52 protein-coding genes (2 of these 52 running past the window's edge) are annotated in these 56,843 nt (G+C 69.9%); 30 read left to right on the top strand and 22 right to left on the bottom strand.

Features of this window, described 5'->3' with window-relative positions; all coding sequences use genetic code 11:
• Positions 1 to 257: the end of a cation diffusion facilitator family transporter gene (locus HNR40_RS01000; protein WP_184957748.1), read on the top strand. The gene continues 664 nt to the left of window position 1, outside the view; the window shows 257 of its 921 coding nt (coding positions 665-921); its start codon lies off the left edge, out of view; the stop codon is at positions 255 to 257.
• A gap of 21 nt (positions 258 to 278) precedes the next feature.
• Here the strand turns inward: HNR40_RS01000 and HNR40_RS00995 are convergent, their stop codons facing one another.
• The 4 genes from HNR40_RS00995 to HNR40_RS00980 are packed head-to-tail and all read right to left on the bottom strand — an operon-like array spanning position 279 to position 4,826.
• Entirely contained in the window at positions 279 to 2,228 is a 1,950-nt protein-coding gene (locus tag HNR40_RS00995) for a protein kinase domain-containing protein (protein WP_184957747.1), read from the bottom strand.
• A 24-nt stretch (positions 2,229 to 2,252) separates the two neighbouring features.
• The gene (locus tag HNR40_RS00990) at positions 2,253 to 2,729 is read right to left on the bottom strand and encodes a GerMN domain-containing protein (protein ID WP_184957746.1); all 477 of its coding nucleotides are present in this window, start codon (positions 2,727 to 2,729) and stop codon (positions 2,253 to 2,255) included.
• Between the two features lie 5 nt (positions 2,730 to 2,734).
• On the bottom strand, positions 2,735 to 4,438 hold the full coding sequence (locus HNR40_RS00985; protein ID WP_184957745.1) for an asparagine synthase-related protein: 1,704 nt from the start codon (positions 4,436 to 4,438) through the stop codon (positions 2,735 to 2,737).
• A 16-nt stretch (positions 4,439 to 4,454) separates the two neighbouring features.
• The gene (locus HNR40_RS00980) at positions 4,455 to 4,826 is read right to left on the bottom strand and encodes a MerR family DNA-binding transcriptional regulator (RefSeq protein ID WP_184957744.1); all 372 of its coding nucleotides are present in this window, start codon (positions 4,824 to 4,826) and stop codon (positions 4,455 to 4,457) included.
• A 101-nt stretch (positions 4,827 to 4,927) separates the two neighbouring features.
• Here HNR40_RS00980 and ahcY point away from each other — a divergent pair, with 101 nt between their 5' ends.
• From ahcY to HNR40_RS00965, 3 genes are all read left to right on the top strand, one after another.
• The gene (gene ahcY / locus HNR40_RS00975; protein WP_184957743.1) at positions 4,928 to 6,355 is read left to right on the top strand and encodes an adenosylhomocysteinase; all 1,428 of its coding nucleotides are present in this window, start codon (positions 4,928 to 4,930) and stop codon (positions 6,353 to 6,355) included.
• Between the two features lie 158 nt (positions 6,356 to 6,513).
• Positions 6,514 to 7,740, top strand: a complete 1,227-nt coding sequence (locus HNR40_RS00970; protein WP_184957742.1) for an adenosylhomocysteinase — start codon at positions 6,514 to 6,516, stop codon at positions 7,738 to 7,740.
• A 91-nt stretch (positions 7,741 to 7,831) separates the two neighbouring features.
• Positions 7,832 to 9,199, top strand: a complete 1,368-nt coding sequence (locus HNR40_RS00965; RefSeq protein WP_376773452.1) for an LVIVD repeat-containing protein — start codon at positions 7,832 to 7,834, stop codon at positions 9,197 to 9,199.
• Between the two features lie 56 nt (positions 9,200 to 9,255).
• Here the strand turns inward: HNR40_RS00965 and HNR40_RS00960 are convergent, their stop codons facing one another.
• A complete protein-coding gene (locus tag HNR40_RS00960; RefSeq protein WP_184957741.1) occupies positions 9,256 to 9,888 on the bottom strand; it encodes a DUF305 domain-containing protein in 633 nt (210 codons plus the stop codon).
• Between the two features lie 164 nt (positions 9,889 to 10,052).
• Between HNR40_RS00960 and HNR40_RS00955 the strand changes: the two genes are divergently transcribed.
• The 3 genes from HNR40_RS00955 (at position 10,053) to HNR40_RS00945 (ending at position 14,476) form a co-directional block, all read left to right on the top strand.
• Positions 10,053 to 11,465 (top strand): LVIVD repeat-containing protein, encoded by a 1,413-nt coding sequence (locus tag HNR40_RS00955; protein ID WP_184957740.1) that lies wholly within the window; start codon positions 10,053 to 10,055, stop codon positions 11,463 to 11,465.
• Positions 11,466 to 11,487: 22 nt separating this feature from the next.
• On the top strand, positions 11,488 to 12,870 hold the full coding sequence (locus HNR40_RS00950; RefSeq protein ID WP_184959322.1) for an LVIVD repeat-containing protein: 1,383 nt from the start codon (positions 11,488 to 11,490) through the stop codon (positions 12,868 to 12,870).
• A gap of 304 nt (positions 12,871 to 13,174) precedes the next feature.
• Entirely contained in the window at positions 13,175 to 14,476 is a 1,302-nt protein-coding gene (locus HNR40_RS00945; protein WP_184959321.1) for an LVIVD repeat-containing protein, read from the top strand.
• Here HNR40_RS00945 and HNR40_RS00940 read toward each other — a convergent pair.
• The gene (locus HNR40_RS00940) at positions 14,473 to 15,615 is read right to left on the bottom strand and encodes an RDD family protein (protein WP_184957739.1); all 1,143 of its coding nucleotides are present in this window, start codon (positions 15,613 to 15,615) and stop codon (positions 14,473 to 14,475) included. The genes HNR40_RS00945 and HNR40_RS00940 overlap by 4 nt on opposite strands.
• 30 nt (positions 15,616 to 15,645) lie before the next feature.
• Here HNR40_RS00940 and HNR40_RS00935 point away from each other — a divergent pair, with 30 nt between their 5' ends.
• Positions 15,646 to 16,638 (top strand): stage II sporulation protein M, encoded by a 993-nt coding sequence (locus HNR40_RS00935; RefSeq protein ID WP_184957738.1) that lies wholly within the window; start codon positions 15,646 to 15,648, stop codon positions 16,636 to 16,638.
• 19 nt (positions 16,639 to 16,657) lie between these two features.
• Here the strand turns inward: HNR40_RS00935 and HNR40_RS00930 are convergent, their stop codons facing one another.
• From HNR40_RS00930 to HNR40_RS00910, 5 genes are read right to left on the bottom strand one after another with little or no spacing between them, the layout of a single operon-like run.
• Positions 16,658 to 18,037: a DUF58 domain-containing protein gene (locus HNR40_RS00930; RefSeq protein ID WP_184957737.1), complete on the bottom strand. Its 1,380-nt coding sequence runs from the start codon at positions 18,035 to 18,037 to the stop codon at positions 16,658 to 16,660.
• Positions 18,037 to 19,023, bottom strand: coding sequence for an AAA family ATPase (locus HNR40_RS00925; RefSeq protein WP_184957736.1), 987 nt, complete (start codon positions 19,021 to 19,023; stop codon positions 18,037 to 18,039). Before HNR40_RS00925 ends, HNR40_RS00930 begins: the two co-directional genes overlap by 1 nt.
• Positions 19,013 to 20,152 carry a DUF4350 domain-containing protein gene (locus tag HNR40_RS00920; protein WP_184957735.1) on the bottom strand — a complete coding sequence of 380 codons (1,140 nt, stop codon included), beginning with the start codon at positions 20,150 to 20,152 and terminating at the stop codon, positions 19,013 to 19,015. Before HNR40_RS00920 ends, HNR40_RS00925 begins: the two co-directional genes overlap by 11 nt.
• Positions 20,149 to 20,754 carry a DUF4129 domain-containing protein gene (locus HNR40_RS00915; RefSeq protein ID WP_184957734.1) on the bottom strand — a complete coding sequence of 202 codons (606 nt, stop codon included), beginning with the start codon at positions 20,752 to 20,754 and terminating at the stop codon, positions 20,149 to 20,151. The genes HNR40_RS00920 and HNR40_RS00915 overlap by 4 nt, the downstream gene beginning before the upstream one ends.
• Entirely contained in the window at positions 20,751 to 22,028 is a 1,278-nt protein-coding gene (locus HNR40_RS00910; RefSeq protein WP_246508275.1) for a DUF7847 domain-containing protein, read from the bottom strand. The genes HNR40_RS00915 and HNR40_RS00910 overlap by 4 nt, the downstream gene beginning before the upstream one ends.
• A gap of 271 nt (positions 22,029 to 22,299) precedes the next feature.
• Here HNR40_RS00910 and mtrA point away from each other — a divergent pair, with 271 nt between their 5' ends.
• From mtrA to HNR40_RS00880, 6 genes are all read left to right on the top strand, one after another.
• Complete coding sequence (mtrA, locus tag HNR40_RS00905; protein WP_043620615.1) at positions 22,300 to 22,977, top strand: MtrAB system response regulator MtrA; 678 nt, start codon at positions 22,300 to 22,302, stop codon at positions 22,975 to 22,977.
• 19 nt (positions 22,978 to 22,996) lie between these two features.
• The gene (gene mtrB / locus HNR40_RS00900; protein WP_184957733.1) at positions 22,997 to 24,736 is read left to right on the top strand and encodes an MtrAB system histidine kinase MtrB; all 1,740 of its coding nucleotides are present in this window, start codon (positions 22,997 to 22,999) and stop codon (positions 24,734 to 24,736) included.
• Positions 24,726 to 26,405 carry an LpqB family beta-propeller domain-containing protein gene (locus HNR40_RS00895; protein ID WP_184957732.1) on the top strand — a complete coding sequence of 560 codons (1,680 nt, stop codon included), beginning with the start codon at positions 24,726 to 24,728 and terminating at the stop codon, positions 26,403 to 26,405. Before mtrB ends, HNR40_RS00895 begins: the two co-directional genes overlap by 11 nt.
• Before the next feature lie 102 nt (positions 26,406 to 26,507).
• Positions 26,508 to 27,188, top strand: a complete 681-nt coding sequence (locus tag HNR40_RS00890) for a ComF family protein (RefSeq protein WP_184957731.1) — start codon at positions 26,508 to 26,510, stop codon at positions 27,186 to 27,188.
• Positions 27,189 to 27,818: 630 nt separating this feature from the next.
• The gene (hpf, locus tag HNR40_RS00885) at positions 27,819 to 28,481 is read left to right on the top strand and encodes a ribosome hibernation-promoting factor, HPF/YfiA family (RefSeq protein ID WP_184957730.1); all 663 of its coding nucleotides are present in this window, start codon (positions 27,819 to 27,821) and stop codon (positions 28,479 to 28,481) included.
• 374 nt (positions 28,482 to 28,855) lie between these two features.
• Positions 28,856 to 29,557, top strand: a complete 702-nt coding sequence (locus HNR40_RS00880) for a response regulator (protein WP_184957729.1) — start codon at positions 28,856 to 28,858, stop codon at positions 29,555 to 29,557.
• A gap of 623 nt (positions 29,558 to 30,180) precedes the next feature.
• On the opposite strand, the gene HNR40_RS00875 is transcribed toward HNR40_RS00880, so the two are convergent.
• Positions 30,181 to 31,359 (bottom strand): winged helix-turn-helix domain-containing protein, encoded by a 1,179-nt coding sequence (locus HNR40_RS00875; protein WP_184957728.1) that lies wholly within the window; start codon positions 31,357 to 31,359, stop codon positions 30,181 to 30,183.
• Positions 31,360 to 31,467: 108 nt separating this feature from the next.
• Positions 31,468 to 31,710 carry an HGxxPAAW family protein gene (locus HNR40_RS00870; protein WP_184957727.1) on the bottom strand — a complete coding sequence of 81 codons (243 nt, stop codon included), beginning with the start codon at positions 31,708 to 31,710 and terminating at the stop codon, positions 31,468 to 31,470.
• A gap of 228 nt (positions 31,711 to 31,938) precedes the next feature.
• Between HNR40_RS00870 and secA the strand changes: the two genes are divergently transcribed.
• On the top strand, positions 31,939 to 34,728 hold the full coding sequence (secA, locus tag HNR40_RS00865) for a preprotein translocase subunit SecA (RefSeq protein WP_184957726.1): 2,790 nt from the start codon (positions 31,939 to 31,941) through the stop codon (positions 34,726 to 34,728).
• Between the two features lie 90 nt (positions 34,729 to 34,818).
• Here secA and HNR40_RS00860 read toward each other — a convergent pair whose 3' ends face one another.
• From HNR40_RS00860 to HNR40_RS00845, 4 genes are all read right to left on the bottom strand, one after another.
• On the bottom strand, positions 34,819 to 35,238 hold the full coding sequence (locus tag HNR40_RS00860; RefSeq protein ID WP_312896136.1) for an Rv3235 family protein: 420 nt from the start codon (positions 35,236 to 35,238) through the stop codon (positions 34,819 to 34,821).
• Between the two features lie 227 nt (positions 35,239 to 35,465).
• Complete coding sequence (locus tag HNR40_RS00855) at positions 35,466 to 36,770, bottom strand: PTS transporter subunit EIIC (protein ID WP_184957725.1); 1,305 nt, start codon at positions 36,768 to 36,770, stop codon at positions 35,466 to 35,468.
• Between the two features lie 404 nt (positions 36,771 to 37,174).
• The gene (locus HNR40_RS00850) at positions 37,175 to 38,518 is read right to left on the bottom strand and encodes a PTS transporter subunit EIIC (protein ID WP_312896135.1); all 1,344 of its coding nucleotides are present in this window, start codon (positions 38,516 to 38,518) and stop codon (positions 37,175 to 37,177) included.
• A gap of 11 nt (positions 38,519 to 38,529) precedes the next feature.
• Entirely contained in the window at positions 38,530 to 39,267 is a 738-nt protein-coding gene (locus HNR40_RS00845) for a GntR family transcriptional regulator (protein WP_184957724.1), read from the bottom strand.
• Between the two features lie 104 nt (positions 39,268 to 39,371).
• Here HNR40_RS00845 and HNR40_RS00840 point away from each other — a divergent pair, with 104 nt between their 5' ends.
• The 7 genes from HNR40_RS00840 to nagZ all read left to right on the top strand — a co-directional run bounded on the left by HNR40_RS00840 (position 39,372) and on the right by nagZ (position 45,126).
• Entirely contained in the window at positions 39,372 to 40,406 is a 1,035-nt protein-coding gene (locus HNR40_RS00840; protein ID WP_184957723.1) for an SIS domain-containing protein, read from the top strand.
• Positions 40,407 to 40,456: 50 nt separating this feature from the next.
• Positions 40,457 to 40,693 carry a PTS sugar transporter subunit IIB gene (locus HNR40_RS00835; protein WP_184957722.1) on the top strand — a complete coding sequence of 79 codons (237 nt, stop codon included), beginning with the start codon at positions 40,457 to 40,459 and terminating at the stop codon, positions 40,691 to 40,693.
• Between the two features lie 11 nt (positions 40,694 to 40,704).
• Positions 40,705 to 41,151, top strand: a complete 447-nt coding sequence (locus HNR40_RS00830; protein ID WP_184957721.1) for a PTS sugar transporter subunit IIA — start codon at positions 40,705 to 40,707, stop codon at positions 41,149 to 41,151.
• The gene (locus HNR40_RS00825) at positions 41,142 to 41,762 is read left to right on the top strand and encodes an HAD family hydrolase (RefSeq protein ID WP_184957720.1); all 621 of its coding nucleotides are present in this window, start codon (positions 41,142 to 41,144) and stop codon (positions 41,760 to 41,762) included. Before HNR40_RS00830 ends, HNR40_RS00825 begins: the two co-directional genes overlap by 10 nt.
• 44 nt (positions 41,763 to 41,806) lie before the next feature.
• Entirely contained in the window at positions 41,807 to 42,064 is a 258-nt protein-coding gene (locus HNR40_RS00820) for an HPr family phosphocarrier protein (RefSeq protein ID WP_184957719.1), read from the top strand.
• Positions 42,065 to 42,132: 68 nt separating this feature from the next.
• Positions 42,133 to 43,806, top strand: a complete 1,674-nt coding sequence (ptsP, locus tag HNR40_RS00815; protein ID WP_184957718.1) for a phosphoenolpyruvate--protein phosphotransferase — start codon at positions 42,133 to 42,135, stop codon at positions 43,804 to 43,806.
• Positions 43,807 to 43,851: 45 nt separating this feature from the next.
• Positions 43,852 to 45,126, top strand: a complete 1,275-nt coding sequence (gene nagZ, locus HNR40_RS00810; RefSeq protein WP_184957717.1) for a beta-N-acetylhexosaminidase — start codon at positions 43,852 to 43,854, stop codon at positions 45,124 to 45,126.
• Here nagZ and atpB read toward each other — a convergent pair.
• Complete coding sequence (atpB, locus tag HNR40_RS00805) at positions 45,123 to 45,899, bottom strand: F0F1 ATP synthase subunit A (protein WP_184957716.1); 777 nt, start codon at positions 45,897 to 45,899, stop codon at positions 45,123 to 45,125. The genes nagZ and atpB overlap by 4 nt on opposite strands.
• A gap of 117 nt (positions 45,900 to 46,016) precedes the next feature.
• Between atpB and HNR40_RS00800 the strand changes: the two genes are divergently transcribed.
• The 5 genes from HNR40_RS00800 (at position 46,017) to HNR40_RS00780 (ending at position 49,487) form a co-directional block, all read left to right on the top strand.
• Entirely contained in the window at positions 46,017 to 46,661 is a 645-nt protein-coding gene (locus HNR40_RS00800) for an HAD family hydrolase (RefSeq protein ID WP_184957715.1), read from the top strand.
• Between the two features lie 31 nt (positions 46,662 to 46,692).
• Complete coding sequence (locus HNR40_RS00795) at positions 46,693 to 47,199, top strand: DUF6912 family protein (protein ID WP_184957714.1); 507 nt, start codon at positions 46,693 to 46,695, stop codon at positions 47,197 to 47,199.
• 99 nt (positions 47,200 to 47,298) lie between these two features.
• Positions 47,299 to 47,751 carry a DUF2690 domain-containing protein gene (locus HNR40_RS00790; RefSeq protein WP_184957713.1) on the top strand — a complete coding sequence of 151 codons (453 nt, stop codon included), beginning with the start codon at positions 47,299 to 47,301 and terminating at the stop codon, positions 47,749 to 47,751.
• A 107-nt stretch (positions 47,752 to 47,858) separates the two neighbouring features.
• Positions 47,859 to 48,485: an HAD family hydrolase gene (locus HNR40_RS00785; RefSeq protein ID WP_184957712.1), complete on the top strand. Its 627-nt coding sequence runs from the start codon at positions 47,859 to 47,861 to the stop codon at positions 48,483 to 48,485.
• Between the two features lie 48 nt (positions 48,486 to 48,533).
• Positions 48,534 to 49,487, top strand: a complete 954-nt coding sequence (locus HNR40_RS00780; protein WP_184957711.1) for a DNA polymerase domain-containing protein — start codon at positions 48,534 to 48,536, stop codon at positions 49,485 to 49,487.
• Between the two features lie 4 nt (positions 49,488 to 49,491).
• Here HNR40_RS00780 and HNR40_RS00775 read toward each other — a convergent pair whose 3' ends face one another.
• The 3 genes from HNR40_RS00775 to HNR40_RS57025 form a co-directional block, all read right to left on the bottom strand.
• Complete coding sequence (locus tag HNR40_RS00775; protein WP_184957710.1) at positions 49,492 to 50,559, bottom strand: ABC transporter permease; 1,068 nt, start codon at positions 50,557 to 50,559, stop codon at positions 49,492 to 49,494.
• Positions 50,560 to 50,665: 106 nt separating this feature from the next.
• Complete coding sequence (locus tag HNR40_RS00770) at positions 50,666 to 51,361, bottom strand: response regulator transcription factor (RefSeq protein ID WP_184957709.1); 696 nt, start codon at positions 51,359 to 51,361, stop codon at positions 50,666 to 50,668.
• Positions 51,351 to 52,556, bottom strand: coding sequence for a sensor histidine kinase (locus tag HNR40_RS57025; RefSeq protein WP_184957708.1), 1,206 nt, complete (start codon positions 52,554 to 52,556; stop codon positions 51,351 to 51,353). Before HNR40_RS57025 ends, HNR40_RS00770 begins: the two co-directional genes overlap by 11 nt.
• 188 nt (positions 52,557 to 52,744) lie before the next feature.
• Here HNR40_RS57025 and HNR40_RS00760 point away from each other — a divergent pair, with 188 nt between their 5' ends.
• Positions 52,745 to 53,452, top strand: a complete 708-nt coding sequence (locus HNR40_RS00760; protein WP_184957707.1) for an HAD family hydrolase — start codon at positions 52,745 to 52,747, stop codon at positions 53,450 to 53,452.
• A 589-nt stretch (positions 53,453 to 54,041) separates the two neighbouring features.
• Here the strand turns inward: HNR40_RS00760 and HNR40_RS00755 are convergent.
• Positions 54,042 to 55,592 (bottom strand): penicillin-binding transpeptidase domain-containing protein, encoded by a 1,551-nt coding sequence (locus HNR40_RS00755; protein WP_312896134.1) that lies wholly within the window; start codon positions 55,590 to 55,592, stop codon positions 54,042 to 54,044.
• A 171-nt stretch (positions 55,593 to 55,763) separates the two neighbouring features.
• Between HNR40_RS00755 and HNR40_RS00750 the strand changes: the two genes are divergently transcribed.
• Both HNR40_RS00750 and HNR40_RS00745 read left to right on the top strand, forming a co-directional pair.
• Complete coding sequence (locus HNR40_RS00750) at positions 55,764 to 56,681, top strand: LysR family transcriptional regulator (protein ID WP_184957706.1); 918 nt, start codon at positions 55,764 to 55,766, stop codon at positions 56,679 to 56,681.
• Positions 56,678 to 56,843: the 5' portion of a serine hydrolase gene (locus HNR40_RS00745; protein WP_184957705.1), read on the top strand. It continues 692 nt past the right edge of the window; 166 of the gene's 858 nt are visible here — the first part of the coding sequence; it begins with the start codon at positions 56,678 to 56,680; the stop codon falls past the right edge of the window. Before HNR40_RS00750 ends, HNR40_RS00745 begins: the two co-directional genes overlap by 4 nt.

The raw sequence follows: 56,843 nt of genomic DNA, 5'->3' as shown, positions 1-56,843 counted from the left end.
CGTCGCCCGACGTCGAGCAGCAGATCAGGTCGGCTCTGGAGAACGCCCCCGAGGTCACCCGCGTGATCCACATGCGCACGCTGCACCTCGGGCCGGAAGAGCTGCTGGTCGCCGCCAAGATCGCGGTCGAGCACGACGACACCGCGGCCGAGGTGGCGCGCGGCATCGACGAGGCGGAGCAGCGCATCCGCGCGGCGGTGCCGATCGCCCGGGTCATCTACCTGGAGCCGGACCTGGACCGCACCCCGTCCGCCTGACGCACGCCCCGGCTGGGTCTCCTATTCGGGGGCCCAGACGGCGGTGAAGAACGGGTGGTCCGCGGTGCCCGACACCTGCAGAGCGGCCGGGTAGTAGCCCTTCGGGGCGATCTGACGGAGCTTGGTGCGGTAGGCGTCCGGGGTGAGGTCGCCGTAGTGGAAGTAGGCGCTCTTCTCCTTGCGCCACACCGTGCTGTACCTGCGATCCGGGGTGGCCGCCACCATCGTCGGGCGGTAGCCCCGCGCGTGCAGGCGGTCGTAGGCGCGCTTGTGCCGGGCCCACCCGAGGTCCACGGTGGCCTGCCAGGCGGGGGTGCCCACGTTGGGCTCCCAGACGGCTGCGTAGCGGCGGTTGCCGGCCGGGCCGTAGGCCGAGACCCAGCGCAGGGTCATGCGGCCGCGATCCTGGTAGTGGCGGAGCTTGTCCTGGAACTGGGCCTTGGTCATCCGCCAGAAGCTGTGGTTGACGGCGGGGCCGTCCTGCTTGACCAGCACGCCGGCGTACTTGGCGTTCTCCCACGCGCCCAGCCCCGCGATCAGCTTGAGCCGGTAGCCGGCGGCCGTCGCGCGGGTCAGGAAGCGCTTGGCGGCGTCCGGGTTCAGGCCGTGGAACAGCCGCAGGGCCGGCCCCGGGCGCTTCACCCACACCGCCGTATATCGCTCGCCCGGCGCCAGGCTCAGCGACGTCGGCCGGAACCCGGCCGCGACCAGCTTGGCGGCGCGGGCGGCATGCGCGGCCCGGGGGAGGTTGTAGTAGATCCGCACGTTCCCGGTGGTCTGGGCTTTCGGGTACGGCGACGCGGGCTCGGCCGTCGGGGGCCGGGTGTTGCCTGGCTCCGCGGACTTGCCCGGTTTGCGGGTCGGGGCGGTGGAGGGGACCTCGGTGGCCTGTCCGGCGGACTTGCCCGGCGGTGGCTCGGTGCCGGGTTGCCGGGCGGCGGCGGTGACTCCGGGGTCGGGGGTGCCGGCCGTACCGGAGTCGAAGGCTCTGACCGCGAAGACGCCGCCGACCGCGGCGGCGACACCCACCAGCGCCCCCACGACCCGCACGGCCCTCCCACGGGCTCTCCCGCGGCTGCCAGGCGTCTCCACCCGGCCCGGGGCGGCCGTCTCCTGACTTGGTGCCGCCTCCGCGGGTACCGGCTCGACCGCCTTCGGCCTGCCGATGGGCGGGAGGTGGCCGACGGTGGTGAGTTCGAGGAGGAGGCCGGCCGCGGTGGGGCGGGCGGCGCAATCCTTGGCCAGGGCGGCGGCCACCGGGGTGCGCAGGGGCTCCGGCAGTGGCGACAGGTCGGGGGAGTCGTTGAGTATCCGGTGCATGACGGCGGGGATCTCCGCCGCGTGGAAGGCGTGGCGGCCCGTGGCGGCGAAGTACACGACCGCGCCCCAGGCGAACACGTCGGAGGGCGACTCGGCGCGGTGGCCGAGGAACGACTCGGGGGCCAGGTAGAGGGGCGTGCCGACGACGTTGCCCGAGGTGGTGGCTGTCATGTCGGAGGCACGCGCCAGGCCGAAGTCGATCAGGCGCGGCCCGTCGGGTCCGAGCAGCACGTTGGCCGGCTTGAAGTCGCGGTGGACGATCCCGGCCCGGTGGATGGCGGCCAGCGCCATCATGAGCCCGGAGGCCAGCCGCATGAGGGGTTCGGGCGCGAACGGGCCGGCGGTGGAGACGGCGCGCGCGAGGCTGGGGCCCTCCACGTACTCGCTGGCGATGTACGGCCGGGGCCCGTCGAGCGAGGCGTCGACGATGCGGGCGATCCAGGCGGGGGAGACGCGCTGGGCGGCGGCCAGTTCCTTGGCGAAACGGTCGCGGAGCTGCGCGTCGCCCCTGGTGTGCAGCACTTTCAGGGCGAGTTGCCGTCCGTCGGCGGCCTCGGCGAGGTAGACCACGCCTTGGCCGCCGTCGCCCAGCCGGCCGCGCAGGCGGTAGCCGGCGATCGTCTGCGGATCATCAGACGTCAGGGGCTGCATTCACGGGATATTAGAGGAATCGGGCTACTCGTGCCCGGTCAGGCAGGATGTCCCGGCGTCGGTCTGGTCGAACAGACACCGGCCTTCCTTGTCCAGCGTCACGACCTTCTTCACGGCCTTGAACTGCAGCAACGTCTTGCCGATCGTGTGCAGGACGCGGGCGTCGCCGCCCACGCCGAGTCCGTAGACGGTCCGGCAGAATCGCAGCGTCGCCGTTCCTGAGGCAATCTTCAGCTGGAAGTCGGCGCCGCAGTCGGAACGGCCGCGGATCTGCGCGCCCAGCTCGGAATGGAGGCCCCGGCTCTTCTCCGCCTTGGTGGGGCCGTTGATCAGCTGTTCGACGGAGAAGCGGGCGACGCCCCGGTCGGGCGCCTTGCGGATCACGGCCACGGTCTTGCCGGGGATGCCGAAACCCTTCGAGAAGTAGACCTTGACGGTCTGAGCGGTGCCCGCGTGCGCGGGTGAGATGGCCAGGACCACTGCCATCAGCAGCTCTTTCATGCTTGTTATGACGCAATCAGCGGACGCTTGGTTGGCACCGTCACCCGCCCGCGCGAGGCGGTCCCCGGCGCGGTGAGATCGGCGCCGAGCAGCCCGGCCACCGTGTACAGATGCCAGACGAGCGCGGGCTTGACCAGCCTGCCGCCGTCGAAGAGCGCGGGCACCTTGTCCAGGCGCACGATCTCGCCCAGCCGGGCGCACGCGACGATCGTCTCCCGCAGTTCCTCGGCGAGCTCCTGTCCCGGTTCGGTCCGCCAGTTCCAGGGCTTGGGCTTCGGGGCGGTGATGTGCCGGGTCGCCTTGTGCCGCCAGCGCGCGAGCAGGCCCTCGGTGCGGAAACGCCACGGCCGGCCCTCCAGCGGCACCTCGGCGAGCGCGGGCGCGAACGTCCTGATGAGCCGGTGGACCAGCCGCTCCGACCGGCGGACGCCCGGGTCCATGCCGAGTGCGGCGCGGACCACCCGGTTGTCCAGGAACGGCTGCACCGGCGTGCCCTGGCGCAGCATCGCGGCCCGCGCGGCGGCGTGCCAGCGGCCCACGCGGAAGCGCACGTACAGGTGGTCGGGCACGTGGAGGGCGTCCGAGCTCCAGGCCAGATCCTCGGCGTGGGCGTTGGCCGTCTCGGTGAACAGGCCGCGGTTGGACAGGAACAGCGTCTCGGTGCGCCGGAGCACCGCCTCGGGCGTGGTCTCCTCCATGCCGGACAGGTAGCCGCCGCGCAGGATCTCCCCGTTGTGCCCGCCCAGCCGGGGGACGGCGCTGTAGGGGGCGTCGGCGGTGATGTTCTCGTAGGCCGACAGCATGCCCTCGCAGGCGCGCAGGATGTGATGGACCCGGTCGGCCGGGTGCACGACGGACAGTTCGTTCGCGGTGGTGAGGACCGGTGTGGTCACCTCGTGCTCCACGCCGAGCGCCGCGGCCACCTGGCGGGCCACCACCACGTCGGGATGGTCGTCGAAACCCGAGGTGAAGGCGCGGAACGGGATGCCCGCCCCGTGCAGCAGCGCCGCGATCAGGCGGCTGTCGCGGCCGCCGGTCAGCGTGACGCGCACCGGGTCCGGGCCGCCTGCGAGCGGGCGCACCGCCTCCAGCATGCGCTCGGCCACCTGCGCGGCGCCGGTACGGCCACGCCCCACGGGCAGCGGCTCGGTGGTCACCGTCAGCCGGTCGCCGATCTCCAGGGTCGAGGCAGGAGGCAGGGCGCGTACCCCGGCGTAAGGGGTTTCCTCGGACAGGAAGTAGCCCTGTCTGGCCACGGACTGCAGGGCCGCCATGTCGTAGCGGACGCCGTCGTGGGCGGCCAGCCGTACCAGGAGGGCGCGGTTTCCCACCACGAACAGGTCGGGCGTCTCGGCGTAGTAGACGGGGTCGGCGGGCGCGATCGAGGTCGAGGCGGTGATGCCGTGCTCGTGGGCGCGCAGGAGGGCGAAGCAGCCGGGCTGTCCGGCGGCGGGTCCGTCGCCGGGGTCGCCCGGATGGTGCCCGGCGACGACGGTGATGCCGCCGGGGCCGGACGGAGGCTCCCAGCCGGGTTCGTTGGTCCAGGTCAGCACGTGCACGCCGCCGTTCCCCGCGGTCCACTCGTGCGCCCTGACGCGCTCGGGGGCGACGGGGAAGGCCGCCGCGATCGACTCGCGGGCGCGCTGGACCGCTTGGCCCAGGGCCTCCTGGCGATGTGGACGTGCCGAAACTGCCAGGAAAACCCTCATGACGCCCCCCGACGCGCTAGCGATCACCTTTCCTGGGGTTGGATGCGGGGGACTGTCCGGAAGTTCGCAAAAGGCGGAGCGCCTTCTCCTTCTCGAAGTCGAGCGCGCGCCGCGGTGCCTGCAGTCGGCCGATGCGAATGCCCAGCTCACGCACGGCCTGGGCGACCGCGGGCTCGCTCAGCACGCGCAGCGCGAAGGCCAGTTCGGCGGGGGAGACGTCGAAGCGCCGCTCCAGGTCCACGCCCTGGGCGACGGCCTGGAGTTCTTCGTCACCGAAGCGCCGGTGAGCGCCCTGCTCGCGTACCGGGGGCAGAAGGCCCAGCGCTTCGCGGTATCTGAGCATTCTGGGCGACATTCCAAGGCGCTTCGCAGCCTCCGTAATCCGCATTCTTACATTCTTACGTCAGATTCGGGGTCTGTGAGTCGCGACCGGCTTCATCTGGTGCCTAAACTCGCAGGCGACAACTTCGTGATACGAGGGGAACCCAGATGGACTTCAAGGTCGCCGACCTTTCGCTGGCCGAGTTCGGGCGCAAGGAGATCCGGCTCGCCGAGCACGAGATGCCCGGCCTCATGGCGGTACGCAAGGAGTACGCGGCCTCCCAGCCCCTGCGCGGCGCGAAGATCATGGGCTCGCTGCACATGACGATCCAGACCGCCGTGCTCATCGAGACGCTGGTCGCGCTGGGCGCCGAGGTCCGCTGGGTGAGCTGCAACATCTTCTCCACCCAGGACCACGCCGCCGCCGCGGTCGTCGTCGGCCCCAACGGCACCGTCGACGACCCGCAGGGTGTGCCGGTCTTCGCCTGGAAGGGCGAGACGCTGGAGGAGTACTGGTGGTGCACCGACCAGGCGCTCGCGTGGCCGGGTGGGGACGGCCCCAACATGATCCTGGACGACGGCGGCGACGCCACGCTGCTGGTCCACCGGGGCGCCGAGTACGAGAAGGCCGGCGCCGTGCCCTCCGCCACCGACAGCGACCCGGAGGAGTGGCACGTCATCATCGACCTGCTCAAGCGCACGGTCGGTGACGAGAAGCGCTGGACCAAGACCGCCGAGCGCATCAAGGGCGTCACCGAGGAGACCACGACCGGCGTCCACCGCCTGTACGAGATGTTCAAGAACGGCACGCTGCTGTTCCCGGCCATCAACGTCAACGACTCGGTCACCAAGTCGAAGTTCGACAACAAGTACGGCTGCCGCCACTCCGTCATCGACGGCCTCAACCGCGCCACCGACGTGCTCATCGGCGGCAAGGTGGCCGTGATCTGCGGCTACGGCGACGTCGGCAAGGGCTGCGCCGACGCGCTGAGGGGCCAGGGCGCCCGCGTCATCGTCACCGAGATCGACCCGATCTGCGCCCTCCAGGCGGCCATGGACGGCTTCCAGGTCACCACGCTGGACGAGGTCGTCGGCATCGCCGACATCTTCGTGACCACGACCGGCAACTTCGACATCATCCGCGCCGACCACATGGCGAAGATGAAGCACCAGGCGATCGTCTCCAACATCGGCCACTTCGACAACGAGATCGACATGGCCGGCCTGATCAAGACCGAGGGCATCGTCCGCAACAACATCAAGCCCCAGGTCGACGAGTGGATCTTCCCTGACGGCCACAGCATCATCGTGCTGGCCGAGGGCCGCCTGATGAACCTCGGCTGCGCCACCGGCCACCCGAGCTTCGTCATGTCGAACTCCTTCACCAACCAGGTCATCGCGCAGATCGAGCTCTTCGCGAAGACCGAGGAGTACCCGATCGGCGTCTACGTCCTGCCCAAGCACCTGGACGAGAAGGTCGCCCGCCTGCACCTGGACGCGCTCGGCGTCAAGCTCACGACCCTCACCAAGGAGCAGGCCGAATACATCGGCGTCGACGTCGAAGGCCCCTACAAGCCGGACCACTACCGTTACTAATTTCTGAGTTACGGCAAGCCATCCCCACCCCACCCGCCGACCCGCGCGGGCGCCGATCGTGGGGGTCGCTTCTCACGTCGGACGTGGTGCTCGCCGTTACGGCGCCCCCTTGACCGCCTGGGTGGTCTTGGGGGCGCCGCCGTACATGGGAGAAGTCGATGGAGCTCGGAGAGCGCAGGATCAGTTGGGCGGCTCGGGCCATGCCTGTGCTGACGGCCATCGGGGCGCGCTTTGACGATGAGAAGCCGCTTTCCGGGTTGACCATCGCGGCCTGCCTGCATGTGACTGCCGAGACCGCTGTGCTCATGGGGGCCTTGCGGGCCGGCGGCGCGCGGATCGCCCTGGCGGCGTCCAATCCGTTGTCCACTCAGGATGATGTGGCCGAGGCGCTGGGTGGGTATGACATTTCGGTTTATGCGCGGGCCGGGGTGGATCGGGGGACCTACTACCGGCATATTCATCAAGCGTTGGATATTTCGCCTGATCTGGTGCTTGATGATGGGTGTGACCTGGTCAACATCCTGCACACCGAGCGGACTGATCTGCTCGGGCAGGTTTCCGGGGGGTGTGAGGAGACCACGACCGGGGTCATCCGGTTGCGGCAGATGTCGGCCGAAGGGGCGCTGCGGTTTCCCGTTGTCGCCGTCAACGACACTCGGACCAAGCGGATGTTCGACAACCGCTATGGGACCGGGCAGTCGACGCTTGACGGGATCATGCGCGCCACCAACACCATGCTGGCCGGCAAGACCGTGGTCGTGGCCGGGTTCGGCTACTGCGGGCGTGGGGTGGCCGAGCGGGCCAAGGGGCTGGGCTCCCGGGTGGTCGTCACCGAGGTGGACCCGGTCAAGGCGCTGGACGCCACGCTCCAGGGCTACGAGGTCATGGGGATGGGGCGGGCGGCCGAGGAGGGCGACGTGTTCATCACCGTCACCGGCAACCGCGACGTGATCAGGGGCGAGCATCTCGCGGTGATGAAGGACGGGGCGATTCTCGCCAACGCCGGGCACTTCGACGTGGAGATCGACGTGCGGGCGCTCGACGGGCTCGGCGTGGAGGTGCACCGCGGGGTGCGGCCCAACACCGACGAGTACGTGCTGGCAGACGGGCGCCGCCTGCTGCTGCTCGCCGAGGGGCGGCTGGTCAACCTGACGGCGGCCGAGGGGCATCCGGCGGCGGTCATGGACCTGTCGTTCTCGGCCCAGGCGCTGGCCGTGACCTGGCTGGCCAAGGAGCGATTCGGGCTGGCTCCGGGCGTCTACGACGTACCAGGGGAGATCGACGTGGAGGTCGCGCGGCTCAAGCTGGCCGCGACCGGGGTGGAGATCGACACGCTCACCGCCGAGCAGGAGGAGTACCTGCACTCGTGGCGTTACGGCTCCTGAGTGTGTGACAGAAAGCGGACAAACCCAAGTTCGATCACAAGATAGGCGGATAATTCGGGGCACTCCCATCCGTAGGAGGCCTCCGGTGAGAATCACCGTCTTATCCTCCCGCCTGGCTGCCATAGCAGCTCTGGCTCTGGCCACCGTCATGGCCGGGACGCCCGCGAACGCCGCGGACGACGTCGTCAAGAGCGACAACATCCGTCTGGAAGCGCACCTCGGCCTGCCGGCGGGCGCCGCCATCAACAGCGACCTCGCCTTCCAGGGCGACTACGCCTACGTCGGCAACTTCAACGGGTTCTCCATCTACAACATCAGGAATCCCAGGTCGCCCCAGCTCGTCAGCTCGGTGAGCTGTCCGGGCGGCCAGATGGACGTGACGATCCTGGGCGACATCCTGGTCACCTCCGTCGACTCCTCCCGCAACAACGACTCCTGCCAGAGCACGCCGCAGAGCGCGACGGTCAAGGAGTCCTGGGAGGGCGTGCGGATCTTCGACGTCAGCGACAAGACCAACCCCAGGTACGTCAAGTCGGTCGAGACGAACTGCGGCTCGCACACGCACACCCTGGTGCCGGCCAGAGGACGCGACGCCAAGAAGTTCTTCTACGTCTACGTCTCCTCCTACTCGCCCGCGGCCAACTTCCCCGACTGCCAGCCGCCGCACGACAAGATCTCGGTCGTGAAGGTGCCGATCGCCAACCCGGCCGCCGCCTCCCTGGTGGGCACGCCGGTCGTCTTCCCCGACGGCGGCAACGAGACCCAGCCCGGTCTGCTGCTGCCCACCAGCGGCTGCCACGACATCACCGTCTACGCCGAGAAGGACATCGCCGCCGGCGCCTGCATGGGCGATGGCGTGATCTTCGACATCCGCGACCGGGAACGGCCACGGATCAAGGCCAGGACGACCGACCCGAACTTCGCGTTCTGGCACTCGGCCACGTTCAACAACGACGGGAACAAGGTCGTCTTCACCGACGAGCTCGGCGGCGGCACCGCGCCCATGTGCACCGCCGCGCAGGGCCCGAACCTCGGCGCCGACGCGATCTACGAGATCCGCGGGCACCGGCTGGTCTTCAAGAGCTACTACAAGATCTCCCGCCTGCAGACCGACCAGGAGAACTGCGTCGCCCACAACGGCTCGCTGCTGCCGGTCAAGGGCCGCGACATCATGGTCCAGGCGTGGTACCAGGGCGGCCTGTCGGTGTGGGACTTCACCGACTCCTCGCGGCCCAAAGAGATCGCCTTCTACGACCAGGGTCCGGTCGACCCGACGCAGCTCGTGCTGGGCGGCTACTGGTCCACGTACTACTACAACGGCTATATCTACGGCAGTGAGATCGCCCGCGGGTTCGACGTGCTCAAGGTCGACGACCGGCGGACGAACCCGGCCAACCGCGTGAAGCAGTCCCTGCTCAACGCGCAGACCCAGTCCCGCTATCCCGAGCGCGGCTGGTAAAGCCCTTCTCCGGGGTACGGCCCGCGGCCCGGCGGGCCGTACCCACTGAGAAGCTTCTAGAGCTCGCCCTGGATCTGCTGCATGCGGCGGATCTCGGCCGCCTGGGTGACGCCCACGTCGTTGGCCAGTTCCTCGACCCTGATGTGCGAGCCGCCCTTGAGCACCTGCTCGGTCATCGTGAGCGCGCCCAGGTGGTGCTTGATCATCAGGTCCAGGAAGAGCTTGTCGAACGCCTTGCCGGTGGCGGCCTTGAGCGCGGCCATCTGCTCCGGCGTGGCCATGCCCGGCATGCCCTGGTGCTGGGCGTGGTGCTCGGGCACCTTCTGGCTCTGCTCCTGGAGCCAGGTGGTCATGTACTGGATCTCGGGGCCCTGGGCGTCCTTGATCCGCGCAGCGAGACCCTTGACCCTGGCCGCCTCGGCCCGGTTCGGGGCGAGCACCGACATGTCCAGCGCTTGGCGGTGATGGATGACCATGTCCTGCATGTACTTGATGTCGGCGGCGTTGGCCGTCGGCGACGGTACGGCGGTGACGGCCTCGGAGGGCGACAGCGTCTTGGCGTTCTCCCCGGGGCGGCCCGGCGCGATGACGGGAGCCGTGGAGTCGGCACGAGGGGGTGTCTCCTTCTCGCCGGTGCAACCGGCGAGGGCGACAACCGCGCCCATGACGACGATGAGCGCGACGCGCAACTGGCCTCCCTGACTACCCCATGCCGTAGAAGCGCACTCTAGACGACGACCGCGCCGGTTGGAAGACGGCAAATTGCTACAAACTTTGACAGCTTGCGTGCTGGTCAAATGACCGTTTTCGTACGAAAATTTCTTCATTTATGCCCCCTTTATAGGAGGACTGAGTGTTATCCCCCCGCAGGGCCCTCATCGTGCTCGGTGCCGCCATCGCCCTGGTCGGAGGTGTGCTGCCCGCTCAGGCGGCCGACATCCCCGCCCCCGGTGAGGTGGTCATGAGCGACAACATGCGGCAGGTCACGAACGTGCCGAAGCCCGCCGCGCTCGCAGACATCCACACCGACATGGCCTTCCAGGACAACTACGCCTACGTCGGCAACTACTACGGCTTCTCCATCTACGACATCCGGCGGCCCTCGCGGACGTCGCTGGTCAGCACCGTGATCTGCCCGGGCGGCCAGATGGACGTCTCCGTCTACGGTGACCTGCTCTTCGCCGCCGTCGACTCCTCCCGCAACGACGACTCCTGCAACAGCACCGGACAGAGTGCGACGATCAAGGAGTCCTGGGAAGGCGTCCGGATCTTCGACATCAGCGACAAGCGCAACCCCAAGTACATCAAGTCGGTCGAGACGAACTGCGGCTCGCACACGCTGAGCCTCGTGCCCGGTAAGGGCCACGACCGCCGGCGCAACCTCTACGTGTACGTCTCCTCCTACAGCCCCCGGGCCGACTTCCCGGACTGCGGCGTACCGCACGACAAGATCTCCATCATCAAGGTGCCCCTGCGTAACCCGACGGCCGCCGCGGTCGCCGCCACGCCGGTGCTCTTCCCCGACGGCGGCAACCCCGGGCTTCCGCTGCCCTACCCGGACGGCAAGTCGGCCACCAGCGGCTGCCACGACATCACCGCTTACGCCGAGAAGGACATCGCGGCCGGCGCCTGTATGGGCGAAGGCATCCTGATGGACATCTCCGACCGCCTCAACCCCAGGGTCACCGCCACCGTCCGTGACGACGTCAACTTCGCGTTCTGGCACTCGGCGACCTTCAACAACCGGGGCGACAAGGTCGTCTTCACCGACGAGCTCGGCGGCGGCTCCCGCGCCACCTGCAACGCCACCATCGCCAACACCCGCGGGGCCAACGCCTACTACGACATCCGCAGGGGCCAGTTCCAGTTCAAGAGCTACTTCAAGATCCCGCGCCCGCAGGCGGACACGGAGAACTGCGTCGCCCACAACGGCTCGCTCATCCCGGTCAAGGGCAAGGACATCATGGTCCAGGCCTGGTACCAGGGCGGCATCTCGATCGTCGACTTCACCGACTCGGCCCGCCCGAAGGAGATCGGCTGGTACGAGCGCGGCCCCGACAACACCGCCCCCGCGCTGTCCGGCGGCTTCTGGTCGGCCTACTACTACAACGGCTACATCTACGGCTCCGACTTCAACCTCGGGCTCGACGTGCTGTCGATCGACGACCGGCGCACCGACCGGGCGAAGCACGTGCGCCTGGACAGCCTGAACCCCCAGACCCAGGCCTCTTACCCCGACCGTGGTCACGGTCACGACCACGACTGACCAGGAGGACTCTCTCTTGCTGTTGTCCAAGTCACGGCGCTTCCTCGTCGCGGCCGGTGCCGCCGTCGCCTTAACGGCGACGGCGCTGCCCGCGGCCGCCAACGACATCCCACCGGTCGACACGGTGGTGACCAGCCCGAACGTTCAGCACGTGCTCAACGTGCCGAAGCCGGCACCGATCGCCGCCACCATCAACACCGACATCGCCTTCCAGGGCAACTACGCCTACGTCGGCAACTACGGCGGCTTCTCCATCTACGACATCAGCAACCCGAAGCGGACCAAGGTCGTCAGCTCGGTCGTCTGCCCCGGTGCCCAGATGGACGTCTCCGTCTACGGCGACCTGCTCTTCGCCGCCGTCGACTCCTCCCGCAACAACGACTCCTGCAGCAGCACCGGCCAGAGCGCCACGATCAAGGAGTCCTGGGAAGGCGTCCGCATCTTCGACGTCAGCGACAAGGCCAACCCCAAGTACATCAAGTCGGTCGAGACGAACTGCGGTTCGCACACGCTGACGCTGGTGCCGGGCAAGGGCCACGACCGCCGGCGCAACCTGTACGTGTACGTCTCGTCGTACCTGCCCGCGGCGAACTTCCCCGACTGCGCGCCGCCGCACGACAAGATCTCGATCATCAAGGTCCCGCTGCGCGACCCGACGGCCGCCGCGGTCGCCGCCACGCCGGTCGTCTTCCCCGACGGCGGCAACGAGACCCAGCCCGGCCTGCTGGTGCCCACCAGCGGCTGCCACGACATCACCGCCTACGCGGAGAAGGACATCGCGGCCGGCGCCTGCATGGGTGACGGCGTGTTGTTCGACATCCGCGACCGGCTCAACCCGAAGGTGACCGCCAGGACCACCGACCCGAACTTCGCGTTCTGGCACTCGGCGACGTTCACCAACGACGCCAGGAAGGTCGTCTTCACCGACGAGCTCGGCGGCGGCGGCGCGGCCACCTGCAACGAGGCGACCGGCCCGACCCGCGGCGCCAACGCCTACTACGACATCCGCAGGGGCAAGCTGCAGTTCCGCAGCTACTTCAAGATCCCCCGCCACCAGGCGGACAGCGAGAACTGCGTGGCACACAACGGCTCGCTCATCCCGGTCAAGGGCAAGGACATCATGGTCCAGGCCTGGTACCAGGGCGGCGTCTCGTTCGTGGACTTCACGGACATCTCGCGGCCGCGTGAGTTCGGCTACTTCGAGCGGGGCCCGGCCAGCCAGGGTGGCGGCGGCATCTGGTCGGCGTACTACTACAACGGCTACATCTACGCGGCCGACTTCCACAACGGCCTCGACGTGCTCAAGGTCAACGACCCGCTGGTCCGCGGCGCCGACCGCGTCCGCACCGACCGCCTCAACGTCCAAACCCAGCAGTCCTATCCAGATTGGGGCTGGGACCACTAACGCTTTTGTCTCGCCGAACCCAAGGCTCGCCCCCACGCTTTTTGTGGGGGCGAGCTTTTTCTTCCGGGGTTCTCGACCATGCCGATGCGCGGCTTCTCGTCGTGGGTGGCTTTTCCGTCACGGCCTTCCATCCCCTACGGCAAGCCGCCCCACCGCCACCCGCCGCCGTGGGCCGGCGCCGATCGTGGGGGTCGCTTCTCACGTCGGACGGGGTCGGACGCCGTAACGGTCAAGATTGCTGACATAGTGGGACATCAGGTGATCAGGGGAGGTCTGTGTGGTGTCCAGAGTCGGCAGGGTCCTGATGTCCGCGGTGGCCGGGCTGGCGCTGCTGGGAGCGGTGCCCGCCCACGCCGCCGAGAAGCCCAAGACCAGTGCGAACGTCAAGCATGTGGCCAACGTGCCCAAGCAGGGGCCGTTCGCCGCTGAGGACGCTTACAACACTGACCTGGCGTTTCAGGGGCGGTATGCGTATCAGGGGAACTACAACGGCTTTACCGTCTACGACATTGGTGATCCGGCCAAGCCGAGGGTTGTGAGCCGGGTTTCGTGTCCCGGGGCGCAGAACGACGTGTCGGTTACCGGGAAGCTGTTGTTCCTTTCCGTGGACGAGTCGCGGTCCGGTGATTCCTGTGCCAGTGACTATGGGTCGCCTACGGACAAGGGTGCTTGGGAAGGCATCCGGATCTTCGACATCTCTGACAAGGCTCGGCCCAAGTACGTCAAGGCCGTGAAGACCGCCTGCGGGTCCCACACGCACACGCTGGTGCCGGACAAGAAGGGCAAGGCGGTCTACCTCTACGTGTCCTCTTATGGGCCTGGGGACATCCTCGCTGGATGTAAGCCGCCGCACGACAAGATCTCCATCGTCAAGGTGCCGCTGGACAAGCCCACCGCGGCCAAGGTCGTCGCCACGCCCGTGCTCTTCCCCGAGCAGTCCGGCGGGCCGACCACCTCCGGCTGCCACGACATCACCGTGTACCCGGCCAAGGACCTCGCCGCCGGCGCCTGCATGGGCGACGGGGTGCTGCTCGACATCGCCGACCGCGAGAAGCCCAAGGTCACCAACCGCGTCACCGACGAGAACTTCGCCTTCTGGCACTCGGCCACGTTCAACAACACGGGCACCAAGGTGTTCTTCACCGACGAGCTCGGCGGTGGCGCCGCGGGCGTCTGCGACAAGGCGACCGGGGCCGAGCGGGGGGCCGACGCCGTGTACGACATCTCCGGCGGGGAACTGGCCAGGCAGGCGTACTTCAAGATCCCCCGCAGCCAGGACAAGCGCCAGAACTGCGTCGCCCACAACGGCTCGCTCATCCCGGTCAAGGGCAAGGACATCATGGTCCAGGCCTGGTACCAGGGCGGCGTCTCGTTCGTGGACTTCACCGACCCGGCCAAGCCGCAGGAGATCGGCTTCTTCGAGCGGCCGCCGTTCAAGGGGCGTGACATCGCGGGCTCCTGGTCGGCGTACTACTACAACGGATACGTCTACAGCAGCGACATCCAGAAGGGCCTGGACGTGCTGCGCATCGACGACCCGCGCACCGACCCGGCCAAGAAGGTGAAGCTCAAGGTGCTCAACACCCAGACCCAGTACGGCTACTAGGCGGGCGGCGCGAACCCGCCGGGCGTGACGCCGGGCGGCTCCTCCGGCCTGCTGTAGTCGGGCAGCGCCGCGGGCCGCCGGTCCACCCCGGGGCCCGCCTGCCCGTTCCAGGGTTGTGCCACCGGTTGCTGGGGCCCCGGGTAAGCGGGTTGCTGAGGCGCCGGAAAGGTCGGGCCCGGCTGCCACCCTGAGCTGGGCGTGGGTTGGGCCGGCTGTTGCCCGGGTGCCTGCTGTCCCGGAAGTGCCCAAGGGTTCGGTGAGACGGGTCCCGGGGCGCGCGGTGGTGGCGGCGGCGCCTGCCAGGGCTGGGGCCGGGGTGCGGGTGGTTGCTGCTGCTGGGCCCATCGACCCGGTGGTGCCGGTGCGGGCTGGGGCCATGTGGTTGGAGGGCGGGTGTGGCGGGCGAGCCGTATCTCCTCGCGGCGGCGGCGCTCGGCCAGGACGGCGCTCAGGTACGCGTGCGGCGGCGCGCCCCCGGGGGCGGCGGGCGAGACGTAGGACGCGACCTGGTTGGCGATCCGCACCCCCATCTCATGCTGTACGGCGGGCGCGAGGTCGTACCAGCGCGACAGGTACTGCCGGGCGGCCGCGGCCACCTCGTCGGGCAGCTGGGACAGCTCCAGCGTCGTGGCCCAGGCGGCCAGCGGCGGCGGCATCACGATCGCCTGGGCGGTGTCGCGCGGCGCTCGCTCCGAGATCACGATCGTCCCGGCGAACACGTCGCCGAGCCGCTTGCCGCGCTGTGAGACCAGCGACGAGATCAGGGCCGGGGCGCCGGAGAACATCCAGAACTCCATCACCCCCGCCAGCCCCCGCATCAACGCCTGCCGGAACCGCTCGGGGCTGCCGTCGTCACCCACCACCCGCAGGCCGAGCGCCATCTTGCCCAGGCTGCGTCCGCGCGTGGCCGTCTCGAAGATGACGGGGTAGCCGACGATCACCAGCACGACCATGACGATGTTGGCCGCGGCGAACAACGCGGTGTCGCTGATGCCCGCGAAGTTGATCAGCAGGACGGCGAACCCGATCATCAGGACGCCCTGGACCAGCATGTCGATCACGACCGCGACGGCCCGCGAGGGCATCTGCGCCACGCGTACTTCGACGACGACGGCGTCTCCCGTCACAACCTCGGACATACCGGGAGCCTAGTCGGTGACAATGGTCGGGTGGATATCGACGCGTTCATCGCCGCACACCGTCCCACCTGGGATCGGCTGGAGCATCTGGTCAAGCACCGCGGCCGGCTGACCGGGGCGGAGGTGGACGAGCTCGTCGAGCTGTACCAGCGGGTGTCGACGCACCTGTCCATCGTCCGCTCGGCCTCGACCGACGCGATGCTGACCGGCCGCCTGTCCGCCCTGGTGGCGCGGGCGCGCTCGGCGGTGACGGGGGCGCACGTGCCGGCGTGGCGGGAGTTCGCCCGCTTCTTCACGGTGTCGTTCCCCGTCGTGGCCTATCGGGCGCGGTGGTGGTGGCTGGGGGCGACGGTGGCGTTCGTCGCCGTGGCGTGGGCGATGGGCGCGTGGGTGGCCGACAACCCCGAGGTACAGCGCGCGATCGCCACACCGGAGGAGATCACCCAGCTCGTCGAGCACGACTTCGCCGACTACTACTCGGAGAACCCGGCCGCGTCCTTCGCCAGCCGGGTGTGGATCAACAACGCGTGGGTGGCCGCGCTGATGCTCATCGGCGCCATCTTCATGGGCCTGCCGATCCCGTACTTCTTGTTCCAGAACGCCGCCAACGTCGCCGTCTCCGGCGGGCTCATGGCTTCCCGCGGCAAGCTCGACATCTTCTTCGGCCTGATCACCCCGCACGGCCTGCTGGAGCTGACGGCGGTCTTCCTGGCCGCGGCGGTGGGACTGAAACTGGGCTGGACGGTCATCGACCCGGGCCCCAGGAGGCGTGCCGAGGCGCTGGCCGAGCAGGGCAGGGCGGTGATGAGCGTGGCGATGGGCCTGGTCGTGGTGCTGTTCGTGTCCGGCCTGATCGAAGCCTTCGTCACCCCGTCCGGCCTGCCGACCTGGGCCCGGATCGCCATCGGCGTCCTGGCGGAGGCCGCCTTCCTGGCCTACGTGGTCTACTACGGCCGCCGGGCCGTACGCGCCCAGGAGACCGGCGATGTGGAACGCGCACCCGACCTCGCCCCCACGGCCTGACCTCAGGTTCAGACGCGGCTCAGAGGCGGCCGGCGGCCTTCAGAGCGAGGTAGGCGTCGGCCAGGGCGGGGGCGATGTCCTCGGGGGCCGCGTCCACGACCTCCACCCCGTGGCGGCGCAGCCTCGCGGTGATCCGGCGGCGTTCGATTCGGGTGTATTCGGCGGCCGCGGCGTCGTAGACCTCTTCCGCCGTGTCCTTTCGGCCTGCCATGTCGGCCACCGCCGGGTCGGACACTCCGGCCACCAGGACCAGGTGGCGCGAGGACAACTGGGGCAGGACCGGCATCAGGCCCTCGTCCAGCGCCGACGCGTTCAGGTCGGTCAGCAGGACCACGAGGCAGCGGCGCTTCGCGCGGGACAGGATGTTGGCCACCATGCCGGGGGAGTCCGCCTCGATCAGCTCGGCCTCGATGGGGGCCATGGCGTTGACGAGCGCGGTGAGCAGTTCGGTGCGGGAGGCGCCGGAGACCCAGGCGCGCACCGCGCGGTCGTAGGCCAGGAAGTCGACGCGGTCGCCGGCGCGGGCGGCCAGGGCGGCCAGCAGCAGCGCGGCGTCCATCGACCAGTCCAGGCGGGGCCAGCCGGGGACCGGGCGGGCCTGGTCCGTGGGGGCGAGCGACTCCAGGGGCGCTCTGCCGGTGTCGCCGGTCAGCGGGACCGGGGCGGCGCCCACGCGGCCCGCCGACGTGCGGCCGGTGTCCAGGACGATGAGGACCCTGCGGTCGCGTTCCGGACGCCACGTGCGCACGACCACGTCGTGGCGGCGGGCGCTGGCCCGCCAGTCGATGGAACGCACGTCGTCGCCGACCACGTACTCGCGCAGCGAGTCGAACTCGGTGCCCTGGCCGCGTACCAGCGCCGGGTGCTGGCCTTCGAGCTCGCGCAGCTTGGCCAGGCGCGAAGGCAGGTGCTTGCGGGACAGGAACGGCGGCAGCACGCGTACCGACCAGGGCACGCTGTGGGCGCCCTGCCTGGCGGCCAGGCCGAGCGGGCCGACGGAGCGGACCGTCACCGAGGCGGAGGCGCGGTCGCCGCGCCTGGTCGGGTTCAGCGTCACCACCAGGCGGCGGCGTTCGCCCGCGGGCACGTCCAGCTTCAGCTCGCGCGGGGCGGCTCCGGCCGAGGGCGGCCAGGCGTCTCTGAGCACGCCCCGGACCGTGCGGGGGCCGGGGTTCTCCACGGTCAGCTCGACGGTGCCGGTCTGGCCGAGCCGTACCAGATTGTCGCCTGAGCGGTGGAAGCGCAGCGTGCGCACGGAGCCCGCGAGCACGAGGTCGGCGGTGATCGCGGCGGCCAGCACGAGCAGCCAGCCGAGCAGCGCGAACGCGGGCTCGGGCGCGAGCAGCACCACCACGATCCCCACCGCCGCGACCAGCGCGGCCCGCCCCGTGAGAGCCATCAGCGCGGAACCGGGACCGACGCCAGGATGCCGTCGAGCAGGCCGTCGGCGGTCGCGCCCTCCAGCTCGGCCTCCGGCCGCAACTGAATGCGGTGGCGCAGCGCCGGACGGGCCAGCGCCTTGACGTCGTCGGGAGTCACGTACGGCCGGCCGGACAGCCACGCCCACGCCCGCGCGGCGGCCAGCAGCGCGGTGGCGCCACGCGGCGAGACGCCGAGCTGCAGCGACGGCGAGGTTCGGGTGGCCCGGCCGACGTCGACGATGTAGCCGAGCACCTCGGGCGCCACGTGCACCTTCGCGACGGCCTCGCGGCCCGCGGCGAGGTCGTCGGCGGTGGCGACCGGCTTGATCTCCGACAGGTCGCGCGGGTCGAAGCCGTTGGCGTGGCGCTGGAGCACCGCGATCTCCTGGTCGCGCGGCGGCAGCGGCACGGTCAGCTTCAGCAGGAACCGGTCGAGCTGGGCCTCGGGGAGCTGGTAGGTGCCCTCGTACTCGACGGGGTTCTGGGTCGCGCACACCACGAAAGGGTCGGGCAGCATGCGCGCGCTGCCCTCGACGCTGACCTGCCGCTCCTCCATCGCCTCCAGCAGCGCGGCCTGCGTCTTCGGCGGCGTGCGGTTGATCTCGTCGGCGAGCATGAGGTTGGTGAAGACCGGTCCCTCGCGGAACTCGAACTCGGCGGTCTTCGCGTCGTAGATCAGCGACCCGGTCACGTCGCCCGGCATCAGGTCGGGGGTGAACTGCACCCGCTTGAAGTCCAGGGCCAGCGCCGACGACAGCGTACGCACCATCAGGGTCTTGGCGACGCCCGGCACGCCTTCGAGCAGCACGTGCCCGCGGCACAGCAGCGCGATGACCAGCCCCGTCACCACCGCGTCCTGGCCGACCACGGCCTTGGACACCTCGGCACGCAGCGCGCCCAGCGCTTCCCTGGCCGAGTCGCCCCGGGCGGTGGCGGCGACGCGCGTCGTCTCCTCAGTGTTCACGCACGATCCTTTCGATGAATTCCAAGTATCGGGCCAGGGCGACGAGCCCGGCGTCGTCGGCGGGCGGCGGGCCGTAGAGCGCGCCGCCGACCTGATGCGCGTCCTGCCCCGTCCGTACGGCGACCGCCGCCACGACCTCGTGCTGACCGGCGCCGGGCGCGAGCCCGACCCGCGGCGTCAGCCGGTCGATCGTCCCGGCCCTGAGCACGGCGGCGGCCCGCTCCCTGGCCCGCCTGGCCCGGTAGAGGCGGCCACGGCCCTCGACGGTCTCGGCCGCACGCACCACGACGGGCAGCTTCTCGGCGACCACGGGCCCGAGCCTGCGCCCGCGCCAGTAGGCGGTGACGAGCACGGCCAGGCAGGCGGCGAGCACCGCCCACGGCACGGTGGCGGGCATCAGCTCGCCCAGCGACTTGCCGCCGGGCCCGGCCAGGCTGCCGGTCGGCGGCTGGTCGGGACGTACCAGCCAGGTGACGGCCGGCTTGGTTCCGAGCAGGTTGAGCGCGAGCGCGGCGTTGCCGTCCTCGGCCAGGTACTGGTTGGTCATGAACGTGCCGTCGCCGAGCACGGTGACCGTGCCGCCCTCGCCGGGCGCCTGGACCAGCGCCGAGCCCTTCTCGCCCGGATAACAGCCGTTGGCGCCCCTGAACAGCTCGCCGCCCAGGTAGGCGCTGCCCGCGGCCCTGGCGGCCGGCAGGTCGCACTCGGGCTCTCGTGAGCGCACCCGGGCCGACTCCGACTCGGGCGTGATGGTGGGAGCCAGCACGCCGAGCCCGTCCAGGCCGCCGACGATCACCCGGTCGCCCTGGAGCTGGGCGAGCTGGTCGAGTTGCTGCCAGTCGAAGTAGGCGGTGTGGGTGACGAGCAGGAGTCTGCCCTCGCCCTTGGCGAGCGCGGCCTCGATCGAGTCGACCCTGTCGACGGTGACGCCGCGCTTGCGCAGCAGTTCGGCCAGCGCCTTCGAGCCTTCCAGCGAGGTGTCGGCCGGGTCGAGGCGGCGTGCCTCGCGCGCGCCGGGCGCGAGGGCCACGCCGATGATCGCGGTCACCGCGACGAGCGCGCCGAGCACGATCCAGAACCGGCCGGCCCGCCACAGCGAACCCGTGGTGGGCGAGGTGCTCACGCTCATGCCAGCACCGGCTTCGCCGCCTGGAGCCGCTGGTCCAGGGAGGTCATCGCCTCGTAGGCGGCCGGGGTGCCCGGCACGTCGCCGTAGGTGACGTCGTCGAAGGAGCGCGCCGCCGCGGCCAGTTCGCCGGCGAACGGGGGCAGCGCGGCCCCGGCCTCGGCGGCCAGTTCGTCGGCGGTACGGCCGGGCATGCCGTTCACCAGCGCGCGCTCCTCAAGGTCACGGGCGATGGCGCGCAGGCGTTCCTGGAGCGCCTCGCTCCAGTGCTGCTCGGCGGCCAATTGCTCGGCGATGGCGCGGTGCTCGGCGGCGGTCAGCGTGCGGTCGTCGAAGACGAGGCCGGCGCCGGGGGCGTTGCGCCGGGACGTCTTGCGCAGCCGCCAGACGACCAGGGCGGCGACGCCGAGGATGATCAGCCCGATGAGGATCGCCGCGATGACGCCGCCCGCGGCGCCGCCGCCCGTCGCGGCGTCCAGCAGGTCGCCGATGAACTGCTGGACCACGCGGGTGACGCGGGCGAGCAGCCCCTCCTTGTCGTACTCGGGTCTGAGCAGCTCCTCCGCGGCGCGCCGTCGCGCCTCGTCCCGGCCTATCGGGGTCACGACCGGGCGGCGTTCGACGGGTGCCAGAGCTCGTCAGCGGAGGAGTGCACCCACCCCTGTCGCTGCTGTTCGATCGCCGCGGTCTGCAGGACCAGGTCGAAGGCCTCGCTGCGCATCCTGCGGTCGGCGTAGAGCAGACCGGCGACCGCCGCCTGGAACGGGTAGACGATCATCGAGGCCAGCGTGGAGCCGATCGCGATCAGGACGGCGCTGATCGCGATCACGCCGACGCCGTCGGCGCCCGTCACGCCGAGCAGTTGCGCGGCGAAGGAGAAGGGAATGCTCAGCACGCTGCTGACCAGGTAGGCCAGGATCCCGGTCAGGAGCAGGATGCCGAGCACGCGCCAGAAGTCGCCGGAGACGAGCCGCCACGAGCGCTTCATGGCCTCGACCGGCCCGCGGCCCTCCAGCACCACGATGGGCGCCGCGAAGGCGAACCTGGCGTTGAAGAACAACGCGTAGGCGGCGTACAGCAGGAGCATCAGGAGGCCCAGCCCGATCAGGCCGAACGCGCCTTCCGCCGAGCTGGTGTTCAGGCCGAGGATGACGAACAGCGCCACCAGCGGCACGACCGGCGCCAGCATCACGAGACCGACCAGCGCCACGACGCCGAACAGCGCCAGGATCCTGCCCTTGACCAGGTTCCACGCCTCGCCGGGCGTGATCTTCCCGCCGAAGACGGAGCGGCCGAGGATGCGGGTCAGGATGCCGGTGAGCACGGTGGTCACGATGAAGCCGACGACCGCGGAGATGAGGATGCCGCTGTAGCCGGCGACGACGGTGCCGATCATCCCGCCGCTGCTGATGCTCTCCGGGTCGCGGCTGAGCGTGCTCAGCTGGCCGTTCATCACCGCGGTGGCGATCGCCACCGGCACCGAGGCCAGGGCGGCGGCCAGCGCCGACATGCCGAGGATGGCCTTCGGGTTGGAGCGGATGAACTTGATGGAGCCGTCGAGTATGTCGCCGAGCCCCAGCGGGCGCAGCGGGATGATGCCGGGCCGCAGGTGCTGCGGCGGCGGCATGTGGCCGTATCCGGGCGGAGGCGGCAGCTGCTGGTACGGCTGCGCTCCGGGAGGCGGCGGGGGAGGAGGAGGCTGTTGCCGCGCGCCGTAGGGCGGGGGCGGGGGCGGCTGCTCACCGTACGGCTGGCCGTAGGAGACCGGCTGCGGCCCGGATCCGGGCGCGGTCCATGGGGAAGCCGGCGGCGCGCCGTAGGGTGGGGGCTGCTCGGCCGACCATCCTGGTGGCCGCTCGGGCGAAGGACCGTCTGACATATCCCAATCCTGGCATGGTGGGCGACTCATTGGGGTCACGCGGTCGTTTCGCCCGGCTGAACTGCCCCTGCATTCCAGGGTGTTTCCGGTCCGGGCAGAACGTCAGGGATAGCCGAAAGTCGGCCCGTTACCGCAGACTGAGAAGGTGGACGCCGCTGCAAGTCTAAAATTCGGCTTTTGATGTGCTGGAGTCACACCCATGAGCTGGGCAAGGGTAACCTACAGCAATCATGCGGGTATGTCCCACAATGCGTAGAACGAATGAGGGGCCATGAAAGGTCGCGTGCTGGTCGTCGACGACGACGCCGCTCTCGCCGAGATGCTTGGCATCGTGTTGCGCGGAGAAGGCTTCGAACCATCCTTTGTCTCTGACGGCGACAAGGCCCTCGACGCGTTCCGGGATACACGCCCGGACCTGGTTCTGCTCGACCTGATGCTGCCGGGGGCGGATGGCATCGACGTCGCGCGCAGGATCAGGGCGGAGTCGGGGGTTCCGATCGTGATGCTCACCGCCAAGAGCGACACGATCGACGTCGTGCTCGGACTCGAGTCCGGAGCCGACGACTACATCGTCAAGCCGTTCAAGCCGAAGGAACTCGTGGCTCGGGTACGCGCGCGGCTGCGCCGTACCGACGAGCCGACCCCCGAGATCCTGCAGATCGGCGACATCACCATCGACGTGGCAGGCCACTCCGTCAAGCGCGGCGAGGAGACCATCAACCTCACGCCGCTGGAGTTCGACCTGCTCGTCGCGCTGGCGCGCAAGCCGCGCCAGGTCTTCACCCGCGAGGTCCTGCTCGAGCAGGTCTGGGGCTACCGGCACGCGGCCGACACCCGTCTGGTCAACGTGCACGTCCAGCGGCTGCGGGCCAAGATCGAGAAGGACCCCGAGCACCCGGAGATCGTGGTGACCGTCCGCGGCGTGGGATACAAGGCGGGCCCGGCCTAGCGCCGGACCACCCCGAGCCATGCCCCCGACGACGAAGAAGGCCGGCCGCCGCCGTACGCTCCGCCAGATACTCGGCGGCGTACGGCGGCGGACCCGGCGTGCGGTGGGCAAGGTCCGGCGCGTCTGGCGCCGCTCACTCCAGCTCCAGGTGGTCACCAGCACGCTGGTGATCTCCATGACGGTGGTGGCGGTGCTGGGCGCGTTCCTGTTCCAGGAGATCAACGAAAGCGTCGTCAACGGACGCGCCCGCGCCGCGATGAACGAGGCGCTCAGCGACCGCACCCAGATCCTCGCCGCCCTCGCGCAGAAGCAGCCCGAGGACGCCAAAGCCGGAGAAGCCGGCAAGAAGCAGCCGCCCCACCCGCTCGACCAGGTGCTCAACGCCATCGCCGGCGTCAGCGAGAACGCCCCGCGCCTGCGCTACGACCTGCTCGTGCTCAACCCCCACGAGCCCGGCAGATCCCGCGCCATCGGCAACGTCAACCCCGCCGACATCCCGCTCCAGCTCAGCGAATACCTCGATCGCGACGTCAAGCGGCAGAAGTTCGACCAGCCCCACTCGTGGCTGACCACCATCCCGGTCAAGGGCGAGCCCCGACCCACCCTGGCCACCGGCGTCGTGATCAGCGTCCCCGGCGACACCGGAATCCAGAACTACGAGCTCTACCACTTCTTCCCGCTCACGCAGGAGGTGGAGATGCTCACCTCGGTGCGCCAGCTGCTTGTCGTCGTGGGCGTGGGACTCGTGCTCCTGCTCGCCGCCATCGCCTACCTGGTCGCCCGTCAGGTCGTCACTCCGGTACGGCTGGCCCGCCAGGCCGCCGAGCGCCTCGCCTCGGGAAAGCTCGACGAACGGCTGAAGGTGCGCGGCGAGGACGACCTGGCCCGCCTGGCCACCTCCTTCAACGAGATGGCGGCCAACCTCGCGCTGAAGATCCACCAGCTGGAGGAGCTCTCGCAGGTCCAGCGGCAGTTCGTCTCCGACGTCTCGCACGAGCTGCGCACCCCGCTGACCACCGTGCGCATGGCCGCCGACCTGCTCTACGACGCCCGCGAGGACTTCGACCCGATGGCCTCGCGCTCGGCCGAGCTCATGCAGGCCCAGCTCGAACGCTTCGAGTCGATGCTGGCCGACCTGCTGGAGATCAGCCGCTACGACGCCGGCGCCGCCACGCTCGACCTCGACTCCACCGACGTGCGCGACGTCGTCCTGCGCGCCATCGCCGACTCCGAGGCGCTGGCCGAACGGCACTCCACCCGCTTCGAGCTGCGGTTGCCCAGCGAGCCCTGCATGGCCGAGATCGACAGCCGCCGGGTCGAGCGGATCCTGCGCAACCTGCTGTTCAACGCCATCGAGCACGGCGAGGGCAAGGAGATCGTGGTGTCGGTGGGGGCCGACAGGGACTCGGTGGCGGTAGCCGTACGGGATCATGGGGTTGGTCTGAAGCCCGGCGAGGACAACATGGTCTTCGACCGCTTCTGGCGGGCCGACCCCTCGCGGGCCAGGACCATCGGCGGCACCGGGCTCGGCCTGGCCATCTCGCGCGAGGACGCCACGCTGCACGGCGGCTGGCTGCAGGCGTGGGGGCAGCCGGGCGACGGCTCGCAGTTCCGGCTGACGCTGCCCAGGGCCGCCGGGCTCGACCTGAAGGGCTCGCCGCTGTCGCTGGTGCCGCCCGAGGTGGAGATGCGCCGCACCTGGCGCGGCCACATGACGCCGGTGCTCACCCCGGCCACGGGGGATCTCCATGACGAGTAGCAGACGGGCCCTGGCCGCGGTGCTGACACTCGCGTTCGTGCTGTCGTGCGGCTGCGCGGTCATCCCGGTGGGCAGCCCGACCGCGGCGGAGGAGGCGGTGGGCGGGGACCTGACCAAGCCGTTCGTGCGCATGATCGTCTCACCGCCCAGGAACGACTGGACGCCGCGGAAGGTCGTCGAGGGGATGCTGGCCGCCATGGCCGCCTATCCCGACGACCCCACGACGCTCCTGCAGTACATGACGCAGAAGGCACGCAACGCCTGGCGTCCCGTGGGGCCGATCACCGTGATCGACGAACCCACGTTCAAGGAGGACAACGGGGCGGTACAACTCACCACCAACAAGATCGCGCGCATCGAGGACGACGACCGGTACGTGTCCGACGGGGAGAAGCTGGCCCGGACCTTCTACCTCAAGAAGGAGGCCGGCGGCTGGCGCGTCGACAGCGGGCTGGAGAACGGCCTGATGATGCGGGCCAGTGACGTCGACCGGGCCTACCGCCCCACGCTGCTCTACTACCTCAACGGCGCGCAGAAGCCGGACGGGCTGCTGGTCGCCGACGCGGTCCACCTGCGGCTCAAGCCGGGCGAGAACCTCGCGGAGACCATCATCGAGCGGCTGCTCAAGGGACCGAGCAGCGCGCTGCGCGGCGCCGTCGGCACCGCGCTGACCGGCAACGTCGGCGTGGACTCCGTCACCGCCACCGACGACAAGGTCGTCATCAGCCTCAGCGGCGCGCCCGCCCTGGCCGACACCGACGCCTTCAAGGCCCAGCTCCGCGCCAGCCTGGAGAAGGTCACCGCGGCACAGCCCATCGACGTGCTGCACAACGGCGAGCCGTACATCCTCGGCATCCAGCCCAACGACGCCCAGGCCTGGTATCCGTCCGCGAAGAGCCCCTCCTACTACACCACCGGCGGCGCGGTGCACTACACCAGCCCCGAGGGCGCGGGCAACGCGGTCAACGGCCAGGCGGGCAAGCCCAACGGCTACGTCGGCCAGGCCCTTTCCAAGGACGGTGACGAGGTCGCCGCGGTGGGCGCCGACGGCATCTACGTCGCCCCGGTCAGCCCGAACGGCGAATGGCAGCGGGTCATGGAAGGCCGGCTCACCTCGCCCTCCTGGCATCGCGACGGGTCGCTGTGGGCGTTCGAGAAGGGCTCGGGCGCCGTGCTGCGCCGCGACCCCGGCGGCGCGCCGACGCGGGTGGCGGCGCCGGACCTCGACGGCAAGGACGTCACAGAGCTGCGGATCTCGCGCGACGGGGTACGCGTGGCCGCCGGGGTGGGCGGCAAGGAAGTGCGCGTGGGGGCCATTACCGGAGGCAGCCTCGGGCTGATGCTCGGCAACTTCCAGCGACTTTTGACGGTCCGCCAGGGCGAGACGGTCAAGGACATCGCCTGGCGCGACGGCGAGCACCTGCTCGTGCTGGTCTCGGGCAAGGCGGGGCAGACGCTCATGGAGATCGACGTCGGCGACGGGGAGACGGCCACGCTGACCTCGGACAAGCGCCTCGACTCGATCGCGGCGCTGGGGCCGCAGATCATGGCGGGGACCCTGGACGAGGCGACCGGCGGCCCGGCGGAGATCCTGGAGTTCAAGGACCAGCAGGGGTGGGTCACCAAGGTCAAGGAGACCTCGCAGGAGCCGATCTTCCCGCTGGGATGAGGCTTGGAACCGGGGCCCGCGAACTGTCGGTGAGGCGCGGCATGCTGTGCGTCATGTTGACGGCGACGAGAACTGTCGGTGACGCCCGGCATGCTGTGCGTCATGTTGACGGCATTGCTCGACGTGCTGGCGCCGCAGGTCTGCCTGGGATGCGGTCTGGCCCATATGGGGCGGGTGTGCGATCGGTGCCTGGCCGGGTGGGTCGGCTCGGTGGGGTCGCGGATGCCGGTCCCGGTGCCCGCCGGGCTGCCCCTCTGCTGGTCGGCGGGTGACTACTCGGGGTCGCTGCGGGAGGCGGTCCTGGCCTACAAGGAGCGTGGACAGACCGGGCTGGCGGCGCCGCTGGGGGAGGTGCTGGCGTACACGGCTGTCACGGCTTTGGACGCGCTGGGCGGGCCTCGTGGGGGTGTCGTGGTCGTGCCGGTGCCGAGTGCGCGGCGGGCCGTACGGGGGCGTGGGCACGATCCGGTGGGGCGGCTGGGCGCCCTTGCCGCCTCGATGATGCGGGCGGCCGGAGTGCGGGCCGCGCTGGTTCCGGCGCTGGCGCAGGCGCGGCGGGTGGCCGACCAGGCGGGCCTGAGCGCCACGGAGCGGGCCGCCAATCTCCGGTCGTCTCTCAGGGTCACCGGTCGGCTGCGCGGCGCTCCAGGGGCCTCTGCGGTCCTTGTGGACGACATCGTGACCACCGGCGCCACGCTGGCCGAGGCAGCGCGGGCATTGCGGTCGGCGGGGGCGGAGGTGGTGGCGGCCGTGACGATCGCCGCGACACGCCGAAGATCTTGAAACGCTTTACCATCACGCTCGGTGAGAACCTGTGTCAGTGGCCCGTCTCACCTCGGGGCCACATCTCCGTTGCCTCGTCGGCGCGCTCTGGCAGCTCACCCCTCTGGAGGGGTGCGTCCATAAGGGATACGGCCCCACCAAAAGGGGCATCTCATGGCTCTTGTAAGGCGGGAGAAAATCACGGAAAGTGATCCTTTGGCCGATCCTCCGGCTGACATTCCTTCCCGATGCGGATAGCGTTCTGACATGGCACCCGTTCGGGTCCGTGGTTGCGCAGAGCCGGGGCTCCCGGCTCTGCTAGCCGATGCCAGCCGCAGGCAAAACGGTCCACGTAAGGCGACTTTTTGTCGACTGATCACGGTGCGGCTTAGGGGTAAGTCCTGCCTTCCCGAGGGTCCAGATGTCCCTCGTCAGGAGAGAAGGGCAGTAGTGGCAGCAGAGCTGCGAAACCCTCAGCAGGCGAATGTGGGGTCGAAAACCAGGTCGGCCGGGCGGGTGCCATACACCGAGTTCCCGGTAACGAATCGTCGGAAGAGGGTAACGGTGACAGAAAGGCAGACAGAAGGCCCCGCCCGGCAGGCACGTCGTCGGGTGCTCTTTCTCAGTCGTTAGACGAAGGGGGGCTGTTGCATGGACATCATCGTCAAGGGCCGGCACACAGGAGTGAGTGACCGGTTCCGCGACTTGGTGACGACCAAGCTGGCCAGGATCGAGCGTCTGGACAACAAGCTCATTCGAGTCGATGTGGAGGTGTCGAAGGAGCGCAATCCGCGCATCACCGACCAGCGTGAGCGCGTCGAGCTGACCATTCACTCCCGAGGCCCGGCCATCCGCGCCGAGGCGTCGGCCGACGACCGATTCGCCGCCCTCGACATCGCACTCGACAAACTGGAAGGCCGCCTCAGGAGGCTGGCCGACCGCCGTAAGGTCCACCACGGCAACCACGCCATCCCCTCGGTGGCAGAGCTGACCGCGACCCTCGGCGACGTCGCCGAACCGGCGCCGCGGAAGGCCAAGGTGGTCCCCGAACAGGCAGAACCCGAACTGGACGACCTGCCTGACGACAAGCAGTACGACGACATCGTCCCCATCGAAATGGACGGCGACGGTCCGCTCATCGTCCGGGAGAAGAATCACAAAGCGGAACCCATGACCATCGACCAGGCCCTCCTCGAGATGGAGCTGGTCGGCCACGACTTCTACCTGTTCCGTGACAAGGAGAGTGGTCAGCCGAGCGTCGTGTACAACCGGCGCGGCTACAACTACGGCGTGTTGAGGCTCGTCGAGCCCTGATCGCCGGATCAGAAGATCTTCTCGACCACCCTAGGACCGCGGCACCCGTGCCATCATTGGCGGTTCAACGGCTCTGGCCCCCCACGAGGAGGAGACGTGAGCGAGCGAAGCGTTCGCGGCTGCGAACTCCAAGCCCTCCGGCGAGGAGTTCCCATCGGCGAGCCCACGCGAAGCGACGACAACACCGTCGCGCGGCCGATCAGGGAGGCCGTGTGATCGAGCGGATCATCGACAGGGGCGCCGTGCGTGACATGCCGCGCGGCGCCCGTCACGGGCAGGACAGGCCGCACGCGGCGGTCGCGGAGCCGAAGGAGGCTCCGTGACCATGCGGGGCAGGCGAGGGTACTCGGCCGACGACCGGCTGAGGAGGCTCCGTGACTGACAGCGGCGAGACCCCCACGCCGGAGAGAGACGAGCCGATCCGCGTGCTGATCGTGGACGATCACGAGCTGATCAGGCGCAGTCTCGCGCTGGCACTGGCCGCTGAGGCCGACATCGAGGTCGTCGGAGAGGCGAGCGACGGGCAGGAGGCGGTCGAGATGGCCGACCGCCTCATGCCCGACGTCGCGCTCATGGACGTGCGGATGCCGCGCCAGGACGGCATCGAGGCCACCAAGGGCATCAAGGCCTCGGTCCCCAGCACGCGCATCATCATGCTGACCGTGAGCGACGAGGAAGAAGACCTCTTCGAGGCCATCAAGGCCGGAGCCACCGGCTACCTGCTGAAAGACGTCCAGATCAACGACGTCCCGGACGCCGTGCGCGGGGTGCACGAAGGCCAGTCCCTCATCAACCCCGCCATGGCCGCCAAACTCATCACCGAGTTCGCCAACATGAGCCGCAAGGAGGCCGAACGGCCACCCCAGCTCCCCGTCCCACGGCTGACCGAGCGCGAGATGGAAGTGCTGCGCCTGGTGGCCAAGGGCATGAACAACCGGGAGATCGCCAAGCAGCTCTTCATCTCGGAGAACACGGTGAAGAACCACGTCCGCAACATCCTGGACAAGCTGCAACTGCACTCGCGGATGGAGGCCGTGGTTTACGCGGTGCGCGAGCGCATGCTGGAAATCACCTGAGCTTCCACCCCGCCCAGCCACAGACCAGCTAGCCACAGACCAGGGGGATCGCTCCCACCCCGGGCCGCGATCCCCACCACCCACCCCAACATCGCCCCGCTGGCTTCACCGGCCCCACCCCCTTCACCACCGGCCCGACTCCCGACCTTGGCCACGGCCTCACCTCGGCCACGGCCTCACCTCTTCCACGGCTGGCCTCACCTCGACCACGGCCACGGCTTGAGCCCGGCCACACACGTGACCACCGGCCACATGCCAGGGTTGTGCCCAGCAGCCTGGTGGGACGTCTGCCGGGCATGGCGGCAATCCATGCGCCCGGCCACCCGTGTGACGCAGGCCTGGTCGCCAGGCCATCGGCGGTAGTCCTGTGTGGCCCCTTGGTCGCCCATCCGGCCTTCTGAGACGCCGCATGTGCTGTGTCAACGCGCTGCCCAGGGCGCCATCCGGGGAGCCCGTTCACCAGGGCCGGGTTCGACGGCATTCCCGGATCCCGCCTGCGGGATCGGGTGCCCGGTGCCGGTCCGCCGCGTCCGGGTGCGCGTGTTTGCGCCATCTCGGTGCCGCGTGACTTACCGGCATCCCGGTGGAGCTGTCTCGGGGGATGCCGGTGGGGAAGCGGGGTGTTAGGCGGGGGTGGTTTGGAGGTGGGTGGTTAGGGCCGGGTCGGCGCGTTCTATTCGGACTGTGTCGCAGCCGACCCAGGAGGCCGCCTCCCACAGTGCCTCGCGGACCGAGTCGGCCCACTTGGACACCGACAGGCCGGGTTCGAGGCTGATCTGGCGGGCCACGAAGGTGGTGCCCTCGCGGCCCGGGTCCACGCGGCCGATGAGTCTGCCTCCGGCCAGGATCGGCATGGTGAAGTAGCCGTGGACGCGCTTGTGCTTGGGGACGTAGAGCTCCAGCGTGTAGTCGAAGCCGAACACGCGTGACGTGCGCCCCCGGTGCCAGATGAGCGAGTCGAACGGGGAGATCGGCGTCGCGCGGTGGCGGCCGCGTGGGACGGATTCCAGGGCCACCGGGTCGGCCCAGGCCTTGGCGGGTTTGCCCTTCTGGGCCCAGCCGGGCACCTCTACCGGGACCAGTCCGGCTGCGCCGTTGGCCAGGGACTCCTCCAGGATCGAGCGGTGGTGGTTGCGCACGCGCAGGAAGTCGACGAGGTCGGTGGTGGTGGCCACTCCCAAGGAACGGCCGGCCACACCCGCCAGCCGTACGATGCACTCCTCGTCGGTGAGGTCCTGGGCGAGCAGGTCGGCGGGGACGGAGCGTTCGGCCAGGTCGTAGACGCGGCGCCAGCCGATGCGGCGGGTGCAGACGAGTTCGCCGATGTCGAGCAGCCACTCCAGGCCGATCTTGGACTCGGACCAGTCCCACCAGGCGCCGCCGTTCTTGGCGCCGCCGACGTCGGAGGTGGTGATGGGGCCGCTCCGCCGTACCTGATCGAGGAGCTTTTCCACGCCGTCGGGGACCTGGTGCCAGCGGAAGCGGCGCTCGCGGTACGCCCGGCGGCGGAAGGAGTAAAGCGGCCAGTGCTCGATGGGGAGGATGCAGGCGGCGTGGCACCAGTATTCGAAGCTCTGGGCCGGGTCGTGCCAGTAGGCGCGCTCGACCTTCTGCCTGCCCACCGCGCCCAGGCGGGCGTAGGCGACGAGCTCGTGGGAGCGGGCCAGCACCGAGACGGTGTCGAGCTGCACGGCGCCGAGTCTGCGGAGCACGGCGTGGGGGCCGCCCTTGCGGCCGTCGGAGCCCAGCAGGCCCTGGGCGCGCAGGATGATCCGGCGGGCGTCGTCGGCGGTCAGAAGCATGTCGGGAATGTTAACGGGGGGCACCGACAGAACGGGGCCGACGGAACGGGGGACCGACAGAACGGCGGGCACCGGCATGTTCGCCGAGCGCCCGCCGTCGTGGATGTCCTATCGGTGGTGTTCCGCTCGCATGCCGACCCGCGGCGCGTCGATGACGACGTCGGACATGATGTCGAACACGAGAGCGAGGATGGCGCCCACGACGACGAGGCCGATGCCGATCCAGATCATCAGCCAGCTCTCGACGGGCATGCCGACCCCGGCGACGATGAAGCCCGCGAGGGCGACCGTCACCGCGAGCCACGACGACGCGCGGCCGGCGTGATTGCCTAGGTTTTGTCCGCCTGACATGGCCTTGTCCTTCCTATGTTCTCCCGCCAGCCAGTCATTGGTGCGAGATCGGTCTACTTCGGCATACGCTCTGCCGAAACACCATTCTCCCAGAAGGGGGATGCGGGTGGCCCGTCGCATTGGCTGTGTCTGGTAGCGAGACCGCCTACGATGGCAACGGGGAAGTTTGTCTCGGCCTCTCCTCCTGGCGGCGCCGCCGGGGTAGACCTGCGAGGAGCTTTACATAAAGTGGCAGCCATTCTCGACAAGATCCTACGCGCCGGCGAAGGCAAGACCCTCCGCAAGCTGAAGCGCATCGCCGATCAGGTCCACTCCATCGAGGACGACTTCAGGAGTATGTCCGACGCGGAGCTGCGCGCGCTCACGGACGAGTACCGACAGCGCTACGCCGACGGCGAGTCCCTTGACGATCTGCTTCCCGAAGCGTTCGCGACCGTGCGCGAGGCCGCGAGGCGCGTTCTCGGCCAGCGTCACTTCGACGTGCAGATCATGGGTGGGGCGGCGCTCCACATGGGCAACATCGCGGAGATGAAGACCGGTGAGGGCAAGACCCTGACCTGTACTCTCCCGGCGTACCTCAACGCGATCAGCGGCAAGGGCGTTCACGTCATCACCGTGAACGACTACCTGGTGCGTGTCGGCGCCGAGAACATGGGCCGCATCTACCGCTTCCTGGGCCTCGACGTCGGCATGATCCTCTCGGGCCAGCAGCCCGACGAGCGGCGCAAGCAGTACGAGGCTGACATCACCTACGGCACCAACAACGAGTTCGGCTTCGACTACCTGCGCGACAACATGGCGTGGTCGCTGGACGAGTGCGTGCAGCGCGGCCACAACTTCGCCATCGTCGACGAGGTCGACTCCATCCTCATCGACGAGGCCCGTACGCCGCTGATCATCTCCGGCCCCGGCGAGCAGTCCGGCAAGTGGTACGCCGAGTTCGCCAAGATCGTTCCCAGGCTCCGCCGCGGCGTCGAGGCCAAGAACCAGGGCGAGGAGAGCACCGGCGACTACATCGTCGACGAGAAGAAGCGCACCGTCGGCATCCTCGAGGACGGCGTCGCCAAGGTCGAGGACTGGCTGGGCATCGACAACCTGTACAAGCCCGAGCACACGCACCTGATCGGCTTCCTGAACAACGCCCTGAAGGCCAAGGAGCTGTTCAAGAAGGACAAGGACTACATCGTCGCCGAGGGCGAGGTGCTCATCGTCGACGAGTTCACCGGCCGCATCCTGCACGGCCGGCGCTACAACGAGGGCATGCACCAGGCCATCGAGGCCAAGGAGAGCGTGAAGGTCAAGGACGAGAACCAGACGCTCGCCACCGTCACCCTCCAGAACTACTTCCGCCTCTACGAGAAGCTGTCCGGCATGACCGGCACCGCCGTCACCGAGGCCAACGAGTTCCACCAGACGTACAAGCTCGGCGTGGTCCCGATCCCGACCAACCGCCCGATGATCCGCAAGGACCAGGCGGACGTGGTCTACAAGACCGAGGACGCCAAGTTCGCCGCCGTGGTCGAGGACATCGTCGAGCGCAACAACGCCGGCCAGCCGGTCCTCATCGGCACCACCTCGGTGGAGAAGTCGGAGCGGCTGTCGAAGGCGCTCAAGCGCCGCGGCGTCCAGCACGAGGTGCTCAACGCGAAGAACCACGCGCGTGAGGCCGCGATCATCGCCGAGGCGGGCCGCAAGGGCGCCGTCACCGTCGCCACCAACATGGCCGGACGAGGCACCGACATCATGCTCGGCGGCAACTCCGAGTTCCGCGCCGACCTCGAGCTCCGCGCCAAGGGCCTCGACCCGGTCGAGACCGCGGAGGAATACGAGAAGGCCTGGCCCGAGGTCCTGGAGAAGACCAAGACCGCGGTGAAGGCGGAGCACGACGAGGTCACCGACCTGGGCGGCCTCTACGTCCTCGGCACCGAGCGCCACGAGTCGCGCCGCATCGACAACCAGCTGCGCGGTCGCGCCGGCCGCCAGGGCGACCCCGGCGAGTCCCGCTTCTACCTCTCGCTCGGCGACGACCTGATGCGCCTGTTCAACTCGGCCCGGGTCGAGATGATCATGACCAGGCTCAACATCCCCGACGACCAGCCGATCGAGTCGGGCATCGTCTCCAAGGCCATCGCCTCCGCCCAGCACCAGGTCGAGCAGCAGAACTTCGAGATCCGCAAGGAAGTTCTGAAGTACGACGAGGTCATGAACCGCCAGCGCAAGGTCATCTACGCCGAGCGCCACCGCGTCCTCGAAGGTGCCGACCTGCACGAGCAGGTGCGCGGCTTCATCGGGGAGGTCGTCGAAGGCTACGTGGCCGGCGCGACCGCGGAGGGCTTCGCCGAGGAGTGGGACCTCGACAAGCTGTGGAAGGCCTTCGGCGAGCTCTACCCGGTCTCGCTCAAGCTGGAGGACTTCATCGAGGAGGCGGGCGGCCGCGAGGAGGTCACCGCCGAGCTGATCACCGCGAAGGTCAAGGAGGACGCGCTCAACGCCTACGTCCGGCGCGAGGAGGAGCTCGGCGCCGAGGCGACCCGCGAGTTCGAGCGCCGCGTCATCCTGTCGGTCCTCGACCGCAAGTGGCGCGAGCACCTCTACGAGATGGACTACCTGCGCGAGGGCATCGGCATGCGGGCCTACGCGCAGAAGGACCCGCAGATCGAGTACCAGCGCGAGGGCTTCGAGATGTTCTCCGGGATGCTTGAGGGCATCAAGGAGGACTCGGTCGGCTTCCTCTTCAACATCGAGGTCGAGGTTCAGGAGAACCCGATCGTCGAGGAGGAGGACGAGATGATGGCGGAGACCCGCTCGATCATCGCGCGCGGCCTGCGCGGCCCCGAGCGTCCCACCGAGCTCGAATACTCCGCGCCCGGCGAGCAGGGCGAGGTCGAGCACACCAGGGTCCGCACGACCGCCGCCGAGCGCGCCGCCTACGGCAACGTCGAGCGCAACGCGCCGTGCCCGTGCGGCTCGGGCAAGAAGTTCAAGCGCTGCCACGGCGACCCCAAGAACGCCGCCTAGCGCACCGCGACAGGCCCCCGCTCCCCACCTCGGGCGCGGGGGCCTTTCCGTTTCCTTCTCTTCGGTACGGCGGGCGTCTGCGCTGCCCCGTCAGGCGGTCTCGAAGTCGGTGCACACCCACTGCACTCCCCGGCGCTCCAGGCGCACGGCCAGCACCCGGCTGCGGTCGCCGCCGTGCACCAGCAGGCACATCTCGATCGCCCCGTCCCGAGGCTCGTTGACGTGCGGCACCCCGACGAACGGCGGCCGCCCGGTCTCGATCATGCGCCCGGCCTGGAGCAGCTCGTTGTAGGCCCGCTCGGTGAACCGGTCGGCGAGGTTCTCGGCCGGTCGCCGCCCGGCCAGCACCTCGGCCAGCGCCTGCCCGAACAGCCGCAGCCGGCGCTCGTCCGGCAGCGCCCCGGCCGGGCCCCAGATGAACGGCTTGAGGGCCAGCGAGCCGTCGACGCGGGGCCGGTCGCCGTCGTAGGGCGGCTCGGGCAGCGGGAGGATGGCGATTTCCGGGGACACGGCGCTCCTTCAGGGGGTTGGATCGGCGTCGTAAGAAGGAGTTTTCGGCCACGCCGTCAGATACTCCGGCACCCGACTTTCTCGCCGGGGCCACCGATATGCGGAGAATGGCGAAGAAGATCATCTCGGGTTGGAGCCCCAGGATGGGCGAGCATGATCGCGTTAAGGACCGGCCGCACGGGCTTGCGACCGGCGCGAAATCCTTTCGGACGCAGTGAAACCGGCGGTCAGGGTGTGGCGGAATCCGCCGGACTGGCACTGCTGGGGGTGTCTTCCGGCTCGCGTCCGGGTGTGGGGATGTTCAGACGCCGGATCAGGAACGAGAACAACACGTAATACAGCGCGAAATAGGCGAGTCCGATCAGGATGATCAGTCCGAGGCCCCACGTGTTGGACTTGCTGGCGTTCAGGAGCATGTCGAACAGTCCGGCGGAGAAGTTGAAGCCGAGGCGTGTCTCCAGCGCCGCCATGAGCGCCATCGCCGCACCGGTGAGCAGGGCGTGCGCGACGAACAGCAGCGGCGCCACGAAGATGAACGCGAACTCGACCGGCTCGGTGATCCCCGTCACGAACGCGGTCAGCGCGCCGCCGACCATGATGCTGCCCACGGCGGCCCGCCGGTGCTTGGGCGCCGCGCGCCAGATGGCCAGCGCCGCGCCGGGGATGCCGAACATCAGCACCGGGAAGAAGCCGGTCATGAAGATGCCCGCGCCCTGCTGGCCGATGGCGTAGCACTTGAGGTCGCCGGCCGCGTGGACGCCGTTGACCGTGCACTCCGGGATGACGGTCCAGACGATCGAGTTGACGAAGTGGTGCAGGCCGAGGGGGATCAGGAAGCGGTTGGCGACGCCGTACACACCGGCTCCGAGGGCGGAGTTCGTGGCCAGCCAGTCGCCGAAGCTGGTGAGGGCCTGGCCGATGGGCGGCCAGATGAGGCCGATGAGGACGCCGAGCAGCAGCGCGGCCACCGCCGTGACAATGGGGACGAACCGCCTCCCACCGAAGAAGGCCAGCCAGGTGGGGAGCTTGATGCGGTAGTAGCGCTGCCAGAGGACGGCGGCCACGAGCCCGATGAGGATGCCGCCGAGCACGCCGGTGGGTTGCGCGGAGGCCGCCTGGTTGATGACCCTCGTCCCGTCCATCAGCGTCTGAGTGACTTTGTCGTGTACGGCCGGCGCACTCGACTCGAAGAACATCCGCCGCGTCACCTGGTCGAACACCAGATACCCCACCAAAGCGGCCAGAGCCGTAGACCCATCCGCCTTCTTCGCGAACCCGATCGCCACCCCCAGCGCGAACAGCAGCGGCAGGTTGTCGAACAGCGCCCCGCCCGCGGCCGCGAAGATCGCCGCGACCCGGTCGAGGAAGGCGTTGTCGGTACGGCCCAGCAGATCGTCCTGCCCGAACCGCAGCAGGAGACCGGCGGCGGGCAGGACGGCGATGGGCAGCATGAGGGAACGACCGATGCGCTGCAGGACGGCGAAGGCCGACGACCAGAAGGACGTGCCGGCTTCGGCGCTCGTGGTGCCCATGGTTCCCCCCGGAAGATCAGCCGGGGGATGCAGGATTCCTACCACGCGCACGCACGGCAAAAACAACTACCACACCGGCCCCACACCCCACGCCAGACACCCACCGCCCAGGCTCGCCACCTCCGCGTGGGCCGCCCCTCGGGGCCTGCCACCGGCCGCGCGGGCCAGCTCGAGCGCGCCATGCCCGCATCGGTGTCTCCGGCCCGCGCCTTGCCCGCCCAGGGCTCCTCCGGGTGGTCGCGGTCGGGTGGGAGACCACCGAGGGGTGCCCTCCGGGGTGAGGTCCTCCGGGTGGGGCGTTCGCGCGTTAGGTGGACTCCCGCGAGGCAGCCCTCTTCGGGGGGCTCGGGCTGTCTGGGGTGAGGCTGCGGGGAACCCGCGCTCGCGCCTAAGCCCGGTGGGTGCTAGGGGTCTCGGGATTGGGTGGGGGTGGTTGTGGTTTCGCCGGAGTCGAGGTCGAGTTCTGGTTCCCGGCCCGGTGTCATGAAGTTGAAGCGCCGGATCAGGAACGTGAACACGACGTAGTAAACGACGCCGTACACCACACCCAGCACGAGGATGCCGATGACGTTCTGGGTGTTGGACTTGCCGATGTTGAGCAGCATGTCCAGCAGCCCGGCCGAGAAGCCGAAGCCGAGCTGCCCTCCGATCAGCGCGGTGAGCGCCATCGCGAGCCCGGTCAGCAGCGCGTGCACGACCAGGAGGACGGGGGCGACGAAGATGAACGCGAACTCGATCGGCTCGGTGACGCCGGTGACGAAGGACGCCAGTGCGGCCGAGAGCATGATGCCGCCGACCGTGGCGCGCCGGTGTTTGGGGGCCGCGCGCCACATGGCCAGCGCCGCGGCGGGCAGCGCGAACATCATCACCGGGAAGAACCCGGCCATGAACTCCCCGGCGTTGGGGTCGCCGCCGAAGTAGCAGTTCCAGTCGCCGCTGAGGACCCGGCCGCCGACTTCGCATTGCGGCACGACGTACCAGACGATGGAGTTGACGAAGTGGTGCAGGCCGAGCGGGATGAGCAGCCGGTTGATCAGGCCGTAGATGCCCGCGCCGAGCGGGCCGAGGTTGGCCAGGCCCTCTCCGGCGTGTGAGATCCATTCGCCGAGCAGCGGCCACGCCCAGCCGACGATGACGCCGAGCAGGAGGGCGACGATGGAGGTGATGATCGGCACGAACCGGCGCCCGCCGAAGAAGGCCAGCCAGGAGGGCAGTTTGATGCGGTAGAAGCGCTGCCAGAGCATGGCCGCGACCAGGCCCATCATGATGCCGCCGAGCACCTTGGTGGGGTTCTGCAGGCCGTAGTCGATGATCTCCTTGATGCCCTCGGGTGTGGACTCCCTGATGAGCACGGTGTCGCGGATGCCGGAGCCGAAGAACATGACCTTGGTGACGCGGTCGAAGACCAGGTAGCCGACGACGGCGGCGAGCGCGGTGGTGCCGTCGGCCTTGCGGGCGAAGCCGATGGCGACGCCGACGGCGAAGATCAGGGGAAGGTTCTCGAACAGGGCGGATCCGGCGGCGTCGATGACCGCGGCGACGCTGCTCATCCAGGCGAACCCCGCGACGTCGGCCAAGCCGCCGGGCTTTGGGCCGTTGGAGCCGAGCATGTCGGGCTGGCCGAAACGCATTAACAGCCCGGCCGCGGGCAGCGCGGCGATGGGCAGCATGAGGGAGCGGCCTAACCGCTGCAGCACGTTCATGACGCGGGAGAGCGGCGATGGGGCGGCCGCTGTGGTCTCGTTCACTGCGGGAGTCCTCAGCGTCGAGCGGGCATTTCCAGGATGGTGCGCAGCTGGTAGCGGTCGGCCCGGTAGGTGGACACGCCCAGCTCGGCGCAGACGCCGCCGGAGAAGGACCGGCGCTGGAGCAGGAGTACGGCTCCGCCGCGCGGCAGCTTCAGCAGGTCGGCGTCGCTGGGGTCGGCGATGCCGCCGTCTATGGTGAGCTCGCCGGCGTCCATGACGAGGCCGTAGCGGCTCTCCAGCAGCTCATACAGGGATCTGTCGGAAAGGTCGTGGTCGGCAAGGTTGGGGGCCAGTTTCACCGGGATGTGGGCGCGTTCGATGGACAGGGGCTCCCCGTCGGCGGTACGCAGCCGCTCGATGAAGTGGACCTCTTCGCCGGGCTGGATGCCCAGCTCCTTGGCCAGGTGCGCGCTGGCGCGCACGACGCGGCGGTCCAGGTCGCGCGAGCCGGGCTCCATGCCGCGGGCGCGCATGTCGTCGGTGAACGAGGTGAGCTGGAGTGCCAGCTCGATCTTCGGGCGGGCGACGAAGGTGCCTTTTCCCGGCACCCGGTGCAGCCGTCCCTCGGACACCAGGTGGTCGACGGCCTGCCGTACCGTCATTCTGGACAGGCCGAAACGCTGGCAGAGCTCGCGCTCGGACGGGATCGCCGCGCCGATGCTGAGCTCGTTGCTGTCGATGAGGTCCAGCAGGATCTCGCGCAGCTGGAAGTACTTGGGCACCGGGCTGTCCGGATCGATGTGCGCCACGGATCCTCCCCTCGATCTGACCTGGTCGATGAGCTATGGTTCGTACTGGTCTAGTCCGGACTAGACCACATGCCGGAATTATCAGTCAAGCCGATGAGGACAAGATGACCACGAAGATGCGCAGCGAGATCGCCGAGCAGCCCGCGGCGCTGCGGGCCACCCTGGACTCCTTGCTCCCCCGAGTCGATGAGGTCAGGGCGCTGGGCGAGCAGACCCGTCAGCTGCTCTTCATCGCGCGCGGCACCTCGGACAATGCCGCAGTCTACGGGCGCTACCTGGTGGAATCACATGCGGGTCGTCTCTCCGCGCTCGCCGCCCCGTCCATCGCGACCACCTACAAGCGCAAGCTCGACCTCGACGGCGTGCTGGCCGTGGCGATCTCGCAGTCGGGCCGCACCGAGGAGATCGTCGAGACCCTGGCGTGGGCCAAGGACTGCGGCGCCAAGACCGTGGGCGTCACCAACGGTGGTCCGGACAGTCCGCTCGCCCAGGTCGCCGACCTGGCGCTGGTCACGCTGGCCGGCGAGGAGAAGGCCGTGCCCGCGACCAAGACCTACACCACGCAGCTGGCCGCGCTGGCCGTTCTCGCGCTGGGCCTGGGCGCCGACGTGGACGCCGACGACCTGCAGAAGGTTCCGGACGTGGTGGAGAAGCTGATCACCGACCCCGGCGACCTCGACGCGGTGGTCGAGGGCCTGGCCGACAAGCCGGGCGTGGTCGTCTCCGGCCGCGGGCTGGCGTTCTCGACCGCGCTGGAGACCGCGCTCAAGCTCAAGGAGGCCTGCTACCTGCACGCCATGGGCCTGTCCTACGCCGACCTCCTGCACGGTCCGATCGCCGTGGTCGACGCCGACACCCCCGCGCTGCTGGTCGCCGCGGAGAACAGCCCCACGCTGTCCGGCACCGTCGCGCTCGCCGAGCGCGTCGTGGCGGCGGGCGCGTCCGCTTTCACCATCGGCGGGGGTACGGCTCTCGCCGGCGCGGGCACCGCCGCCCTGAACGGACCGGACCTGCCCGAGTGGGTCGCCCCGATGGGCCTGATCGTGCCCGGTCAGCTGCTCACCGAGTCGCTGGCCCGCAGGCTCGGCATCGACCCCGACGCGCCGCGCGGACTCAACAAGGTGACCCAGACCGACTGATCACGGAGCGTCGTTTAGCCTGGTCGGAGAGTATTCAGGAGGAGGACCGGATGGCGACGGACGTTAACGCGATCATCGCGGGACTCGGCGGCGCCGAGAACATCATCGAGATCGAACCCTGCATCACACGCTTGCGCACCGAGGTGCACGACGCCTCCAAGGTGGATCAGGCCGCGCTCAAGGCGGCCGGAGCCCACGGGGTGATGGCGGCGGGGAACGTGGTCCAGGTAGTCGTGGGGCCGGAGGCCGACACGATCGCCAGCGACATCGAGGACATCATCGGCTAGAGGGCGAGACCATGACGACTGTTCTCGCCCCGGTCGAGGGGGCAGCAGTGGGGTTGGCGGCCGTGCCCGATCCGGTCTTCTCCGCAGGCATGGTGGGGCCGGGCACGGCCATCGACCCCTTGCGGGGACCGGGCAAGGCAGTTGCCCCGATACCCGGAAAAATCATGAAATTGCATCCGCATGCCTACGTCATCGTGGGGGACGACGGCAGAGGCGTGCTGGTGCACCTGGGCATCGACACGGTCCAGCTCAAGGGGGAGGGGTTCCAGTTGCTGGCGGCCGAGGGGGACCGGGTCAGCGCCGGTCAGCCGGTCGTCGCCTGGGACCCCGCGGCCATCGAGGCGGGCGGTCGCTCGCCGGTCTGCCCGGTGGTCGCACTGGACGCGGCGGCCGAGTCGGTGACCGGCGTCGCGGAGGGGGAGGTACACGTGGGGGACGAGTTGTTCCGGTGGGAATAGACTGCGCGCTTTTTGACCTTGACGGGACGCTGATCAACACCGAAGCCCGGAGCATGGCCATGTGGCAGTTGCTGCTCGACAAGCATGACGTCAAGCAGGACGTCCGTGTCTTCATGGGCCGCAGGGGCCGGGACGTGATCCCCGAGGTGTTCCCCGGCCACGACATCGAGGAACTGATCCGCGAGGTCTACAGCTACAACGACCACCCGGAGCTGCCCGCGATCGTGCCGGTGCCCGGCGCGGCCGAGCTGGTCCGCAAGGTCGCCGCGTACGGCTCGCCCATCGGCCTGGTCACCTCGGCCGGCCGCGCGTGGGCCGAGCAGCGCCTGGCACAGGTGGGTGTGCGCGAGCTGATCAGGGTCATCGTCGCGGCCGAGGACGTGGCGGTCGGCAAGCCGGACCCGGCGGGCTTCCTGCTCGGGGCCGAGCGGCTGGGCGCCGATCCTGCCGACTGTGTGGTGTTCGAGGACTCGCTGGCCGGGATCGCGGCGGCCAAGGCGGCCGGGATGCGCTGCGTCGGCGTCGCCACCTCGCACGCCGGCGACGAACTGGCCCAGGCCGACCTCGTGGTGGCCGATCTCACAGCGGTCGACTGGCCGCCGTTCACCTAAGGTTCAAACTGGTCTGGACCGCCATCATCAAGGAGGAAAGTCTCATGGCAGAGCGCAAGGCCGTCATCGCCGCGGAAGTGGGCCTGCACGCCCGTCCTGCGGCGACGTTCGTGCAGACGGCCACCAAGGCCCCGATCGACGTCACGGTCGGCAAGGCCGGCGGTCCCCAGGTCAACGCCAAGAGCATCCTGTCGGTCATGGGGCTGGACGTCCGCCAGGGCGAGACCATCCTGATCACGGCCGACGGCGAGGGCGCCGAGGACGTATTGGACGAGCTCGTGAAGATCGCTGAGACGCCGTGACCGAGCGCAGGAGCTCGGACCGAGAGAGCGAGGGACGAGCCAACGAGGGCCGAAGCGGGCGCGACCGTATGCGCGGCACGGGGGTCAGCCAGGGGATCGGTCACGGTCCCGCGTACGTCCTGACGGCCTCGGTGCCCGAACCCCCTGCGGGCCAGACCTTCACCGGCGAGGCAGCCCAGGAGAAGGAGCGCGCGCTGGCCGCGCTCAAGCAGGTCGCCGGGGCCCTGGAGGCCCGCGGTGACAAGGCGGGCGGCGAGGCCAGGGAGATCCTGCAGGCGCAGGCCCTCATGGCCGAGGACCCCGGCCTGATCGTGGGCGTCAAGTCGCTCATCGACGGCGGCCTGGCCGCGCCCAGGGCGGTGTACGAGTCGTTCGGCAAGTACCGCGACCTGCTGGCCAAGGCCGGAGGCTACCTCGGCGAGCGGGTCGCCGACCTCGACGACATCCGCGACCGGGTGATCGCGCAGCTGACCGGGCAGCCGCTGCCGGGCCTGCCGGTCGAGGCGGCGGAGCCGTACGTGCTGATCGCCCGTGACCTCGCGCCGGCCGACACCGCGCTGTTGTCCAGGGACGTGGTGGCCGCGTTCGTGACCGAGGAGGGCGGGCCGACCAGCCATACCGCGATCCTGGCCAAGGCGATGGGCGTGCCCGCCGTCGTGGCCTGCGCGGGCGCGACGACGATCAGGCCCGGCGCCCGGGTGCTGGTCGACGGGTCCACCGGAGAGGTACGGCTGGAGCCGTCCGACGACGACGTGGCCACCGCGGTGGACGCGCAGGAGAGCAGGCAGGCCGCGATCGCCGCGGTCCGCGGCCCCGGCCGGACCAAGGACGGGCACCGGGTGCCGCTCCTGGCCAACGTCGGCGGTCCGGGAGACCTCGACCCAGCGCTGGCCAACGGCGCCGAGGGCGTGGGCCTGTACCGGACCGAGTTCCTGTTCCTGGACCGCGCGCAGGCGCCCTCGATCGAGGAGCAGGAAGACGCGTACCGGGCGGTGCTGGAGGCCTTTCCCGCCGGCAAGGTCGTGGTGCGGACGCTGGACGCCGGGGCGGACAAGCCGCTGGCGTTCCTGAAGCCGTCAGCGCCGGAGCCGAACCCGGCGCTGGGGGAGCGGGGGCTGCGGATGTTCCGCCTGCATCCGGAGGTGATGGCCGTGCAACTGGCAGCGCTGGCCGCCGCTGCCCAGGGCGTCGATGCCGAGCTGCAGGTCATGGCGCCGATGGTGGCCACGGCCGAGGAGGCCAGGTGGTTCGCCGGAGCGTGCCGGGCCGCCGGGCTGCCGAGCGCGGGCGTGATGATCGAGGTGCCGGCTGCGGCGCTGCGCGCCGACCGCATCGCCCAGGAGGTCGACTTCTTCTCGATCGGGACCAACGACCTGTCGCAGTACACCTTCGCCGCCGACCGGCAGGTGGGCGCGCTGGCCGGGCTGCAGGACCCGTGGCAGCCGGCGCTGCTCGACCTCGTCGCCGCCACGGCCACCGCGGCATCGGACAACGGGCGGCCGTGCGGGGTGTGCGGGGAGTCGGCGGCCGATCCGGTGCTGGCCTGCGTGCTGGTCGGGCTCGGGGTGAGCACGTTGTCGATGAGCGCCACCGCGCTGCCCGCCGTACGGGCCGCGCTGGCTTTGAGCACGCTGGACGAGTGCGGGCGCGCGGCGCACGCGGCGCGGGGGCAGGCGACGGCGCGGCACGCGCGTGCGGCGGCCCGCTCCAACCTGCCCGGACTCGCGGAGCTCGGACTTTAGTCTCCTGCGGCACTTGCACGGCTTCGCCCGGATACCTTGTTGGACATGGTTGGACGCATCGGCACCGCAGGCATGCTCGTCTTCGCTCTGGCCGCGTGCGCGGGCGGCGGCGGCGGACCCGCGACGCCGAGCTCCGCCGCGGCCGCCGCCCAGCCGAGCCCGGCCACCTCGCAGAAGCCCATGGGGGACGAGGTTCAGCGGCTGGTGAAGGCGATGAGCCGGGAGGAGAAGGTCGGGCAGCTGTTCATGCCCGTCGTGTACGGCACCGCCGCCGACACCGTCTCCGGCGAGAACCGGGCCAGGTTCGGCGCCCAGACGCCCGCGAAGGTCGTCGCCAAGTACCACCTCGGCGGCGTGATCCTCTTCCCGGCGAACGTCAAGAGCACCGCCCAGGTCGTCAAGCTCGCCAACGGCCTGCAGGACGCCTCGAAGCGGGTCCCGCTGCTCATCGGCACCGACCAGGAGAACGGCCTGGTCTCGCGGATGTCGGCGCTGATGACCGATCTGCCGAGCGCCGACCGGATCGGCGCCACCGGGGACACGGAGTTCTCGCGGGCGGTCGCCAGGGCCACCGGCGACGAGCTGAAGGCGCTCGGGGTCAACCTCGACTTCGCCCCGGTGGCCGACGTGAACCTCAACCCGCGCAACCCGGTGATCGGCCGGCGGGCCTTCGGCGACGACCCGGCCAAGGTGGCCAAGATGGTGAGCGCGGCGGTCAAGGGCTTCGGGGACGCCGGGGTGGCCAGCACCGCCAAGCACTTCCCCGGCCACGGCGACACCGCGACCGACAGCCACACCGGGCTTCCGGTGATCAAGCACACCCGGGCGCAGTGGGAGAAGCTGGACGCGCCGCCGTTCAAGGCCGCGATCGACGCGGGCGTGGACGCGGTCATGAGCGCGCACATCGTGATGCCGAAGCTGGACGACTCCGGCGATCCGGCCACGCTGTCCAAGCCCATCCTGACCGGGCTGCTGCGCGACAAGCTCGGCTTCAAAGGCGTGATCTCCACCGACGCCCTGAACATGGGCGGGGTGCGCAAGAAGTACGGCGACGGCGAGGTGGCGGTACGCGCCGTGCTGGCCGGGGCAGATCTGCTGCTCATGCCGGCCGACTTCCCGAAGGCGTACAACGCGGTGCTGGGGGCGGTGAAGTCGGGCCGGATCACCGAGGCGCGGCTGGACGCCTCGGTGACCCGGCTGCTCACGCTGAGGAAGAACCGCGGCTTCCTGACCGAGGCGCCGAGGGCCTCGGCGGAACAGGCCGCGAAGGTGCTGCGCTCGGCCAAGCACAGGAAGCTGGCCGCCCGCGCCGCCGGTTAGTGCTCGGCGCGCAGGCCGCCGGCGATGTACATGGCCGAGAGCATGGTGAACAGGTACGCCTGCAGGATCATGATGAACAGCTCGAAGGCCGTCAGCAGGATCGTCATCACCACGCCGAGCAGCCCGATCGGGGCGCCCAGCGGGCTGAGCTTCTCCACCAGGAACCAGAAGCCCACCGAGCTGAAGAAGGCCAGCAGCATGTGGCCGGCGAACATGTTGGCGCAGACCCGGATGGCGTGCGTGGCCCAGGAGAACAGGAACTGGTGTGCCAACTCCATGGGCGCGTAGATCCCCAGCGCCCACTTGGGCAGGCCGGGCGGGACGGACATGTTCTTGAGGTAGCCGGTGAAGCCCTGGTGCTTGACGCCCAGGTAGACCTTGAGGATGAGGACGGCGACGGCCAGCACGCCGGGGAAGGCGATGTACGAGGAGGCCGGGAACTGGATGAACGGGACCAGGCCCACCAGATTCCAGGTCAGGATCAGTAAGAACAGGGTGAACAGCAGGCCCATCCAGCGATCGGTGTCGGCGCCCAGGAACGGCTTGGCGATCTGCTCGCGGACGAAGAAGTAGACGTACTCCCCGGCGTTCTGGACGCCGCGTGGGACGATCTTGGGCTTGGCGAAGGCGGCCCAGCAGAAGGCGATGACGAGCCCCGCGCAGGCGACCGCGAGGAGCACGGGTTTGGTGAACCAGAAGGGGCCGCCGTCGATGATCGGCGGGAAGACGAAGATGTCCGGACCAGGGGCGCGATAGTCGTCGATGGTCACCATGCGGTCACCCTAACCAGCGTTAGGTTGAGCCCGATTAACCGGTTATGTCCCGCCCGCGCCCGGCCGCGTTTCGCGGGGAATTACCCTAGAACGATATTCCATCACCGGGAGGTCTCCGTGGTCGCAGGGGTGCTGATCGACTGGGGCGGCGTGCTCACGACGAGCCTGTCCATCGCGATCGCCAAGTGGATCGAGGCCGACCGCATCGACGGCGCCCACTACCGCACGGTCATGCGCGGCCTCGTCGACCACGCCTACAACGGCGACGGCGAGAGCGTCGTGCACGCGCTGGAGCGCGGGGAGATGTCGGGAGCGGCGTTCGAGCGGGACCTGGCGGCGCGGCTGCGCACCGTGGACGGGGCGCCGCCGGTCGCGGAGGGGCTGCTGGAGAGGATGTTCGCGGCGTTCGACCGGGTGGACGTCATGTACGACATGCTGCGGCTGGCGCGGAGCGGGGGGATCAGGACCTGCCTGCTGTCGAACTCGTGGTCCAACACCTACCCGCGCGACGACTGGGACGAGGTCTTCGACGCGGTGGTCATCTCGGGCGAGGTGGGCATGCGCAAGCCCGAGCCGCGCATCTTCCACCACGCGCTCGACCTGGTGGGCCTGCCTGGCGGGAACTGCGTGTTCGTCGACGACATCGAGGCGAACATCACCGCCGCCCGCGGCCTCGGCATCGCCGGTATCCACCACCGCGACGCGGACACGACCATCGCCGAACTCGAGACGCTCCTCCGGCTGCCGCTGCGGCGGGCATGATAGAGCTCTTGATTTCTCGGAAAGGCACATCATGCGCGTCTATCTGCCGTGCACGCTCCCCGCGCTGGCCAAGGCCGTCGCCGCGGGAGAGCTCGGCCCGGCCCCGTTGATCGGCTACGCGGTCACCCCCGCGCTGACCGAGTGGTACGCCTCGGGCGACACAGAAGAGCTCGAATACGTGGCGCTCACCGAGGCGGCCCGCGCCTCGCTGCGCATGCTCGCGGCCGACCGCGCCGACGGCGTGGACGCCGCTCCACGGCGGGTGGTGGTCGCGGCCGAGGTCCCCGACGGGGGTCTCACCGTGGGCGTGGACCTGGCCGAGCGTGCGAGGGTACGGCTGGCCGATTCGGTCCCCCTGTCCAAGGTGGCCGCGGCCCACGTGGACGACCTCTACGCCATCCCCGACATCGAAGCGGCCATAGCCGCCCTCTCGGCCGCCGACGACGGCGACGACGACGCCCGCTTCACCGTGGACGGCGCCGAGGCGCACGAACTGATGTGGTATGCGACCCAGGAGATCCCTGACCTCTTCCGTTAGGGTCGTCCCAATTCGGAGATTGTTCTTGACTCTTTCGTGAACATCCCTTGTAGGCTGCCGTGGGTTTACACGTCGGGTAACACGAAGGAGTCAGTCTCAGTGAGAATCCGAGCAGCAGTAGCCGGAGTGGCGGCCACGGGGGCGCTTCTGGCCATGATGTCTCCCGCCGCGCACGCCGCTCGGAACTACGACAAGCAGGACCCGTACAAGACCGGCTGTGCCGCGTCGGGGATCGTCTCGAAGCAGAGCACGCTGGTCCAGAAGGGCTCGGGCAAGAAGTACGGCACGATCAAGCTGATGTGGTCGCGCAAGTGCAAGACCAACTGGGCCGAGGTCTGGGTTTCCCCGCTCGACACCGGCATCATCCGCGTCATCCTGACCAAGCCCAACAGCAACGGCAACAGGATGGTCCAGTTCACCTACGGCAAGGGCAACGGCGGCCACCACTGGGGCGACATGATCGAGGGCGCCAAGATCTGCGCCTGGGGCTACGCCGTGGCCAAGCACACCAAGTCCTGGGCCAACGGCAAGACCGCGCAGGCCTGCGGCTGATCACCCTGGCTCGCGGCTGATCAGCACGCGGGGGAGCCGCGGCCTTAGGGTCGCGGCTCCGTCCTGTTCACCGGAATGTCGGGGTCGGCCGATAAGCTTGTGATGACATGACGAAGCACATCATCTGGGACTGGAACGGTACCCTCTTCCACGACATCGACGCGGTCGTCGGGGCGACCAACGAGGTCTTCAAGCCCTACGCACTGCCCATTCTCGACGCCGACGGCTTCCGTGCCGTCTACACCCGCCCGATCTGGCTGGCCTATGAGCGCATGCTCGGCCGCGCGCTCGAAGACGGGGAGTGGGAGCGGCTCGACGTCGGCTTCCACGATCACTACTTCCGCCTGAGCGTCGCCTGCGGCCTGGCCGCCGACGCCCTGGCCACGCTGCAGGGCTGGGACGGCACGCAGTCGCTCTGCTCGATGGCGCCGCACGCGCACCTGGTCCCGATGGTCGAGTCGTTCGCGATCCATCAGCACTTCACCAGGATCGACGGGCTGCTCGGCACCACCGGCGGCGAGAAGGCGGCGCATATGAGCGCCCACCTGGCCGCCATCGGCGTCGAGCCAGCCGACGTCCTGGTGATCGGCGACAGCGTCGACGACGGGCTGGCCGCCCGGCACGTCGGCGCCCAGGCCGTCCTCTACACCGGCGGCATGACCACCAGGGCCGACCTCCAGGCCACCGGCCTGCCCGTGGTCGACACCCTGGCCGACGCCCTCTCCTACGCCTGAGAGGTCACGTCGTTGACCTGAGCGGCGGGGATCGGCATCGTGGGGTCGGTGGGCAAGGTGGAAGAGACGCGTGACGGGGTCGAGTTCAGCAATCTCGGCCAGCCGCTGTTCGACGGGGCGGAGGCCACCAAGCGGGACCTGGTCGACTACCTGGACGCCGCGCGCGACCAGATCGTCGCGGCGCTGGCCGGGCGCGCCCTGTCGGTGATCAGGGTGCGGCCGGGGCAGCCGCCGTTCATGCAGAAGAACCTGCCCAAGTACGCGCCGGAGTGGATCGACAGCGTCACCCAGTGGGCGGAGAGCTCCCACCGCGAGGTGCGCTACGCGGTGTGCGGCGACCGGCGGACGCTGCTGTGGTTCGCCAACCAGCGGGCCGTCGAATACCACCCGTCGCTGTTTCTCGGGGACCGGCCCACGCATCTGATCCTCGACCTTGACCCTCCGGCCGAGGACGGGGCGTTCTCGCTGGCCGTACAGGCTGCTCTGCTGGTGCGTGAGGCGCTGCGGGCGGACGGGCTGGAAGGGGCGGTGAAGACCAGCGGCGCCAAGGGCGTGCACGTGTTCGTGCCGGTCGCGGCGGACACGGGCGTCGAGGACCTCGCCGCGGCGACCCGCGCGGTCGCCGCGCGCGCCGAGCGGCTGGACCCGGCGCTGGCGACCACCGCGTTCATCCGCGAGGACCGCGGTGGCAAGGTCTTCCTGGACTCCACCCGCGCGGGCGGCGCGACCGTGGTCGCGGCCTATAGTCCGAGGGTACGGCCCGGCGCCCCCGTCTCCTTCCCCGTCCCGTGGGCGGACCTGGACCGGGTGAGCCCGTCGGACTTCACCATCCACACCGCGCCCGGCCTGCTGTCCGGCGCCGACCCGTGGGCGGAGGCCATGCCGGAGCCCCAGCGGCTGCCCGACGACCTCGTCGCCGAGGGCCACACGATCCCGATCGCCCGGGTCCAGGCCATGCACGAGGGCAAGCGGCGCGCCGCCCGCGCCCGCAAGTCGTCCTGACCGCTCAGGAGTGCCGCAGGAGTGCGGGGATGGGCGCGAGGAACATGGCGCAGACGTAGGCGGACAGAGGGAGCAGCGTGAGCGTCGAGGAGATCGCGAACACGCTGAGGCACGGCAGGTCGGCGCCCGATCCGGCGAGCAGCACGAGCGTGCCGATGACGAGCCCGGCGCCCGCGGTCGCCGCGGTGGCGAAGCCGATGAGCCGGTCGTAGACCATCATGCGGCGGATGCGCCGCCGTCCCTGGGTGGCGACCTGGGCGCCGGCGGACTGGCGCAGGTAGGAGCGCAGCCGGCCGAGGGTCGCGCAGCTCGCGACGGCGCCCACCGTGGTGGCGGTCATGCCGAGCGTGGCCAGCGCGATGCTCAGGACGCCGGCGTCGGCGCTGCGGCGGGCGGCGATGTCCTGACGGGTGTAGACGTTGTAGCCGGAGCCCAGCGCGTCGGCGACCTGGTCGCGGACCGGTCCGGCGAGTGAGGCCGAGTCGAGCGTGACCTGCAGGCCGCTGAGCCTGATCGGGCTGACGAGTGCGGCGGCTTTCTGCGGTTTCAGGCCGAGGGTTCCTCTGGCGATCATGCTCTTGTCCATGTCGACCTGGAGGAAGCCGCTCACGCGCAGGTGGACCGGCGCGCCGTGGGAGTCGGTGACGGTGACGGTGCTGCCGACCTGGAGCCCGTAGGAGTCGGCGGTCGCGTCGTCCACGACGGCCTCGCCGTCCGTGGTGGGCGGCTTGCCGTGGACGATGGGAAGCATGGGCAGGCCGTTGGCGGGCAGCGCGACGACCTCCATCGGGGTGGCGTCGGCCAGCGGCCAGTTGGCCTGGACGGTGCCGCCGCGCACCTCGCGCACGGCGCTGACACCGGGGAGTGCGCGCAGGGCGGCGATCGTCCGGCCGGGGATCTGCGGGGGTTCGCCCTCGTGCGGGAAGCCCGCCGGCAGCACCGCGAGGTCCATGCGCTCGGACGAGAAGCACTGGGTCAGCCGCCCGGATTCCGTGCCGTTGCCGATCCAGGCGCACACGATGAGCGCCGACCCGGTGATGACGGCGGCCAGGCAGGCCGCCAGGCATAGCATGTGACGCCCTATAGCGCACTTCCACATAGCGTTAACCTCCGTAAATCACGCTATGTTGTGAAATGTCGCTTATCGTCATCCCCAGAGATGGTCATGGCAACCATCTTCACGCTGGTGGCTCATCGAAACGCTGAGGCCGTACCAGGTCGTTCTCGTAGGCGAAGATGATCAGGCGGCTGCGGTGCGGCAGGTGCAGCTTGCCGAGCACGTTGTCCACGTGGGTACGCACGGTGACCGGCGACAGCGACAGCCGCTCGGCGATCTGGGAGTTCGTCAGCCCACGCGCCACCAGCGTGAACACCTCCTGCTCCCGCCGGGTCAGCTCGTCGAGGCTGCCCGCGGCCACCGGGGCCTCGTAGAGCTGCGGGCGGTAGTCGTCCAGCAGGCGCTTGGCGAGCATGGGGGAGACGTAGGCGCCGCCGTCCGCGACCGTGTGGATCGCGCGCAGCAGTTCCTCCGGCGGCGCGTCCTTCAGCACGAACCCGTCAGCCCCCGCCGCCAGCCCCGCCCTGACCAGGCCGTCCTCGTCGAAGGCGGTCAGCAGCACCACGCACGTGCCGGGGAAGTCCGTCCGCATGCGGGCGGTGGCCTCGATCCCGTCCATGCCGTGCATGCGCACGTCCATCAGCACGACCTCGGCCGGCGTCTCGCGCAGCGCCGCCAGCGCCGCCGCGCCGTCCGACGCCTCGCCGACCACCAGGACGTCCGGCGCCGACCGCAGCACCATCCGCACGCCCGCGCGGATCAGCTCCTGGTCGTCCACGAGCAACACCCGCAGTGGGTTCTCGCCGTCAGGGCGCATCGCCGCTCTCCTTCGCGTACGGCAGGCGACCCTTGGCCGCGTAGGACAGTCGGATCGGGTACGGCAGGCGGGCCTCGACCACGAAGCCGCCCCCACGCCGGGCGCCGGCGCTGAACTCGCCGCCCAGCGCGCACACCCGCTCCCGCAGCCCGACCACCCCGTTGCCGCCGGCCGGCAGGGACACGGCGGCGAGCGGGCCACCGCCGTCGTCCTCGACCCTCACGTAGGCCCCGGTCGCGGTGAAGGCGGCGAACACGGAGACCGCGACGCCGCGCCCGGCGTGCTTGAGCACGTTGGTCAGCGCCTCGCCGACGACCTGCTGGGCGGCCAGGAGCACCTCGTCCGGCGCGGTGTCCGGCTCGCCCTCGACGCGTACCGCGATGTCCGGGACGCCGCTGCGCCGCATCTTCTGGACCAGGTCGTCGATCACCTCGCGCCAGGGCCGGGGGCAGGAGCCGGCGCGCAGGGCGCTCACCAGCTCGCGCATGTCGTGCAGGGCGGCGCGGCCGCATTCGGCGATCTGCGCGAGCGCGGTTCGCGCGCCGGCCGGATCGGCGTCCAGCCCCAGCCTGGCGCCCTCGGCCTGCGTGATCATCACGGTCACGTTGTGCGCCACGCTGTCGTGCAGGTCGCGGGCGATGCGCAGCCGTTCGCGGTCGACCGCCTCGCGGGCCTCGCCCTCCCTGGCCCGCTCGGCCAGCATCAGTCGCTCCCTGATGCCCTGCATGACCATGCGCTTGGCCAGCACGTACCTGCCGGCGAACCAGACCAGCACGATGAACAACAACTGGTTGGCCACCCACGGGAACGGCATCGTCGCCGCCGGGTAGAGCACCGCCCAGAAGACCTGGCCGGTGCAGGTGATGATCAGCGCGGGCAGTGAGACCACGAGATGGCGGCTCACGGCGAGCGTCGCCAGCGCGACGCAGACGCTCAGGTCGGCCAGCAGCGGTGGCCAGCCGTTGAGGATCTGGAGCAACGCCAGGAACGACACCAGCGTGAAGACGCCCACCGGGTACAGGTGCCGCCAGGGCATCGGCGCCAGCAGGGCGACCGTCATCCCCAGGTCCGCCCAGGGCTGGTAGGGCGGCCACAGGTTCGCCAGCAGCCAGCTCACGACGCCCAGCGGGACGATCCAGAACAGATCACCCGCCAGGAATCGGGCCGTCGGCCGGAGGCGTGCTGTGGCACTCACGGGGTCAATATAAGTTTCCCCAGATCAGAAGCTTGATCAATTCTTGCGTGTCGCCATGATGAGCGGGTTTCTTCTCACAAAGCATCACTACCGGCAATCATGCTTAAATGCCCTCGCGGGGCAGCTTCGCGGGGGCGGGAGCCGTACCCTGACATGGACCCCCTCAGGAGGCTGCCATCAACCGCCTAGTGCTCTGGAACATCGACCTCACCCTGGTCGATGTCGCGATCGTGACCCGCGACGCCTACGCGGAGGCCTTCCGGGTCGTGACCGGGCGGCCATTGGTCAAGCTGGCACCGGCGCTGGGGCGGCCCGACTCCGAGATCGTCTTCGAGACGCTGGCCGTCAACGGGATCGTCGCCGAGGACGCCCACCTGCCCAAGTTCCTGTCGGCGCTGGCCACGGCCTTCGCCGACCGGCGCAAGCGGCTGGCCGAAGAAGGGCGGATGATGGCCGGGGCCAAGGACGCGCTCAAGGCCGTGGCCCGGCTCGACGGGGTCATCCAGACGGTGCTGACCGGCACCATCAAGAGCAACGCGGTGCACAAGCTCAAGGCGTTCGGGCTGGACAAGCACATCGACTTCGACCTCGGTGGCTATGGCGAGGAGGTCTACCCGAAGGCCACCTTGTTGCAGGTGGCGCAGGGGCGGGCCAAGCAGCGGGCCGGCACGCCGTTCACGGTGGCCAACACGGTGGTGATCGGCGACTCGACCCGCGACGTGCAGGCGGCCAAGATCGGTGGGGCGGCGATGATCGGTGTGGCTTCCGGGCGCTCCATGGCCTCGGAACTCCGTGAGGCCGGGGCCGACCTGGTCCTCCCTGACCTGACCAACGCCTCCGAAGTCGTCGCCGCCGTCGCCGGCCTCACCTCCCCCCTCGACCGCAAAGCCGTCTAACCCCACCCCCAACACCCCACCGCCCCCAGCCCTCAACTCCCCGGCAACAGCGCCCTCAACTACCCGGTCTCCCCGGCAGCGGCCGGGCACAACTACCCGGCAGATCGAGGGGATGGCGCACCGCTTTCGGGGTGTCCCCGCGATCCCGAAAGCCGTGGTCCCGCCACCCCAGCCCGCAACTCCCCAGCAACAGCGCCCTCAACTACCCGGTCTCCCCGGCAGCGGCCGGGCGCAACTACCCGGCAGATCGAGGGGATGGCGCACCGCTTTCGGGGTGTGCCACGGGTTCCCCTCGCAGAGCGTGCACAACTACCCGGTCTCCCCGGCAGCGGCCGGGCACAACTACCCGGTCTCCCCGGCAGCGGCCGGGCGCTACTACCCGGCAGATCGAGGGGATGGCGCACCGCTTTCGGGGTGTGCCACGGGTTCCCCTCGCAGAGCGGGCACAACTACCCGGTCTCCCCGGCAGCGGCCAGGCACAACTACCCGGTAGGCCGAGGGGGTAGGGCACGCGAGTCCGCTGGGTGGTGGAGCAGGGGTCCGGTGGGCGCTTTTGGGGTGTCCCCGTGATCCGAAAGCCCTGGGGTGGTTAGGTGGGGTTGGGGAGGTTGTTGAGGAAGTAGGCGGCTATAGGGGCGGCTACTGCGGAGCCGGCGCCGCCTCCCTCTACGAGGACGGAGAACGCCAGGTCCCCCTTGTAGCCGATGAACCACGAGTGGGCCGGTGGTTCCTTGCCTGAGCCGTACTCGGCGGTGCCGGTCTTGCCGGCCGTACCGGCGGGGAAGGGGGCGGCTTGGGCGGTGCCTTCGCTGACTACGGCGGGCATCAGGGTGCGCAGGGCCTTCACCACGCCCTCCTCCAGGGGGCGGCGGGTCTCGCCTTCCGTTGGGATCAGGCGGGCGGGGACCAGGCGGGGCGGGCGCCAGGTGCCGGAGGCGATGGCGGCGGCCACGGTGGCCATGTTCAGGGGTGAAGCGAGGATTCGGCCTTGGCCGATGGAGGCGGAGGCGAGGTCGGTGTCGTCCTTGGCGGCGGGGAAGTCGGCCCGCACGGCGGGTACGCCGGGGTTGATGGGCACGCCGAAGCCGAAGTCCCCGGCCACCTTGGCCAGCCGGGATGCGCCGAGCGAGTCCACGGTCATGGCGCCGAACGTGGTGTTGCACGAGTGGGCGAAGGCGTCGCGGAACGGCAGGCTGCCGTAGTCCTTGTAGCCGGCGTTGTGGAAGGGGAAGCCGCCGATGTTCTGCTCGGCTGGGCATTTGACCGTTTGAGCCGCTGAGACGCCGTCGGCCACCAGTGCGGAGGCGGTGACGACCTTGAAGGTGGAGCCGGGCGGGTACTTGCCCATGAGCGCCCGGTCGAACCCGCCCCGGTTGTTGACGACGGCCAGGATCTCGCCGGTCGAGGGGCGCAGGGCGACCAGTGCGGCGGGTTTCTTGGTGAGGCGGAGCGCCTTCGCGCCGGCCGCGTGCACGCGCAGGTCGAGCGTGGTCTGGAACGGCTCCCGCTTAGCCGCGCTGACCTCTTCGAGGGTTTTGACCAGCTTGTCGCCGTCCTCGTACAGGTTGATCTTGGCGGTGTTGGGGACGCTCAGCCAGTCGACGTACTTCGCCTTTAGCCCGGCCACGATCTGTTGTACGGAACCGGGCACGCCGGTGGAGTCGATGCGCGTGCCGCCCGCCGCCAGGACGGGCACGCTCTCGTCCTTGCCGGTCACCAGCCGCAGCGACCTGCCGGGCTTGAGCTCGGGGTGGATGGTGGCGGGCGTCCAGGCGACCTTCCAGCGCCGGTCCTTCTCGATCAGCCGGAGTTTGCCCTCGTAGTCCAGGTCGGGCCCCCGCCCGGTGAGCTTGGCCCCGAAGGTCTCGTAGCCGAGATCGGCGGCGCTCGCGGCGAACACCCCGCCGCTCCTGATCGCGGCGAACGACTGCCGTTCCAGCTTGAGGTCGCGGCGTACCCGCTCGTGCCACTCGACGAAGTCCTTGGGCGGATCCGCCACCAGCGCCTTCATGGCGGCGTAATCGTTGCTCGACCAGGCCGCCAGGTAGGCGTCGGCGGTCTCCTCGGCCGAGCCCTCGGTGCGCAGGGCCCAGACGACGCCCCCCGCGGCGACGGCCGGCACCAGCAGTCCGGCGACCACCCACGGCCACCTGCGCCGCCGTCGCCGTGGCGGTGATCCTTCCTGCCGCAGCTCGCCCAGCATCGGTCCCCCTGTCATAGCCATGACGCAGAGAACACCAGACTCCACCAAACCATGTCCAATATTGATATAGGACCAGAGTAGATATAAATGTGGATATCATCGCTGGCCATGGACCTTGTCCGGCACCTGCGCTACTTCACCGTGGTGGCGGAGGAACTTCACTTCGGCAACGCCGCCATCCGGCTCGGCATGGCCCAGCCGCCGCTCAGCCAGCGCATCAAACGCCTGGAGGAGGAGCTCGGCGTGCGCCTGTTCGACCGCTCCGCGCGCCAGGTCCGCCTGACCGAGGCGGGCCGCCTCCTGCTCGGTGAAGCCCGCGAGATCGTCGCCCGGGTCGACCGCCTGCGCGAGCTGGCCAGGCACGGCGAGGGCGCGGTGCTCAAGGTCGGTGTCCCGCCCGACCTGGCCGCCGCGGTGATCGCCGCCCTGGTCGCGGGCTTCCGCGAGAGCCATCCCGAGGTACGGCTGGCGCCCGCCGAGATCTGGACGGCCGACCAGGTGGCCGCCCTGGCCGGGGGCACGATCGACGTCGGCGTCGTCCGCCACCCGGTGACCGCCCCCGGCCTGTACTTCGGCCAGACGCTCGTCCAGCCCCAGGGCGTGCTGCTGGCCGAGGGCGACGAGCTGGCCCAGCGGGCCGAGGTGCACCTGGCCGACCTCGCCGGACGTGAGCTGCTCATGCCGCCGAAGGAGGGCGAGCCGGGCATGCACGCGGAGGCCCTGGCAGAATGCCGTCGCCGTGGGTACGTTCCCGCGCAGGTGCACGAAGGGTCGGGTCTCGGGCTGGTCATGGCCGGGGCCGCGGTCGCGTTCGGGCCACGGCAGGAGTCGCCGGGGCTGGCCTGGCGGCCGCTGATCGGTTCGCCGCTGTCCTACCGGATCTCCACCGCGTGGCGGGTGGCCTCCGACACGGTGGCCGACTTCTCGGCGGCAGCCGTACGAACACTGAAGGAGAGCGCCGGGATGGCGGAACAGAGCTCGGCGCCCGTGCGGCGGGTCAGCCGCAGGCCGGGGGCGCTGGCATGAACGAGATCGAGCTGGGCGAGGTGTTCGCGGCGGCCGGGGTCGAGGGGTGGCTGCACGCGGTCGACATCGACGGCGGGCGCGAGTGCGGCTACCAGCCGGACGCGACCAGGCCGATCGCCTCGGTGTTCAAGGTGCCGTTGCTCGTGGAGCTGTGCAGGCAGG

It is taken from the genome of Nonomuraea endophytica (genome assembly GCF_014203235.1).
GTDB classification, from domain to species: Bacteria; Actinomycetota; Actinomycetes; order Streptosporangiales; family Streptosporangiaceae; genus Nonomuraea; species Nonomuraea endophytica.
The sequence above is the reverse complement of the archived record's forward strand: the minus strand, read 5'-3'. Positions and strand labels throughout refer to the sequence as shown.

What these genes read in the sequence shown, in the direction of transcription:
- atpB (WP_184957716.1), bottom strand. Translation starts at nt 45,899, where the DNA reads ATGGTGACCATCGACGACTATCGCGCCCCTGGTCCGGACATCTTCGTC.
- HNR40_RS00770 (WP_184957709.1), bottom strand. Translation starts at nt 51,361, where the DNA reads ATGCGCCCTGACGGCGAGAACCCACTGCGGGTGTTGCTCGTGGACGAC.
- HNR40_RS00990 (WP_184957746.1), bottom strand. Translation starts at nt 2,729, where the DNA reads ATGAAAGAGCTGCTGATGGCAGTGGTCCTGGCCATCTCACCCGCGCAC.
- HNR40_RS00930 (WP_184957737.1), bottom strand. Translation starts at nt 18,037, where the DNA reads ATGGCTCTCACGGGGCGGGCCGCGCTGGTCGCGGCGGTGGGGATCGTG.
- HNR40_RS00855 (WP_184957725.1), bottom strand. Translation starts at nt 36,770, where the DNA reads ATGGGCACCACGAGCGCCGAAGCCGGCACGTCCTTCTGGTCGTCGGCC.
- nagZ (WP_184957717.1), top strand. Translation starts at nt 43,852, where the DNA reads ATGGTTGGACGCATCGGCACCGCAGGCATGCTCGTCTTCGCTCTGGCC.
- HNR40_RS00875 (WP_184957728.1), bottom strand. Translation starts at nt 31,359, where the DNA reads ATGCTTCTGACCGCCGACGACGCCCGCCGGATCATCCTGCGCGCCCAG.
- HNR40_RS00830 (WP_184957721.1), top strand. Translation starts at nt 40,705, where the DNA reads ATGACGACTGTTCTCGCCCCGGTCGAGGGGGCAGCAGTGGGGTTGGCG.
- HNR40_RS00895 (WP_184957732.1), top strand. Translation starts at nt 24,726, where the DNA reads ATGACGAGTAGCAGACGGGCCCTGGCCGCGGTGCTGACACTCGCGTTC.
- HNR40_RS00890 (WP_184957731.1), top strand. Translation starts at nt 26,508, where the DNA reads ATGTTGACGGCATTGCTCGACGTGCTGGCGCCGCAGGTCTGCCTGGGA.
- hpf (WP_184957730.1), top strand. Translation starts at nt 27,819, where the DNA reads ATGGACATCATCGTCAAGGGCCGGCACACAGGAGTGAGTGACCGGTTC.
- HNR40_RS00910 (WP_246508275.1), bottom strand. Translation starts at nt 22,028, where the DNA reads ATGTCAGACGGTCCTTCGCCCGAGCGGCCACCAGGATGGTCGGCCGAG.
- HNR40_RS00785 (WP_184957712.1), top strand. Translation starts at nt 47,859, where the DNA reads ATGACGAAGCACATCATCTGGGACTGGAACGGTACCCTCTTCCACGAC.
- mtrB (WP_184957733.1), top strand. Translation starts at nt 22,997, where the DNA reads ATGCCCCCGACGACGAAGAAGGCCGGCCGCCGCCGTACGCTCCGCCAG.
- HNR40_RS00870 (WP_184957727.1), bottom strand. Translation starts at nt 31,710, where the DNA reads ATGTCAGGCGGACAAAACCTAGGCAATCACGCCGGCCGCGCGTCGTCG.
- HNR40_RS00940 (WP_184957739.1), bottom strand. Translation starts at nt 15,615, where the DNA reads ATGTCCGAGGTTGTGACGGGAGACGCCGTCGTCGTCGAAGTACGCGTG.
- HNR40_RS00980 (WP_184957744.1), bottom strand. Translation starts at nt 4,826, where the DNA reads ATGCGGATTACGGAGGCTGCGAAGCGCCTTGGAATGTCGCCCAGAATG.
- ahcY (WP_184957743.1), top strand. Translation starts at nt 4,928, where the DNA reads ATGGACTTCAAGGTCGCCGACCTTTCGCTGGCCGAGTTCGGGCGCAAG.
- HNR40_RS00945 (WP_184959321.1), top strand. Translation starts at nt 13,175, where the DNA reads ATGTCCGCGGTGGCCGGGCTGGCGCTGCTGGGAGCGGTGCCCGCCCAC.
- mtrA (WP_043620615.1), top strand. Translation starts at nt 22,300, where the DNA reads ATGAAAGGTCGCGTGCTGGTCGTCGACGACGACGCCGCTCTCGCCGAG.
- ptsP (WP_184957718.1), top strand. Translation starts at nt 42,133, where the DNA reads ATGCGCGGCACGGGGGTCAGCCAGGGGATCGGTCACGGTCCCGCGTAC.
- HNR40_RS00985 (WP_184957745.1), bottom strand. Translation starts at nt 4,438, where the DNA reads ATGAGGGTTTTCCTGGCAGTTTCGGCACGTCCACATCGCCAGGAGGCC.
- HNR40_RS00795 (WP_184957714.1), top strand. Translation starts at nt 46,693, where the DNA reads ATGCGCGTCTATCTGCCGTGCACGCTCCCCGCGCTGGCCAAGGCCGTC.
- HNR40_RS00835 (WP_184957722.1), top strand. Translation starts at nt 40,457, where the DNA reads ATGGCGACGGACGTTAACGCGATCATCGCGGGACTCGGCGGCGCCGAG.
- HNR40_RS00995 (WP_184957747.1), bottom strand. Translation starts at nt 2,228, where the DNA reads ATGCAGCCCCTGACGTCTGATGATCCGCAGACGATCGCCGGCTACCGC.
- HNR40_RS00970 (WP_184957742.1), top strand. Translation starts at nt 6,514, where the DNA reads ATGGAGCTCGGAGAGCGCAGGATCAGTTGGGCGGCTCGGGCCATGCCT.
- HNR40_RS00820 (WP_184957719.1), top strand. Translation starts at nt 41,807, where the DNA reads ATGGCAGAGCGCAAGGCCGTCATCGCCGCGGAAGTGGGCCTGCACGCC.
- HNR40_RS00920 (WP_184957735.1), bottom strand. Translation starts at nt 20,152, where the DNA reads ATGAGCGTGAGCACCTCGCCCACCACGGGTTCGCTGTGGCGGGCCGGC.
- HNR40_RS00750 (WP_184957706.1), top strand. Translation starts at nt 55,764, where the DNA reads ATGGACCTTGTCCGGCACCTGCGCTACTTCACCGTGGTGGCGGAGGAA.
- HNR40_RS00840 (WP_184957723.1), top strand. Translation starts at nt 39,372, where the DNA reads ATGACCACGAAGATGCGCAGCGAGATCGCCGAGCAGCCCGCGGCGCTG.
- HNR40_RS00775 (WP_184957710.1), bottom strand. Translation starts at nt 50,559, where the DNA reads ATGCTATGCCTGGCGGCCTGCCTGGCCGCCGTCATCACCGGGTCGGCG.